Origin of the sequence: Curtobacterium sp. MCLR17_036, from assembly GCF_003234445.2 — a bacterium.
Taxonomy (GTDB): Bacteria; Actinomycetota; Actinomycetes; order Actinomycetales; family Microbacteriaceae; genus Curtobacterium.
In genome coordinates this window covers 1,299,380-1,356,557 of the sequence record NZ_CP126269.1, presented here as the reverse complement: position 1 = coordinate 1,356,557, position 57,178 = coordinate 1,299,380, and the positions used below count along the sequence as shown (strand labels likewise).

Here is a 57,178-nt window from a genome sequence, read left to right as displayed (position 1 = left end):
GCCGCGAGGGGCAGCACGCCGCCCTCGCGCAGCAGGACGGGGACGGTGTCGAGCGTGCGGTGCAGGTCGACGAACCGGTCGCCGGCGTACGTGGTGCCGGTGAACACGTCGGTCCAGGTACCCGGCGGCAGCCACGCCCGTGCGACCCCGTGGCGGCTGACCGGGTCGCGGGGTGCGACGATCGGGGCGACGAGCAGCTCCGACCCGAAGGCGTAGGTGTTCGGCGACTCGTAGGCCTCGTTCCGGCGGGGCTCCAGGTGGTAGAGCGGTCGGACGAGGGCGGTGCCCTCGGCGGTGCCGTGGTTCATGGTGTGCAGGTACGGCACGAGCCGGTGCCGGAAGCGCAGGGCGTCGCCCATCGCGGCGCGGGCCTCGGCCGGGAACGCCCACGGCTCCTTGCGGATGAACGGGTTGTTCGCCGAGTGCAGGCGCATGATCGGCGAGAACACCCCGAACTGCACCCACCGGGTGGCGAGTTCGTCGTCGCGGACGCCGCGGGTGTGGCCGCCGATGTCGTGGCTCCACCAGGGGTAGCCGATGTTCGCGGCGGTGGCGGTGAACTCCGGCTGGAACGCGAGCGACGCCCACGAGACGACGGCGTCGCCGGAGAACCCGACGGCGTACCGGTGGCTGCCGGGGCCGGCGTAGCGCGAGAACGTCATGCCGTCGGCGGTGTCGGTGCCGCGTGCCGAGTCGAGCAGGTGGAAGTGGTTGAGGAGCCAGAGCGGGTCCACGCCGGGCAGCCCGGTCTCGCGGCCCTGCTGCCAGTCGATCCACCAGAAGTCGACGCCCTGGGCTTCGAGGGGCCGGTGCAGGACGGCGAAGTACGCCTCGAGGAACCGGCGGTCGGTCGGGTCGAACGGGATCGGTTGCTCGGTGTCCGGGTCGACGCCCATCGCCTCGGCCATCGCCGGGTAGGCGTCCTCGAAGGCGCGGACGCCGTCGGCGGGGTGCAGGTTGAGGGTGGTGCGCATCCCCCGGCGGTGCAGCTCGGTCAGGAAGGCTGCCGGGTCCGGGAAGAGCGAGGGCTCCCACGAGTACCCGGTCCACCCGTTGCCGAAGCGCGGCGGCACGGAGTCGACGCGGTGCCAGTCCATGTCGACGACCGCGACGGAGAACGGCAGGTGCTCGTCGGCGAAGCGGTCCATCAGCTCGAGGTACGAGGCGTCGCTGTACGGGTGGTAGCGGCTCCACCAGTTCCCGAGGGCCCACCGGGGCATGCGGGTGGGGGCGCCGGAGACCGCGTGGTACGCCCGCAGTGCGGCGTCGTAGTCGCGCCCGTAGGCGAACACCGTGACGTCGCGTCGGCCGGGCACGCGGGTGCCGATCCAGCCGTCGTCCGCGAACAGGAAGGACGTGCTGTCGTCGAGCACGGTGATGCCGTCGCGGGCCAGGACGCCGGACTCGAGCGGCATCCGCCCGTCGACGTCGTCCAGGGTACGTCCGGTGCCACCGAGATCGCGGGGTTCCTGTCCCCAGCGCCAGCGGTTCGCGTCCGGGCCGATCGTCTCGACGACGAGCCCGCTCGGGCTGAACGGGCGGCCGTCGTACCGCAGTCGGGCGCGCTCCGTGGTGACGAGGACGCCGCCGTCGGCGGTGCGGTCGACCGTGAACGACGGCACCGGCAGGCGGCGACGCATCGCGAAGGTCGAGGCGCGGTCCTCGAACCCGCCGTCCTCGCTCCACTCGACGCGGAACGCCCCGGCGTCGAGGACGGTGACGCGCCAGTGCTCCCCCGCGACGACGGCGGCGGGGTCGGCGACCGGGTCGGCCCCGGGGAACGGCCGGACGGTGCTCGTGGTGGTGGTCGGTGTCGTGGTGCTCACTCGCTGTCCCTCAGCTCTTGACCGCGCCCTGCGTCACGCCGCTGATGACCCAGCGCTGCGCGAACAGGTAGACGATGATCGTCGGGGCCATCGCCATCAGGTACGAGGCGAAGGCGACGTTGTAGTTCGTGCCGAACTTGCTCTGGAAGATGTTCTGCACCACGGGGAGCGTCTGCAGTGCCGGGTCCGCGGTGATGAGCGACGGCATCATGAAGTCGTTCCAGGACGCCAGGAAGGCGAAGATGCCGACGGTCGCGTTCATCGGGCCGAGGAGCGGCAGGATGATGCGCCAGAAGATCTGCCACGTGGACGCGCCGTCGATGCGGGCGCTCTCCTCGAGCTCGACGGGGATCGACCGCAGGTACGCCGAGTAGAGCAGCACGCTGAACGACAGTTGGAACATGGCGTGCAGGATCCCGACGCCGACCGGGTTGTCGAGCCCCATCTCGGCGGTGAGCTTGATCTGCGGCAGCGCGACGACGGGGAACGGCAGGAACATCGCCGCGAGCAGGTACACGAACGACCAGCGGAAGAACCGGCGGTGCCAGTTCCGGACGATCGCGTACGAGGCGAACGAGCTGAGCAGCAGCGTCGCGACGACGGTGAGCGCGGCGACGCCGAGCGACACGGTGAAGGACACCGGGAAGCGGGTGAGCTGCCACGCCTCGGCGAAGGAGCCCGGGTTGAACGGGAACGGCAGCGACAGCGCGTTGCCGTCGACGGACTGTGCGCTCGTCTTGAACGCCATCGCGACCGTGACGTAGAGCGGGATGAGGACGGTCAGCGACGCGAGGCCGAGGACGATCGTGAGCGTCCAGTTCGTGCCGCCGAGGCGGTGCCGGCGCGGGCGGCCCGGACGGCCGGTGTCGGCGGTGGTGAGGGTGCGGGTGTCGGTGGCGGTCATGCGAGACGCAGGTTCCTTCCGCGGGTCGCCGCGAGCTGCAGCACGGAGATGAGGACGGTGATGACGAAGAACACGGTCGCGTTCGCCATCTGGTAGGCGTAGTCGCCCCCGGTGAAGCCGCCGAAGATGGTCATCGCGACGCTGCTCGTCGCGCTGCCGGGTCCACCGTTGGTGAGGCCGACGATGACGTCGTACGCCCCGAGGTAGCCCTTCACGCCGAGCACCGTGTTGATGACGATGAAGCCGCCGAGCAGCGGCAGGGTGATCGCGCGGAGCTGCTTCCAGCCGGTGGCGCCGTCGAGCGCGCTGGCCTCGTACAGGTCCTCGGGGATCGAGGTGAGCCCCGCCGTGTAGATGAGCAGTGCCCCCGGGACCGTCTGCCAGGCGGACACGATGACGATCGCGAGCCAGGCGAGGTTCGGGTCGCCGAGGATGCTCTGCTGGAGCGGCCCGAAGCCGACGCCCGTGGCGAGGGCCGGCACCGTGTTCGAGAACAGGTAGTTGAAGACGTAGGCGACGACGATGCCGGAGATCACCATCGGGATGACGAAGACGGAGCGCAGCCCGGCGGCGAACCGCACGCGCTTCGCCAGGGCGATCGCCAGTGCGAGGGCGATGACCTGGGTGACGATGACGGTCACCACCGCGAAGCCGAGCGTGAACCCGTAGGACCCGATGATCGCGGGGTCGGAGACGAGCGCCCGGTAGTTCTCGATGCCGAGGAACTGCCACTGCCCGAAGCCGAGGTAGTCGGTGAAGCTGTAGAAGATGCCGACGCACGCGGGTGCGACGACGAACGCCGTGAACAGCACGAGGGCCGGCACGAGGAACAGGTAGTACATGCCCTCGGTGCGCTTGAGGGACCCGACGCGGCGGTGCGTGCGGGCGGCCGCGGTCGCCGGTCCGGACGTCGCCGGGTCGGTGTCGCGGGAGAGCGGTGTCTGCATGGTCATGGTGGCTCCTGTCCGGGTCAGACCGTCGCCGACCGGCCGGCGAGACGCCGCCAGTCCGCGTCGAGCCGGCGCAGCATCGAGGTGAAGTCGCCGCTGCGGATCGCGGACTGCAGGTAGTTGCCGAGCGGGATCGAGGCGGGGATGAACGTGCCGGCCCCCTGGTAGAAGGCGGCGTCGTCGACGTACTGCTGCAGACCGGCGAGCCGCTCGTCCTGCTGCGGCGGGGCGTCCTTCGTCGGCGAGTACGCCAGGTTGTCGTCGTTGTACGCGTCGATGACCTCGGGCTGCATGAGGAACTCGACCAGTTCGCGGGCCTCGTCCTGGTGCTGCGAGGCCGTCGGGATCCAGAGCCCGAGGTCGATGTTGACGCGGGCCTTCCGGTCCCCCGGGTCGTTCGACACCGGCAGGGCGAACGTGCCGACCTCGAGGTCCTCGTCGATGAGCGCGATCTGGCCGAGCGCCCACGGCCCCTGCAGGTACATCGCGGCCTTGCCCTGTCCGAACGCGAGGTTGCCGTCGGCGTAGGCGCGGGTGGCGTGGTCGGGGTTGAAGAACGACGAGATGGTCTTCGCGCGCTCCATCGGGACCGCGAAGTCCTGCTCGAACGAGACCTCGGAGTCCGGTCCGATGTCGGTGCCCTGCGCCTTCATCTTCCGGAAGAACGTGCCGGTGTCGACGAGGCTGCCGACGGAGTAGTCGAACAGACCCTGCCACAGCGTCCAGGTGTCGCGGTCGGTGGCGTAGATCGGGGTGACGCCGGCCTTCTGGAGCGTCCGGCACACCTCGACGAAGTCGTCCCAGGTGGTCGGGACGGGCAGGTCGTGGTCGGCGAAGATCCGCTTGTTGTAGATGACCCCGGCGGCCGCCAGCGAGTACGGCAGCACGCTCGTGCGGTCCTCGAACCGGGCGTACTGGTTCGTCAGGGTGTCGACGTCGGGTCGTACCCGCGCCGCCGACGGCAGGTCGGAGAGGTCGCTGAGCACGCCGCGTTCGATGTACCGCGCGAGCTCGAGGTTGTCGTTGAAGCAGCCGACGTCGGCGGGCTCGCCGCGCACGAACTGCGGGGCGATCGCCGTGGTCGTGTCGTGCACGACGGTCAACCGCGGCTTCGCGCCCTCGAACCGGCGCAGCAGGTCGTCGAAGTAGGCGATCACCTCCTGCTTCTGCTCGTAGAAGCGCAGCGTCGTCGTGCCGCCGGCCGCGGCGCGCGGGGTCGCGCAGCCCGCGAGCGCCATCGTGCCGAGTGCGATCCCGCCGGCTGCGCCGGCGAGGAACCCCCGTCGACTCACGGCCGCTCGCGTTCCGGTCCTGCTTCCCACCATCGGGTCACTCCCTCTGTGCGCGTCGTCGCGCCGGTCCATCATTACAGCGCTGTAAAAGCAAAGTCAACGTTGTAATCGCGCGGGGTGCGCAACGGACGACCCGCCGGACGGGAGGCACGGGGGACGCCGACCCGCGCCTCCCGCCCGGAACGCCCCGGCCGGACGCGGGTGCGGCCGTCAGACCAGCGCGCGCCCGGTACGCCCCGGGCGGAACGCGGGTGCAGCCCGTCAGGCCAGCGCGCGCTCCGCCTTCCGCACCGCCGCGTCGACGATCGTGCGGAGCTCGTCGTCCTCCGGCACGCCGAACGAGTACGGGGACCCGACGGTCACCGTCGCGAGGAACCCTTCCCCGGCGACCATGCAGGTCTCGCCGACCACCGAGGTCGACGAGTTCAGCTCGTACCGGATGCAGGACGACACCGATCCCCACTCGCCGAGGTCGAGCGGCACCGTCGTGATGCGCTGCTGCTGGCCGTCGATCGTGTAGGTCGCGCCGTCCGTGGGGCAATCCGCGACGGCCGCGGCGATGGCCCGCACGTGCTCGGCGGCCTCTGGGTCGGCGACGACACCGGTGGACAGGAACGACGACGTCGACTCGCGGGTCCAGTCGGCCCCGACCTCGGGCACGTCCGCGAACCCGTCGGGGACGACCTCGGAGAAGTCCGCCGCACAGGCGCCGGGGCTCTCGGCATCGCGCGAGGTGGTACCGCCACTGCCGTCGCCGCCGCTCGTGTCGGGCTTCTCGGTCCACCCGCCCACGGGGAGCTCGCTCGTGGTGAGGACCGCCGAGCGCAGGGCATCCTCGGTGAACACAGCGGTCGGGGTCGGGGTCGGCGTCGAGGTCGGCGCGCCCGCCCGTGCCGATCCGTCGCCGCTGCCCTGCGGTTCGCCGCCGCCGGAGCTGCAGCCCACCAGGATCGCCGCGCAGGTGATGGCCGTGGTCGTCGCGAGCACGCGCGCTCGTCGTGATGGTCCCCCCATGCGGCCAGTCTGGCACCTCCGTGGGCGCGTCGCACGGGACGTCGGCGTCAGCCGCCGTCCGTGGCGCTGCCCGTCGGCGGTTCGTCGGCGGCGAGCGCCGCGGCGAGGGCCGCACTCCGCAGGCGTGCCGGCGAGAAGTCGAGGGGCAGCCGGCTGATCGCTCCGGCCGCGCTCATCACCCGTGCCTGGCGGTCGCCACCCGGGTCCGCGACGCCGTCGGGCGCGGGCTTGACGTCGCCGCCGTCGTCGCCGTCGCCGTCGCCGCTGTCGTCGTCGTCGAAGAGCGCGTCCTCGGCGTCGGACAGTCCGGTCGCGTCGACGGCCGCGTGCAGCATGCGTTCGAACGCAGCACGATCGGCGGCGACCTCAGCCACCCGTGGGTCGTCCACGTCCACCGTGTCGTCGAGCGCTGCTTCGGTAGCGTCCACGCGGTCGGACGCCGCGCGCAGCTCCGGATCGCTCGCCAACGCGATGAACCGACTCGCCTGCACGGCCGCCCCGAGGGGACCGAACACGCGCTCGGTGACGAGCAGGGTGTCGACGTCCTGCCGGCGGAGGGCTCCCTCGGGCAGCGCGTCGAGCCGGCCGGCGACGACGTCGGCGAGCAGGCCCAGGCGGGCACCCCGGGCCCGCATCCGCCGAACGGCGTCGCGCTGCCGTTCCAGCGCCGCCTGCTTCGCGACGAGGGCGCGCTCGAGCCGCTCGAGGACGGCCTCGACGCCCGGCTCGGCGGAGGACTCCGCTGCGTCGACGGGCGCGTCGCCGAACGCGTCGCGGATGTCCGCGAGGGCGATCCCGGCGTCCGCCATCCTGCGGATCCAGAGCAGCCGGGTGATCTCGTCCGGTCCGTAGCGGCGACGACCGTCGCTCCCCCGCTCCGGCTCCGGCAGCAGGCCGATCGCGTGGTGGTGCCGGATGGCCCTCGGCGTCGTCCCGACGAACGCGGCGGCGTCACCGATCCCGACCCGTCGCGGTGGCGTGACGACCAGTTGTCCGGACGGGTCGTGGTTCGGTGTCGCGGTCATGGGACCACCCGACCACATGACGCTGCGGCAGGTGCAACCCCTCGGCCGGATCCGACCCGGAACGGCCGAACATGAGATCTGCTAACGTACCTCCGACCCCCGATCGGGGGTCACCAGGACGGAACTGCCCGAGTTCACCCGACGTCCGCATCCACCGCAGAACGGCACCGCCCCCGGCGACGCCGTGCTGCGGCGACGCCTGTCGGTCGCTCGGCAGGCCCTCCGTGAAGGACCCGAACCCAACGGAGAACACCATGCAACGCACCACCACGCGCATCCTCAGCGGTGCCGCCGTCTCGATCGTCGCCGGCGGGATCGCGGCCGTCGCGGTCGCCGGCATCGCCTCGGCGCACACCCCGGTCGTCTCGGCCACCTGTACCGACCTGCACGTCAGCCTGACGAGCTACCCGTCGGGCTCGACCGCCGACGTCGTGCTGGACGGCGAAGACCAGGGCACGACCACGTTCGGCCGCGAGGGCTACGACCACCACTACGCGCTCGACGGGACGACCACCCACACCTGGTCCGTCGCGGTCACGTCGGGCGACGGCGACACGCGCTTCGACCGGACGTACTCCGGAGCCTCGGACGCCGCGTGCATCCCGACCGCGACCGCCACCCCGACGCCGAGCGCCCCGGTGACGCCGGAGCCGACCGGCACCCCGACCCCCAGCACGACGCCCACGCCGAGCGCACCAGCGACGCCCACGGCAAGCACGCCGCCGACGCCCACGGCCAGCACGCCGCCGACCACGTCCGCGACGCCCGTCGTCGCCCCGCCCACCCCGCTCCCCGCCACGGGCAGCACGCCGGTGGCCACGGCCGCGGCCACGCCCACCCCGGCCGTCGTCGGCGGGACGGACAGCGGCACCGGGCCCTCCGCCACGGGAGAGCTCGCGTACACCGGCTCGCCCGTCGGCCTGGGGGTCGGAGCGGGGGCCGCGGTGGCCGTCGCACTCGGCGGCGGTCTGCTCGGCTGGACCGCCGTGCGCCGTCGTCGCTCCGCCTGACACCTGCACGCTGACCGGGAGGGCGACGGGCACCCCGACGCCCTCCCGGTCCGCACGCTGCGGGTCGATCAGGCCCGGAGCGGTCAGGCCCGGAGTGATCAGGCCCGGCGCGGTCAGGTCCGGCGCGCGACCGGCTCTGGCTCGCCGAGCAGCCGCCGGGTCCAGTCCGCCAGGGCCGCCGTCGCCCGCTTCGACACGGTGGCCTGCGGCACCATGCTCGTGAAGCCGTGGAAGGCGCCCGGCCAGACGTGCAGCTCGGCGTCGACACCGGCTGCCCAGAGCGCGCTGGCGTAGGCGACGGTCTCGTCGCGGAAGACCTCGGCACTGCCGCAGTCCAGGTAGGTCGCCGGCAACCCGGACAGGTCGGTCGCCCGTGCCGGCGCGGCGTACACCGAGACGTCGTCGGTACCGCGACGCGGTCCCAGGTACGCCTGCCACCCGAACCGGGTCATCTGCCGGTCGGCGATCCCGACGCCGTCGATCTGCGCCGCCGAGACGGTGGCGTCGCGGTCGTCGAGCATCGGCGAGACCAGGATCTGCGCCGCGAGCGACGGCCCGCGGCGGTCACGTGCCAGCAGGGCCGTCCCCGCGGCGAGACCGGCGCCGGCGCTCTGCCCGGCGATGACGATCCGTGCCGGGTCCACCCCGAGCTCGTCGGCGTGCTCCGCGACCCAGACGAGGCCGGCGTAGCAGTCCTCGACGGGGTACGGGTCGGGGTGCTCGGGTGCGAGCCGGTAGTCGACGCTGACCAGGACCACGTCGTGGTCGAGGAGCCACCCGTCGTACGATTCGAGGTTGCCGAGGTGGTGCCCGAAGGCCATGCCTCCGCCGTGGATCGTGTAGACGGCCGTCGTCGGCCCGGTCCTGCCGGTGCGCCGGATGACCGCGAGGGTGATCGGGTCGCCGCGGTGCCCGGGCACGGTGACGCTGGACCGCTCGAGTCCCCGTTCCCGCAGTCGCGCGTCGAGGACGTCCTCGGTGACGTCGAGCTGCCGCATGCCGGGCAGCATGTCCTCGGTCAGGGTGAACGCGCCGCGGGACGCGACGGCGTCGAGGAAGCCGGTGAGCTCGGGGTCGAACGGCGGGCGGACGGTGGGCTCAGACATCGGAGGGCTCCTGCATCGTGGTCGTGGTCGTGGTGGTGGAGGTGTTGGTGGTGGTGGTGGCGACCGGCCGGTCGGTGCTGGGTGTCCGTGGCACGGGCACGGCGGTCCCGGCCCGGGCGCGCGCCAGTCCGACGCCGACGAGCACCGCGGCGAGGACCGTGACCGCGCCGGCGGCGACGGCGAGCGCCGTGCCGATGGACGCGCTCCGGTCGGGCGAGGTCACGGTCGCGGTGATGCTGCCGCTGACGAGGCCCGCCAGGACCGCGCCGGTCACGGTCACGCCGACGGCCGTCGCGAGCTCTCCGGCGGTGTCGACGAGAGCCGCTCCGACCGAGGTCCGGTCGGCGGGCAGGCCGGCGAGGACGTTGTTGCCGGCGACCGCACCGACCACCCGCATCCCCGCGGCGACGAGGACGAGCGCGACCAGGACGGACGGGTAGCCGAAGCGGCCGGCCGCGGCGAACACGGCCAGGCCGAGGACGACCGCGGTGGCGCTCGTCCACCCCGCTCGCCCGAGTCCGGCCCGGCGGACGAACGGGCCGACGAAGCGCCCGCTGAGCAGGAGCACCAGCACCTGCGGCAGCGTCCCGACGGCGGCGAGCACGGGTGACCAGCCCCAGACGAGCTGGAGCTGCAGCGTCACCATCGTCGACAGGCCGGCCATCGCGAGGCCCGCGGCGGCCTTGTACGCCAGACCGCTCGCGACCAGGGGGCGTGCGACGAGGTGGAGGTCGAGCAGGGGGTGGCGCGCGGAACGCTCGCGCAGCACGAACGCGACCCCGGCGCCCACGGTCACGGCGAGTGCTCCCCAGGCGGCCGCTCCCCCGCTGCCCGCGACCAGGACGGTCGGCGTGACGAGGACCCCGACGACCGCGACGGCGCCGAGCAGTGCCCCGGCCAGGTCGACCGGGTCGCGCCGCAGGTCCTCCGGCGGGTCGGCTGCGACCCCGGCACGGATGCCGAGGAACGCGACGGCGGCGATCGGAGCGTTGGCGACGACGAGCACCTGCCACGGCGCGACCGCGAGGACGAACCCACCGATCGTCGGCCCGACCGCCAGGCCCACGAGCCCGGCGGTCGAGACGACGGTGAGCGCCCGGACGCGCAGGCCGTCGGTGTCGAAGAGCCGGAAGGCGAGCGCCATCGACCCGGGCGTGGTCATGGCCGCCGCGACGCCCATCAGGGCGCGGACAGCGATGAGCCCGCCGACCGAGTCCACGACGAGCGTCGACACGCTGGCGACCGCGAGCAGCACGAGCCCGACGAGCATGACCCGGCGTCGACCGAACCGGTCGGCCACGGCGCCGAAGAGGAGCATGAGGCCGCCGAAGGCGACCGAGTAGGCGCCGGTCACCCACTGCAGCGCGGAGGTCGACGCTGCGAGGTCGCGGCCGATGGTGGGCAGCGCGACGTTCAGCACCGAGTTGTCGAGCATCTCGAACAGGAACACCGCGGACAGGCCGGTCAACGCGACCCACGCGTCGCGGAGGCGGTCCGGCGGCTTCGAGGTGCCGGTCGGCAGAGGGGATCGGACGGTCACGGGCGCACTCCTTCGATGAAGAAGTGGCGACTCCCGTGAGACGCGTGCGCGCTTCCGCACTGCCTGAGCAGTGCGGGATTTTTCCCTCTGCAGCACACCGTAGCGCATCGCGGAGCGCGCCGCAGCGGGTGCGGACGGTCAGCGCCCGCTCAGCGCCGGCCGCGTGGAGGTCAGTCCTCCGACGGCGGGTCGGTGCGCAGCTCCCGTGCGGCCGGGTCGTCCGAGTGCGACGACGCCGCGTCGACGAAGCGGCTCCCACCGACCTCCGCCGTGCGACGCGTGAGCTCGTTCACGAGGTCCTCGTCCTCGGGCTCGAGCTCGTCCTCGGGGGCGACCTCGATCATCACCTGGGACGCCGGACCGAGCAGCACCTGCGCGGTGGCCGCGAGGCCGTCCTGGTCCGCAGTCGGGATCTCGACGATGTCCGTCGTCCCGTTCTCGCCGAGCGCCGCCGCGTAGGCGAGCACCGCCTCCGCGATCGCGTCGCCGGTCATCACCTTGTTCTCGCCGTAGACCACGTACTTCATGCGCCCATGCAACGCCGCCGTGGCCGAGAACGCGCTGAGGCGCTGTCCCCCGCCGCCACAGCGCCGGGACCGGCCACGATGCGGACGGGAGGCGCGGTGCCGGACCGGCACGTGCCTCCCGTCCGCCCGTGGTCGCGCCGACCGCCCCGCCGACCGGTGGGCGCGGGTCACCAGGTCCGCCCATGGAAGACCGGTCGTCCGCGTCGGGAGCCGGCTGGAGTCCGCGAAACGAGACGCCCCTCGTGCCCCTTCCTCGGGGGCCATCCGAGCCGTATGGTTTACAGCGTTGTAAACGGGTCGTCGTGGTGGCGACCCGAGATCCCGGCCGTCGCACGGCCCGATGGACGACGTCGTCCACGAGGAGCACCCACTTGCGCCCCATCTCCTTCCGCTCCCGAGGGCCGCGCCGTGCGCTGTCCTCGGCGATCATCGCGGCGACCGCGCTCGGCCTGGTCGGCATCGCTGCGATCCCGGCCGCCGCGGACCCGGCAGCCGACCGCACCGTCGTCTCCGGGCAGGCCCGGTTCGAGGTGCTCTCCCCCACCCTCATCCGCACCGAGTACGCCGGCGACTCGACGTTCACCGACGGCAGCACCTTCAACGTCATCGGCCGCGACGACTTCGCGCCGACGCCGTTCACGAAGTCCGAACGCGACGGCTGGCTGACGCTCGACACCGGCGCGATGACGGTCCGGTACAAGGAGGGCTCCGGCGCGTTCACGCAGGACACGCTGCAGACGACGCTGACCCTGCCGTCCGGGCAGCGGGTCACCGGCACGCCGTGGGTGTCGACGCCCACCCCGTCGTGCGCGATCGGCACGTTGTGCGAGGCCGAGACGCTCGGCCTCACCGGCCTGTCCCTCGCCACCGACCACACCGGCTTCACCGGGGCCGGCTTCGCCGCGGGCTTCGAGTCGGTCGGCAACGCCATGACCTTCACGACGACGGCCCCGCGCGCCGGTTCGTACGACCTCGCCCTGCGGTACGCGAACTCGCAGGGCGGTGACGGTCAGGTCGCCACCCGCACCCTGAGCGTGACCGTCGACGGCGGCGCCCCGAAGACCATCAGCCTGGCACCGGGGCAGAACTGGGACGACTGGAAGACCACCGCCGCCACGACGCTCGACCTGCCCGCGGGCGAGCACCGCGTCCGCATCGAACGCACCGCGAGCGACTCCGGCCGCGTGAACGTCGACAGCCTGGCCCTCGTGCCGGCCGGCGACGCCTACCCGGCACCGTCGACCACGGTCAGCGGCGAGGACTGCGCCTTCGGCACGGTCTGCCAGGCCGAGGACTCGGCACGCACCGCCCCGGCGACCACGGCGACGAACCACAACGGCGCCGCCGGGTCCGGCTTCGTCGCCGGGTTCGAGCGCGCCGGCGCACAGCTGACGACCCACGTCACCGACGTGCCCGCCGCCGGCGACTACGCGCTGCAGGTCCGCTACGCGAACGGCTCCGCCGGCACGCCCACGCTCACCGCGGCGCCGGCCGGCCAGCAGGCCACCACCGCCGAGCTCCCCCGCACCAGCGGCTGGGACTACTGGAACACCGTCACCGTGCCGGTGCACCTGGCCGCCGGGGCGAACGACGTCGTGATCGGCTGCCCGACCGTGGCGAACAACTGCAACGTCAACTTCGACACGGTCGCCGTGGTCGACGCCGGGTCGCCCGTGCTCGCCGCGCACGCCCCGCTCGGCGGCTACCGCCGTGACCTCGACACCGCGAACGGTGCCGTGAAGACGAACCCGGGCCTGCTCTACCAGGACGGCTGGTCGCTCCTCGACGACAGTGCCTCGGCCCTGTACGACCAGCGCACCGACACCGTCACGCCCGCCGGAGACCACGGCGGCAAGTCGTACCAGGACGGCTACGTGTTCGGGTACGGCACCGACCACCGCCACGCGCTGCAGGAGCTCGCCGTCCTGACCGGCCCGACCAAGCTGCTGCCCCGCTGGGCGTACGGCGTCTGGTACTCCGAGTACTACGACCGCTCGCAGGCCGACTACCTGGCGATCGCGAAGCGGTTCGCCGACGAGGACGTGCCCGTCGACGTCATGGCCATCGACACCGACTACAAGATCGGCAGCCCCACCAACGAGGGCGACAGCAAGTGGGACGGCTGGTCGGTCGACCCGGCCCGCATCCCGGACATGACGAGCCTGCTCGCCGACTGGCACGCCGAGGGCATCCACAACACCCTCAACATCCACCCGTCGATCTCGAGCAAGGACCCGAAGTTCGCCGAGGCGCAGGCCACCGCGAAGGGCAAGCTGACGAAGGGCGACGGCGACCGGTACCTGTTCGACTGGTCCGACCCCGACCAGCTCGAGGCCTACTTCGACCTGCACGGCTCGATGCAGCCGGAAGGCGTCGACATGTGGTGGCTCGATTGGTGCTGCAGCGAGAACTCGAAGTACTCGGCGAACGGCGTCACCCCCGACGCGTTCATCAACCAGCAGTACGCGAAGTACACCGACGAGCAGCTCGGCGGCCGCGGTCTGGCGTTCTCGCGGGCGTACGGCTCGCTGACCGCCGGCGGCTACGGCAACCCGCAGGCGGTGCCGACCGGACCGTGGGCGGACAAGCGCACGACCGTGCACTTCACCGGCGACACCACGTCGTCGTGGGACATGCTGCTCGCCGAGGTCGGCTACACCCCCGGTGAGTCCGCGGCGACCGGCCTGGCATCGGTCAGCCACGACATCGGCGGCCACAACGGTGCGCAGTACGGCATCGAGGGCGCCGAGGAGGGCACAACCCAGCTGCCCGAGGACCTCTACGCGCGTTGGGTGCAGCTCGGTGCCTTCCAGCCGATCGACCGCCTGCACAGCAACCACAGCGACCGGCTGCCCTGGCAGTACCCGGCCGCGGCGGAGGCCTCGGCGAAGCAGTTCCTGAACCTGCGCGAGGCCCTGGTCCCGCTGACCTACACCCTCGCCGCCCAGGCGACCGAGACCGGCACCCCGATCCTGCAGCCGCTCTACCTGCAGTACCCGGACGCGCAGGAGTCCTACGCGCAGGCCGGCTCCGAGTACCTGTACGGCCCGGACGTGCTCGTCGCCCCGGTGACGACCGCGAACGACAAGACCGGCACGGCCACCCGCTCCGTGTGGTTCCCGGCAGGCAGCTCGTGGACCGACTGGTTCACGGGCGAGACCTACGCGGGCGGCACCACCGCCGACGTCACGACCGGCCTCGACGCCATGCCCGTGTTCGTGAAGAGCGGCGGGATCGTCCCCACCCGCTCGGAGCAGGTGCGGAACGACGCCGCACCGCTCGACGCCGTCACGCTGACGGTGGCGACCGGTGCGGACGGCACCTTCGACCTGCACGAGGACGCGGGCGAGGACAGCGGCACCACGGTGAGGAAGGCGGCCACCAAGGCCGCCTCGGGCAGCGCCTCGACCGCCGTCCACTACACGCAGCAGGCAACCGGCGGCGAGCTCGACATCGCGCCCGTCGACGGGAGCTTCGCCGGCCAGGTGCAGGACCGCTCGTGGACGGCGACGTTCACGAACGCCGACCGGCCCCGCACCGTCACCGTCGACGGCCGCGTGGTCGCGCAGGGCGCCTGGAGCTACGACGCCGACACGCGCACCATCAGCGTGCCGGTCGACGAGCGGTCCGTGACCGAGCGCACGGTCGTGCGCTTCAGCAGCGAGGCGGCGGCGACCCCGGTGCTCCGCGTCGAGTCCCCGTCGGTCCGCGCCGGGGCCACGCAGACCGTCACCGGCAGCGGCTTCCCGGCCGACGCCGACGTGGCCCTGTCCACCGCACCGCGGATCGGGACGGCCACCGCCCACACCGACGCGGCCGGTGCGTTCTCGGCCGACCTGCGGATCCCGACGACGGCCTCCGGTCGCGTCACCGTCACCGCCTCGGTCGGCGGGGACGTCCTCGCCAGGACGGCCTTCACCGTCACGGCCGCCGCTGCCGCGCCCGCACCGACCGCGTCGCCGACGCCCAGCACACCGGGTGCCACCGCGCCGGGCGGCACGCCGACCGATGGCACCGGCGCCGCGTCGCCGGGCACCGGCGGCACCGCGGCCGGCAGCGACCCGGGCGGTGCGCTCGCCTGGACGGGAGCGAACCTGCTCCCGATCGGGCTGCTCGCAGCCGCGCTGCTCGCCGCCGGCGGGGTGGTCCTGACGCTGCGGAACCGGCGACGCCGAGCGCGTGGCTGAGTCCGTCTGATCCCGCGCCCTGGGCGCGACCGATGACGGACGGGAGGCCCGGTGCCAGCTGGCACCGGGCCTCCCGTCCGTCGGTCGCGTGCGTCGGACGCCCGCGCAGCGCCCTCAGACGCGGCCGAGCAGCGCCTCGTTGAGGACGGTGCCGCCGAGCATCCAGCCGCCGTCGGCCACCTCGTCGAGGATGACGAGCGTCGTCGGGCGGGCACGTTCGCCGTAGACGTCGACGATGGCGTCGGTGACGGCGTCCTGCAGTTTCTTCTTCGACTCGGCGGTCAGGGTGTCAGCGGGGACCTTGATGTTGGCGAAGGGCATGGTGTTCCTCTCGGTGGGGTGTCCCGGGCGGTCCGGGGGGTCAGAGTGCGGCGTGCGAGGACAGGAGGTCCTCGATGCCGACGCGGTGGTAGAACTCGGTCCGGATGCGGTCCGCGACCGCCGAGACGACCTCGCTGCCGTCGCGCGAGGGATCGACGTGGGTGCGGTACGGGCGGCCGCCGTCCGGCAGGCCGACCACGCGCACGATCTCGTCGGCGACGTCCTGCACGTCGGCTTCGGCGGGCACGATCGCGGCGAGGCGGTCGGTCAGGTCGCGCCGGAGCGCCCCGTACTCCGTGTCGTGTTCGTCGATGCGGGCGGTGTCCGTCGGGACGGCGGCGTTCGTGAAGTGGTTCGTGCCCGAGGTGAAGGCGCCGGGGACCACGATCGTGGTGTCGATGCCGAAGCGGATCAGTTCCGCCGCGTAGCTCTCGGCCAGGGCGTCCATGCCGGCCTTCGCCGCGAAGTACGGGGCGAGGAACGGCGGGTGGCCGCCGCGGGTGGACGAGCTGCCGACCCAGACGACGAGTCCGGACCGGCGCGCACGCAGGTGTGGCAGGACGGCACGTGCGACGCGCTGGGCGCCGACGACGTTGACGTCGTACAGGGCGGCGAACTGTTCCGGCGTGAACGCCTCGGCCGGGCCGTAGGCCATGTGGCCGGCGTTCTGCACCAGCACGTCGATGCGCCCGTGCGCGCGGATCACGGCGCTGACCGCTTCGTCGACGGACTGCTCCGACTGCACGTCGAGCTCGACCGCGCCGAGCTGCAGGCCCTCGCGCACGGCGAGGTCGTCGAGCGCGGCGCGGGCGGGCGCGTTCCGGCCGTCGACCGCTCGCATCCCGGCGACGACGACGTGTCCCGCCCGCGCGAGCGACTCCGCCGTCAGCCGGCCGAAGCCGCTCGACGCGCCCGTGACGAGGACGACCCGCGGCGTCGGCATCAGACCATCCCGCCGTTGGCGCGGATGGTCTGGCCGTTGACCCAGTGCCCGTCGGGCCCGGCGAGGAACGCGACGACACCGGCGATGTCCTCCGGCGTGCCGAGCCGTTCGAGGGCCGGGACCTTCGCCAGGGTGTCGATCTGCTCCTGCGTCTTGCCGTCCAGGAACAGCTCGGTCGCCGTCGGCCCCGGGGCCACCACGTTCGCGGTGACGTCCCGGCCGCGGAGTTCCTTCGCGAGGATCAGCGTCATGCCCTCGACCGCGCTCTTGCTCGCGACGTAGGCACCGTAGGTCGGGAACTGCGTCCCGACGACCGACGTCGACATGCCGACGAACGCCCCGCCGGCCCGGAGACGACGGGCGGCCTGCTGCGCGACGACGAAGGTGCCGCGGATGTTCGTCCGGTGCAGTGCGTCGAGGACGTCGAGGTCCTGGTCGGCGATCGTCGACAGCGCCAGGCGGCCGGCGGAGTGCACGACGACGTCGACGCCGCCGTGTTCGGCCTCGACCCGGTCGAACATCGCGGCGACGGCGTGCTCGTCCGCGACGTCGGCCTGCACGGCGACGGCACGGCCGCCCGTCCGCTCGATCTCGGCGACGGTGGCGTCGGCGGCGGCCGTCCCGCTGGCGTGGTTGACGACGACCGTGAAGCCGTCCGCGGCGAGCCGGGTCGAGACGGCGCGGCCGATGCCGCGAGAGCCGCCGGTGACCACGGCGATCCGGCGAGGAGTGGTGCTCATCGGGGTTCCTTTCAGTGATACGCGCCGGGCATTTCGGCGCTACGGCAGAACGTAGCACGGTTACGATCAACGGTACAAACTGCGCTACGATCGGTGCATGGCCCGATCTGACGAAGCGCTCCGCAGCGCCCTGCTCCGCGCAGCGGAGGACCAGCTGGTCACGGCCCCCGACGGGGACGTCGCCACCCGAGCGGTCTGCGAAGCGGCCGGCGTGACCCAGCCCGTGCTCTACCGGATCTTCGGCGACAAGCGCGGGCTCCTCGACGCCCTCGCCGAGACGGGCCTGCAGCGGTACACCGCACGGAAGGCCGAGCTCGAGGTGTCCGACGACCCGGCAGCGGACCTGCGCCGTGGGTGGGACGACCACCTCGCGTTCGCTCGGGAGCACGCCGCCCTCTACCGGCTGATGTTCGCTCCGCGGCCGTGGGCGAGCAGTTCCGCGCGGGACGGCCTGACCGCTCTGCTCGAACGGACGCTGACCCGGTGCGCGGCCGCGGGCCTGCTCCGCGTCGACGTCCCCGTCGCAGCGACGATGCTGCTCGCCGCCAACGTCGGACTCGCGCTCCACCGGATGACCACGACGGGTCCGGACAGTGCCGAGGACGACGCGCTCCGGGACGCGGTCCTCGACGCCGTCCTCGTCGAGGCGTCCGCCCGCGACCAGGACGACGTCGACGCGGCTGCTCGTCGCCAGCTCCGCGCCCGGCTCGACGACGACGGATCGAGCGCGTTGCTCCCCGAGGAGACCGCGCTCATGCGGATCTGGCTCGACCGACTCGACCACGAAGGCACCCTGTGATCTCCACGTTCCTCGTCGAGCACGCACCCCTGGTCCGTCCTGCCTTCTGGATGGCGGTCGCCATCGCGGCCGTGCTGGCCTGGGCACTCCACCGGCTGCGGCTCCGCGGCGTGCTGCTGGGCCTGTCGGGGCTGTCGCTCGTCGCGGTGCTCGCACTCACCCTGCTGCCCGACGGGGTCCGGACGGGTGGCGTCACGTGCACCGTGCAGTTCTCCGTGCCGTTCCAGGGCCTCGACACCCTCGCCAACGTCGCGCTGCTGCTGCCGCTCGCGCTCTTCCTCGGGGCGGCGACGGACCGACCGCTCACCGTCCTCGCCGGCACGGTCGCGCTCTCCGCCGTCATCGAGGTCGTGCAGGCCCTCGCGCCGGCACTCGGTCGACGCTGCGACACGAACGACTGGTTCATGAACACGATCGGCGCACTCCTGGGTACGGTCGTCGCCCTCGTCATCGGCCGGATCGACCGACGCCGGAGGGCCGCAGCCGTCTCCGGATGAGCGACGGGCGCGGCGCTCGACACGTCGCTGCCACCACGCAACGCAGAAGCCCACCGAGGTCATCGGTGGGCTTCTGCGTTGCGACCGGTGTCGGACGATGTCCGAGCCGGCGTCCCGGTCGGGCTGACAGGATTTGAACCTGCGACCCCTTGACCCCCAGTCAAGTGCGCTACCAAGCTGCGCCACAGCCCGTGAGCCCCGAGGGGCTCAGGATCCCGGAGGATCCTCGCCCGCGTCCGACCGGAGCGCGAGCGACCGGTCCAGCATAGCGGACGTCAGGCCGCCTCCGTGCCACGGCGAGTCGGCTGCACCACCTCGCGCCGGGCCGCGAGCCACGGCAGCCCGAGCCCGAGGAGCAGCCCGCCGGCGCCGTCCGCCGCCAGGTCGCCGATCGTGTCGTCGTAGCCGACGAAGATCGCCGAGTCGACGAAGTTGTGGCCGAGCCACTCCCCCATCTCCCACGCGGCACCGATGGCCAGGCCCGCGGCGAGCGCGAGGACCGCGACGACGACCCGGCGCTCGGCGTGCGGCGCCGGGACCGCCCGCAGGTCCGAGCCGATGACGTACAGCACCGCCGCGAGCAGCCCGGTCAGGACGACGTGCATGAACTTGTCCCAGAGGAAGACGGTCGTGTACCACTCGAGCACGCTCGACCACCCGGCGAGGAGCACGAGCACGCAGACGGCGATGTCGAACGCGGGCCGCAGTCCGAGCATCCGCGGCACGACGACCCCGAGCAGCGACAGGGCCATCACCGGCAGCGCGGTCCCGCCCCACCCGATGCTCGCCACGACGAGGCTGACGAGGGTCAGGGCACGCACCACGTCGGCCGCCAGGAACCGCGGCCGCAGGAACGTCGGCCCGAGCGAGCGGATCACGACGCCCACCGCACGACCGCGTGCACGGCCGCGTGGTCAGAGGGCCAGACCCGGCCCGGCCGCCGGTCGGAGACGGCGACCCGCTCCACCTCCGCCTCGTCGGTCACGAGCACGCCGTCGATGCGCCGGTCGCCGACACGGGGGCTCCGGTAGTGCGGGTACGTCCCGTACGCCTCGCCGACCTGACGGGAGGCCCGGTGCCAGCTGTCGACGACACCGGCGTCCGCCAGTGCTCGCCACGGTGCGGACCCCGCTGGGCTGTTCCAGTCAGCCATGACGACCGCGGGCAGGCCGCGCTGCCGGACGATGCGCCCGAGCAGTCCGGCGGACCGGAGCCGGGCCCACGGCGAGGCGACGTCGAGGTGCGTCGCGATCGCCAGGAACCGCACGCCGGTCGCCCGGTCGTCGACGACGGCGCCGACGGCGTGCCGCGAGAAGGACGTGGCCCACGAGCGGGACCCGGGTCTCGCGGGGGTGCGGGAGAGCGCCCACGTGCGCTGTTCGACGACGTCGAGGCGGGAGCGGTCGAGGAACAGCCCGACCTGCTCGCCCCCGCCGCTGCGTCCGCGGCCGACCAGCACGGGTTCCCAACCGGACCCGAGGGCGGCGGTGAGGTCGGCGGCCTGGCTGGGCAGGGCCTCCTGGACGGCGAGGACGGTGGGCGCTTCGGAGGCGATGAGCGCGATCACGGCGTCGCGGCGTCGCTCCCAGGCGTCCGGGTGGGACGGCGGCCGCGGCACGCGGCGACGCACGTTGAGCGTCATGCAGTGCACCTCGGGCGACCGGACCGGTCCGATGAGCGGGCGGTCGTCGGGGTGGTGGGGCATGCCTCCCTTCTACGAGACGACACCCGTCGGATTCCCAGGGACCTCTCCGCCTGGCTCGTAGGGTGGCCCGATGCGTTCCCGACCTGCTGCCCGAGTCCTCGTCGCGACCGTCGCCTGCGGGCTGCTGATCGGCGCCGCCGGGTGCACGTCGAGCGAGCCGGAGCCGACCCGCGCGACCCTGTCGAGCGCGTCCGCGGACACCGTCACCGTGGCGGCCGGGTCCGATGCGGCCGAGCGGTCGCTCCGGGCGAGTCGCGCCCTGTTCCGGAGCGCCCCGGGCGCCGTCGTCGCACCGGCCGGCGACGCCGACGCGGTGGCGGCAGCGAGCGGGGTGGCCGAGCGCTCCCACGTGCCGGTGCTCCTCGCGGGCGAGGGCGGCGGGAAAGCCGTCGCCCGCGAACTCGACCGGCTCGGCGCCGGGTGGTACCAGGCCGAGGGCGACGTGTCGGTCGACACCGACGCGACGGAGCAGGACGCGCCGGACGGGGGCGACGCACCGGAGGCGGGGCGGGCCTCCCGGCCGACCACGGTCGTGGTGGCGGACGCGAGCGCCGACGCCGCGGTCGTGGCGACCGCGAAGGCCGCCGGTGCGCACGTCGTGCGCATGCCCGACGGGGTGACCGATCCCGCGGCGGCACCCGACGTCGTGACGGCCCTGCACGACGGCACGGGCGGGCCGACGCTGCTCGTCGGGTCGGCGTTCGCCGCGCTGCCCGACCCCGAGTGGACCGTCCGGGCGGCCGAGAGCGGGTTCCAGCTGCGGAACGGCGGCCAGCGACCGTTCGACGGGCACCGCTACGTCGCGCTCTACGGAGCGCCGGGCGCGCCGGCGCTCGGCGTGCTCGGCGAGCAGGGGCCGGAGGCGACCGTCCGGCGTGCCGAGGCCGTCGCGAAGCCGTACCGGGCGGAGTCCGACGAACTCGTCACGCCGGCGATGGAGGTCATCGCAACCGTCGCCGCGGGCGACGCCGGGGCCGACGGCGACTACTCGACGGAGCTGCCGGTGTCGACGCTCGAGCCGTACGTCGATGCGGCACACGACGCGGACATGCCGGTGATCATCGACCTGCAGCCCGGGCGCTCGGACTTCCTGTCGCAGGCGAAGCAGTACGAGTCGCTGCTGAAGAAGCCTGGCGTCTGGCTGGCGCTCGACCCGGAGTGGCGGCTGACGAAGGACCAGGTGCCCTTGAAGCAGATCGGCAGCGTGTCGGCGTCCGAGGTGAACGAGGTCTCCTCGTGGCTCGCTGCGCTCGTGCGCAAGGAAGGTCTGCCGCCGAAGGCCCTGGTGCTGCACCAGTTCCGGCTGTCGATGATCCAGGACCGTTCCGCGCTCGAGACCCATCCGGAGCTCGACGTGCTCGTGCACGTCGACGGGCAGGGCTCGCAGCCGGACAAGCAGGCGACGTGGAAGGCCCTGCACGCCGGCGCGCCGAAGGGCCTGCACTGGGGCTGGAAGAACTTCTACGACGAGGACACGCCCATGCTGACCCCGTCGCAGACCATGTCCGAGGTGACCCCGACACCGTCGTTGATCACCTACCAGTGAGGCGCCCCGGCGGGGTTTCGTCGGTCGCTGCTGACAGCATGGGGGCATGTCTGGTCTCGGTTCCCCCGCTCCGTCCGCCGTCGCACCGTCCGCGGACATCGCCGCCGAGGCACAGCAGGCCCTCGCTGCCCTGACCGGCCGGCCCGACGCAGTGTTCCACCCCGGCCAGCTGGAGGCGATCTCCGCCCTGGTCGAGCACCGACAGCGCGCCCTCGTCGTGCAGCGCACCGGGTGGGGCAAGTCCGCCGTGTACTTCCTCGCCACGCTCCTGCTCCGTCGCCGTGGTGGCGGCCCGACGGTCCTGGTGTCGCCGCTGCTCGCCCTGATGCGCGACCAGGTGGCGGCAGCGGCCCGGGCCGGCGTCCGGGCGGTGTCGATCAACTCGGCGAACGCGCACGAGTGGGGCGAGACCCAGGCGGCACTCGCCCGTGACGAGGTCGACGTGCTCCTCGTCTCCCCCGAACGCCTCAACAACCCGAAGTTCCGCGACGAGCAGATGCCGACCCTGATCGCCCGCATGGGCATGCTCGTGGTGGACGAAGCGCACTGCATCTCGGACTGGGGCCACGACTTCCGGCCGGACTACCGGCGGCTGGCCGAGCTCATCCGCTCGCTCCCCCACGGCGTCCCCGTGCTGGCCACCACGGCGACCGCGAACGAGCGCGTGGTCGAGGACGTCGCCGAGCAGCTCACCGCCGGCCCCGCCGACCCGGTGTTCACGATCCGCGGGTCGCTCGCGCGGGCGTCCCTGCGCCTCGGCGTGCTGACGCTGCCCGATGCCCGGCAGCGACTCGGGTGGCTCCTCGCCCACCTCGGCGACCTGCCCGGCAGCGGCATCATCTACACGCTCACGGTCTCGGCGGCCGAGGACATCGCGCGCCTGCTGCGCGACAACGGCTACGCCGTCCGCGCCTACACGGGCCGCACCGACACCGAGGAACGCGAACAGCTCGAGCAGCAGCTCAAGGGCAACGAACTGAAGGCCCTCGTCGCCACCAGTGCGCTCGGCATGGGCTTCGACAAGCCCGACCTCGGCTTCGTCGTGCACGTCGGCGCACCGTCGTCGCCCGTGGCGTACTACCAGCAGATCGGTCGTGCCGGCCGTGCCACCGACAACGCCGACGTCCTGCTGCTGCCCGGCCGCGAGGACCGCGAGATCTGGCAGTACTTCGCCAGCGCCTCGATGCCGACCGAAGCCCGCGCGGCCGCCGTGCTCGACGCCCTGTCGACCGACACCGCCATGTCCACCGTCGCCCTCGAAGGCCTGGTCGACATCAAGCGATCCACCCTCGAACTCCTGCTCAAGGTGCTCGACGTCGACGGTGCCGTCCGACGCGTCACCGGCGGCTGGATCGCGACCGGGCAGCCCTGGCAGTACGACGCACCCCGGTACGAACGCGTCGCCGCGGCCCGTGCCGCCGAGGCCGCGTCGATGCTCGACTACGAGGCCACCTCCGCCTGCCGCATGCAGCTGCTGCAGCAGGACCTCGACGACCCCTCCGCCGAGCCCTGCGGGCGGTGCGACAACTGCGCGGGCGCGTGGTTCCCGACCGACGTCTCCGACTCCGACTCGACCGGTGCCGCCGCCGCCCTCGACAAGGTCGGCGTCGAGGTCGCCCCGCGTGCGCAGTGGCCCTCCGGCATGGCCTCGCTCGGCGTCGCGGTCCGCGGCAAGATCGGCCCCGACGAACTCGTGCAGCCCGGCCGGGCCGTCGCCCGGCTCACCGACCTCGGCTGGGGTGGGCCGCTGCGGGCACTGTTCGGCTCGGGTGTGCCGGATGCGCCCGTGTCGCGGGAACTCGTCGACGGCTGCGTTCGCGCGCTCAAGGACTGGCCGTGGGAGACCCGGCCGACCGGCATCGTGGCGATGTCCTCGCGGTCCCGGCCCGAACTCGTCGGGTCACTCGCACAGGCGCTGTCCACGATCGGCCGGCTGCAGTTCCTCGGCACGCTCGGCCGGAACGGCGGCACACCTCGTGGGGACGGCGCGACGAACAGCGCGTACCGACTGTCCGGCGTGTGGGACACCTTCACGGTGGACCCGTCGCTCGCAGCCGCCCTGCAGGAGCACGAGGGGCCGGTGCTGCTCGTGGACGACCTGGTCGACAGCCGGTGGACGATGACCGTGGCGGGCCGGGAACTCCGGCGTGCGGGTGCGTCGGCCGTGCTGCCGTTCGCGTTGGCGACGGTGGCCTGAGCCGGGTCGGCGTGGGGCGCTGGGGATCCGCCAGCGTCAGTACTCGTACGGCAGGTCGAAGTCCTGCGGCAACCCGAAGCAGGCGGAGCCGGAGATGACGTCGATCACCGTGCCGTGGTCCCAGATGGTCACCAGGAGCTGCACCCCGTCCGGGTCGATGATCTGGACCCGGACGTCGCCGCGCCGCAGCGGGTCCTCGCTGACGTCGTAGCCGTCCCTCGTGGCGAACGTCTCGGCGATGCGCTGCTGCGCAGCCGTCGCGTCCACCCCCTCGCTCAGGGTCGCTCGGATGTTGCCGCTCCACCGCACGCCGGAGGAGCAGTCGAGGAACGATCCGGTCGACAGCTGTCGCACCGACTCGACCTGCGTGGACGGCAGCGCGCGGATCGTCCGCAGCTCGGCACGCTGCACGGTCGCCTTCACGACGGCGAGGCGCTCATCCGGGTCAGCGGGCAGTGGGTCGGCGTGCGCACAACCGGTCAGCAGCAGCCCGACCACGGCGGCTGTGACGACCGCGATCGTTCGAGCGCGCATCAGGCGCCACCGGAGTTCGCGACGGTCACCATCACGACGACGACCAGCAGGAGGACCTCGAAAGCGAGCAGGACGCCAGCGAACAGGACGGCGACGATGCCGAGCACACGAACGAGACGGCTCGCATCCGTCACGTCAGCGATCCCCATCAGCGTCCCGAGCGCTGAGAACACCATCACGAGCGACCAGAAGATCGCCCACCCCAGTCTTCCGTGGGACACGCCGTCCAGGGACAGGTACGCCGCCAGAGCGCTGACGACCGCGATCGCACCGGGGACGAAGATCCTCCAATGCGGAACACGCCGCTGCGCAGTAGTCGACTCTTCACCGGTCACCATCAGGTCCCCCTCCGTACCCGTACTGCATCGTCTCCATCAGTAGCTCCGCGGCGGCACCCAGTCGTCCGGCACCCTGAAGCACGCCGAGAACGAGTCGACGTCGATCTTCCGGCCGTCGTCCCAGACGGAGGCCAACAACCGCACACCCTGCCGGTCGACAAACGCGTACCGCAGCGACCCGACGGACGTCCGATCATGACTGACGTCCACCTGCTCGCGTTGCGCCGCCGCACCCATGCCCCGCAGGACCTGCTCGGCGTCGGTGCCCTCGGCGAGCGTCGCCTGGATGTTCCCGGACCACAGGAAACCCGATGAGCAGCTCAGGAAGGAAGCGGTCTCGATCTGGTGCGTCTCCACCACCTCGGACGGCGGGATCAGATCGATGATCGACTTCTCGGCGTCCTGCGCGGACTTCTTGGCCTGGGCCGTACTGACCTCCGGGTCCTCCACCGGCCCACGCACCAGGGCACAACCGCTCAGCAGGACTGCCATCGCGCTGACGGCAACGGTGGCGCCGAGCAGCAGGCGGGGACGCGCGGTCACCACAAGCCGCCCCCGGAGAACACCTCGGGTACCGCAAAACACGACGATGAGGACCTGATGTGCACCGTTCTCGCATTGGTGCCTCGCGAAACCAGGTACCCCTCGCCGTCATCAGTCGAGATGTCGATCGTGGGGAGCCCATCGGAATCCCGACGCTCGACGACCTTCCAGCCGGACCTGTTCCCCCAGGTCTGCCCGACCGCCGCGACTACAGCATCCATGTCAGGCTCTTCACTGGTGTCGACGTTCGTGCCACCGGCCCACTGACGTTCGTGCTCCCCGCACGGAAAGAGCGCGCCCTTCTCCTGCTGGCGGACACGTGAACGGTCAGGGACGGCCTCCGCGATCTCCCGTTCCGTGCGCTGCGTGTCCGCTTTCGCCTTGCCGATGACGACTTCGGGCGACGCGGTGGGTGCCGCGGGCTCGCCGTCTGCAGGTCGATCGTTGCCCGATGCCGAGCAGCCCGTCAGCAAGGCCACGAGGACGATCGGCGGGATGAGTCTGAGTCGCATGTTCTGTCCGAAGTTGGTCGTCGTCGGTAGCGGTCGATGGATGCTCGACGTCATTTAGCCGACTCGGATGGCGTCACAAGTCATGGGACGACCCGAGGGCAGTTCGCCCGTGTCGACCTGATCGGCGCTCGCCGCTGCGCGGACGATCTTCGTCGAAACGGGCCGTTGCGGCGGAGCCGTTCCTCTGCAGCCTGCCCGCCGTACTCCCGGCAAGGACCGCCGCTGCTGCCGGATTCGCACCCGCACAACGCGCACCCGGACGTCTGCCAGGCCAGCGACCCCATTGACGTTGCAGACTGTCCGCGCTCACCAACACCGGGTTGCCCTGATCGACCTCTGCTTGCACCTCGAGATTCGCATCCTCGAGCAAGCGGAGGACATCGACGTCAGAGTCGCTCAACACTTCGAGTTTCACACCGTACGGAGCGTGCGCGATGCGCGTTGCCCATCCGGTCTGCACCGCACAGAGCGCGAGTGATCGTAAGCGGTCCTCGCCGAGACTCGGGTCGACCGTCATGCGGACGTTGACGAAGTAATCACGCCCGAAGGTGCGAGCCAATCCTCCGGTTGTGACGGTCGCCGCGTCGACTCCCCGTGACTGCTCGAGGAAGTCACGAGCTTCCAACGGAGCAAATCCATCATGCACGGTGCATCCCCCGATCATCAGCCCGATCACCACGGTGACAGAACCCGCTGACAACACTGGTCGCCGATTACCGCTCTTGTGCATCACAGCAACTCACCATCTCCATATGACAACGACAACGGCCCCTCGGGACGCGTCGATGGCCAGGACACCAGACAGGACTAGTCATCAGGTCGCGCGCCGGGCCACTTCCCCCACCGGCGCTGCAGACTCTCTGCGCTCACCAAAACCGGAGCACTCGGTCGGATCCCACTCTGGACGTGAAGACCGGCCCCGTCGAGCAGTTCACCGACGTCGATGTCCGGCTTGCCCGACACCTCGAGATACACACCGTATGGAGCGTGGTCGATGCGGGTCGCCCAACCGGTTTGCACTGCGCGGAGCGCGATCGCTCCGAGCCGATCATCGCCCTCTGTCGAGTCGACTCTGACTCGCACGTCCACGAAGTAGGTGCTCTTGAGAGTGCCTCTCAGCTTCCCCGTCGTGACCGTCGCGTTCTCGACCCCTCGAGACCGCTCAAGGAAGTCACGAGCCTCCAACGGCTCAAACGCATCGCCCCTGGAGCAGCCACTCACCATCAGACCCACCACGAGGGCGATCAGGTACGTCGACAACACTCGTCGCCCCGCACCAGCACGGGCGACCGTCGCGAACTTCCCGAGGGGCTTCGCATCGTGAGCTCGCCGGAGGCTCATGAGAGCGCCGCCGGCCACCGACCGAACTGCTTCTCCATCTCGGGAGCACCAACGAAAACCGTGCCGGGTACGGACTGGTCCCATCCCACGAGGTCCCAACCAGCACGCTCGAGGGATTGGCCGAGCGGCGGGCCGTCGTAGTCCTTGACGACGACTCGAACCCCGGCGCTGGGCTTCCATTCGTCCTCCAAGTAGGCCGCGTCGAGGAGAGCCCTGCTGAAAGCGGCGACCTCGTCTCGACGCTGCTCAGGATCAGTGGCGGTCAGGACGACGATCGTGGTCGAACCAACTGATTGGGCGACTTCGCGGTGCGTCACCAACACCCGCCTCACACCCAAGCTGTTCTCGACGTCTGACGCGCCTTCAGCAGCGCTTGCCCCGCCGCGTGTGGCGTCACAACCCGCTGAAGCCAGAACGATCGTCAAGGCGGAAAGCGCGATCGCCCTTTCTCGCTTCAAGGAAAGCCACTCGACACCACTTTTCTCCACGATCCGGGTCAGCCTCGAGAGCTCAATACCTGACCGGCGGAACCCAATCATCGGGCATAGGGAAACATGCAGAGAAGGAATTGACGTCGATCGATTTCCCCTTGTCCCAGACGGTGGCAAGCAACTGTACACCTTGCTCGCTCACCAGCTCCATCTGCAAGGAGCCGTCTGCGGACTTGTCTTGGTTCACTTCATAGTGACGCTCGCCAGCTAATTTCCCGACGTCGGTGAGCAGTTTTTCGGCGTCTGCATCGCGGGTGAGCGTTGCACGAATGTTGCCCGACCACAAATAGCCGTCGGAGCAACTCAAGAACGAGCCTTCCTCGATCTGGTCGACACCAGCAACAGCCGAAGCTGGCAGCATTTCGACAATCTGCCGCTCGGAACGCTGCGAAACCCTTTTGGCGTCCGCGACTCGCTCCTCCGGGCTCCCAACGGATTCAGACCCCATAGCACACCCACCCAACAGAAAAACGGCCATAAAGGCTGCAACAGATTGAACGAACCTCATCAGTACTCTCCACCGTCGATGCGCTTCTCGAGGTCGGTGAGCAGACGCAAATTGGACTTCTCGGTAGTAGCCGCGAGCAGATGCGAATCGACTCCAGCCAAAAGATGCTTCGGCGCCGAATCCAACCAAGGCCCACCTGCATTCTTCCACGTCGTCGGCGGAGTGTAATAGTCACCGTGCTCGAACCCTACCTTCCGAGGGTTGCGACCATCCCAGACCTTGTCTCCACCCAGAGTTCGCTGAGCGTCTTGGAGAATGTCGTCGTAGGAGTAGTCCGCGTACATGGTCGTCGGGTCCTTTGTCCAGTCAACAGGGACCCCAGCGCCCGAGATCGAGACCACCAGATCGTAGTGCGCTCCGGCCACTTCGGACGACGTGACGTTCGCCGTTCCCCAGCTGTGGCCGATGGCAATGGACTTTGCCCCGCTGAGGAGCGGATCACGGAAGACGCCGTCCTCGAAGGCGGCGAGCTTCTGACCTGTGCCGACGGCGTAGTCCTGGTCGTTCGCCTCGGTGAGAGGGTTCTGCGGGTACCGTCCGTCCTTGTAGACGAAGGCAACCAGTCCTTCGCGATCACGCTGTTGCAACCAGGAACCGATGTCTCGGGTCGATCCATCGTAGAAACCGTCGAGAGTCGCAGCAGTTCCAGGTGTGTACGTGACCACCTTGTTGGTCTTGTCGGATGGCGTACCGATCATCTCGATGATGCGATCGTCGTCCGGCTCGTACAGGTAGAGCTGGACGTCCGGCGGCTCCGACGTCGCCTTCTTGAGATAGGAAACTTCCGCCTCCAGGTCAGCGATGTCCCCTGCGCGTATGGAGCTGCCGTACTCTTTGAAAGCTTCCTTCATCTCCTTGAGCTGCCGCTCGCGATACGCGAGACGCTCCGCTGCGTTGATCCTGTTCGCGGCGACCCTGTCAAGCGCTGAGACCCCGTTGAGAGCCCCGATCACGCTCGGGATGCCGTTGACGAAGGCTTCCTGCTGCTCGTTGCCCATGCCGTTCCACCACGACGCGACCTGCTCCGGTGTCGCCTGGTTCATCCGCTCGGCGAGTTCTGGGTGCTCCCCGAGCAGGATCTCGAGGTCGGCCTGATTGAGCTGCTTCAGTCGGTCGAGCAGATCGGCCGGCGATGAAGCCGCGATCGCTGCTGCTGTGAAGGTGACGACCTGCCCAAGGACGTCCTGGCTCTGCAGGGCAGCCGCGCACGTTCCGTCGATGCGGCGTCGGTCGGAGACGAGGACGTCCCACTCGGCGTCGACAGCGCGCAGCTCGCGCTGAGCTTCGTCGATCAACGCCTGCACTTTTGCCTTGTGACGCGCTGCCTCAGCCTCAGCCTGTGGGTCGGGCGCCGCCTGCTCGGGGAACAGCGTCGTCGGCCGCGACTGCGGGATCACGATGAGCGGACTCAGTTTCAACTGTGCCGACGCCAAGTCCTGCTCCGCCGTCGCGCGACGCGTCTCGAGCACGACCTGCCGGTCCTTGATCTGCGTCAGTGCTCCGGCGTACGTCGTGAGCGCCGTCGCCTGCTTCTCGAGGCCGGTCGCCACGAGCTCGATGTCGGCCGCCTTCTTCGACAGCTCCGCCGCGAACGACTGCTGGCTCGCAGCCTCCCAGTCGACGCCGGACTGCGACGCCACGGACTGGATGGTGCGCTGGGCATCGCGGACCTTCGCGGCCCGCGCGGTCCGCAGCGCTGCCACGCCCTGGATGCCGGCCGGACTGCCCTGACCGGGGTCCGCCTCCGACCAGCTCACTTGCCGGCCGCCTGTGCCTGGGCCGCATCGGCGTCCGCGTACGACCGCTTCACCGACGTCGGGAACTTGCCGGCGTCACGGATGCTGTCGGCAGCGATCTTCGACCGCTGGACCTGCTGCGCCGTGGCGTCGCGCAGGGCTCCCGACACCACATCGGAACCGAGCTCGGTGTTCCCCTGACCGCCCTCGATCTTCGATCCGATCTCGATGTCGTCCCCCGCTGCCGTCACCTTCGTCGACAACGCGTCCAGCGCGTCGTACGAGATCTTGAGCTTGCCGCTCACACGTCACCCCCATGACAGGGAGGGCCGACGCCGCACTGCTGCGGCATCGGCCTCCCGATGTCAGATCTCTCCGCTCAGCGACCGAGCTTCGACGCGAGCTGCTGGTCGACGTCGCCCAGCGTGTGGGCGGTGGTGCGCAGGAACTGCGCCAGGTCGTTCAGCCCGCCGATGGTGTTCTGCGCGCCGGTGGTGAAGCGCTGGTAGGCCTCGTTGTACGCACCCGAGGAGCGGTCCGTCTGGAACCCCGCCTGGGTCAGCGAGGCGATCTGCGCCTGCAGCTTGGACAGGGTCGCGTTGATCTCGTCACGGCCGGCGACGAGCCGGTCGGCGTTGCTGTTGAGCTCCTGGTACGAGACGTTGATGTTCGCCACGGTTGCACCCCTTCACGGTGGTCGGTGTCGCCAGCCCCTCCGGCGACTACGCCCACCGTACCACCACGTGATAAAACCTCGCGCGTGAGATGTCTACCCCCTGTTAGCGGGTCACCTTCGCTTCGACGGTGTGAGCGACTTGTACCCGGGTGATCCGCCCGGAGTCCACCATGATCCCTCGACCGACCGGGAAGTCCGAGCGGGTCACCCGTGGGAACGCGGTGCGGAACAGCGTCAGTCCGTCGGTCTCCTCGGGTTGCAGGGCGATGCCGGCGCGCGCGGTCTTCAGCTCGCCGAAGAGCTGCCAGGCGCTCGGTGCCGTCACGGTGTCCGCCTCGGCGAGCACGAAGACGCCGGCGCGACGCGCGGCCTTGATGAGCCGGGCCACCTGGCCCTCGGCGGGCAGCCCCTCGAAGTCGCCGACGTTCTCGATGACGATGATCGGTTCGGCGTCGTCGAAGGGCGTGGCGCTCTCGAGCCGCGTCGCGAGCTCCGACGCCAGGGTCTCGGCCGAGGATCCGTCGGTGGATGCCGACGCCCAGGCCGTGGCGTCCCGCAGGACCGACCGGCGTCCGACGATGAGGTGCGCGGGTCGCTCGGGCCAGGTCTGGCGGACCGACCGGATGAGGGTCTGCATGGTCGTGGAACGCCCGGACCCGAAGGGGCCGGTCACGACGAACAGGCCGTCGCCCGGGATCCCGATGGGCGCGAGGGTGTCGTCCGCCAGCCCGATGGTCGGCCGACCGCCGACCGACGCCGGCAGGGACGCCTGGTCCACGACGGCGGGCAGGCGTCGGATCGGTGGCGCGACGGCGACACCGCGGGCGACGAGTGCGGCGGCGAGCGACGACACGGCGGCGTCCTGCACGACCAGGTCCGCGCTGCCGGCGGGCACGGCGAGCTGGACCTCGTGGTCGTCGACGAGCCCGCGGCCGGCGACGGCGTCCTCGAGCACGTCGGCGGGGACGTCCGCCGCGATGTACTCGAGTTCGCTCGCCAGGCGGAGGACGATCCGCTCGCCGATCGCGGCCTGCAGGTTCGACGGGAACGCCCCCATCCGGTCGGCGGACATCACCAGGTGCACGCCGAGCGCACGCCCGGTGGCCGCGACGGCGACGACCTGGTCGAAGACCTGCTGCGAGCCCGGTCGGAACTCGTACTCGTTGCGGAACGCGCCCATGCCGTCGATGAGCACCAGGATCCGCGGCTCCGCGACGCCGCTGACCGCCCGGTACTCGCTGATGTTCGCGGCGCGAGCGGCCGCGAAGCGCGCGGAACGGTCCGAGACGGTCGCCTCGAGGTCGGCCAGGAGGCGCGTGATGCGCTCGTCGTCCGGCCCGCTGATGACGGTCCCCACCGTGGGCAGGGCCTCGAGCATGCTGAGGCCGCCACCGCCGAAGTCGAGCCCGGTGATCTGCACGGGGAAGCGGTCGGCCACGGCCGAGGCCGCCACGGCGACCGCCCGGAGTGCGGCCGACTTGCCTGCGCCACCGGCCCCGAGCACCGCCAGGTTGCCGATGAGGTCGAGGTCGAGGCCGAAGGGCGTCTGCTGCTGCGACTCCGGGACGTCGACGGTGCCGACGACGAGCGTCGAACCGGTCGACGCGGGCAGCGCCCCGAGGTCGATCGTGTCCGGCAGCTGGTCGATCCACGGCTTCCGGGGTACGGCGAGCGCCCGGTCGTCGGCGGCCCGGGTGATCGTGGCGGCGAGCCGTTCGATGTCCTTCGCCCGCTTCGAGTCGCGCGGGGCGCGCGGCGCGCTCGGCCAAACCGTGCCGGGGCCGAACGGGAACTCCTGCACCTCGACGTCGGGCTCGTGCACGACGTCGTCGGACCGACCGCCGAGGTAGGCGGTCTGGAAGTCGAGTACCCGCCCGGGGCCGATCTTCGCCGCGGCGCGGCCCGGGGTGCCCGGGTCGAAGAAGGCGGCGTCGGACACCCCGAGGACGTCCTCGCTGTCGACGGGGTCGGCGACGCGGAGCGCGATGCGCAGGTTGGTGTTCGCCCGCAGGGAGTCCTTGATGACGCCGCTCGGCCGCTGCGTCGCCATGACCAGGTGCAGCCCGAGGGAGCGTCCGCGCTGGGCGACGTCGATGACCCCGTCGATGAACTCCGGGATCTCGGACGCGAGCGCCGCGAACTCGTCGATGACGATGACGAGCGCGGGCGGGGCCGCCTGGTCGCCGCGCTGCTCGAGCGTCACGAGGTCCTTCGCGCCGCGCTCGTTGAGCAGGTGCTCGCGGTACCGGAGCTCGGCGCGGAGCGAGGTCAGCGCCCGGCGGACCAGGTGCTGGTTGAGGTCGGTGACGAGCCCGACGGTGTGCGGCAGCCCGACGCACTCCGCGAAGGCGGCGCCGCCCTTGTAGTCGACGAGCAGGAACGTGACGCGGTCCGGCGAGTACTCCGCCGCCATGCCCATGATCCAGGTCTGCAGGAACTCGCTCTTGCCCGAGCCGGTGGTGCCACCGACGAGCGCGTGCGGGCCGTGGGCGCGCAGGTCGAGGGCGAGCGGTTCGCTCGGTCCCTGCCCGACGACGGCGCGGATGCCGCCCGACTCGCGACCGGCGCCGGGCACCCAGTCCGCCGTCAGGCTGTCGTTCTTCGCCCACCGGCTGACGACGGCCCCGGCGTCGCCGGCGACGTCGCCCTCGTACAGGTCGACGAAGGCGACGCTGTGCGGCAGGTCGGTCTCGTCGAGCACCCGGGCACCGGAGTCCTGCACCGGCGCGATCGACCGTGCGACGGTGGCGGCCTCGATGCTGTCGACCCGGTCGAGTTCGTCGAGCACGACGGACTGTCCGGAGCGCACGAAGCCGACGGTCGCCGTGCCCGAGGCGCGGTCGAGGGATACGTACGTGCGGCAGACCACGGGCAGCGCGCTGAGGGTCGAGGCCAACCACAGCAGGTGGACGCCGTAGTCGGGGCCCTCTTCCGCCAGGGCGACGAGGCGCGCGCGGTCGGCCGGGGCCTCGGCAGTGACGAGGACGACGACGGCCGGGGTGGCCGGCAGGCGGTCGACGGACTCGCCGTGCTCCTCGTCGAGCGCACGGCTCTCGTCGATGCGCGACCGCACGTGCTCGCCGCGACCGACGCCGGCGGCGCGACGGGTGGCGACGAGGCCCTCGAGTTCGGCGAGCAGGGTCGACGCGCCAGCGAAGTCGCGGACCAGCCCGGCGGATCGCAGCGGGCTGTACGGCGAGTCCACGTGGGGCAGCCACTTCAGCCACGCCCACTGGTCGGTCGTGGTGCCCCCGGCGAAGGCGGTGACGACGAGGTCGGCCGGGCTGTGCAGGCCCACGAGCTGGACCACGAGCGACCGGGCGACGTCGTCGGCGACCAGACCGGTGCCGGCGACGCCGATGGCACCGGCACGCTCGAAGGTCTCGACGACGGGGACGGGTCCGACGGTCGCGTACTCGTCGGCGAGCGCCTCGGCGCGGTTCCAGTCGTCGACGCTGCCGGAGTTCTTCGACGGCATCACCACGGTGGAGCGGGACGGCTGCTCCCCCGCACCGAAGCGCACCTCGAGGAAGGTCGTGTGCTCGGGCTTGCGGGTCCAGAGGAGCTCGGAGCGGTCGCGCATGGCGGCGGTGACGACCGCGGGCGCCGGCGACTCGGCCACGCGCGCCTCGACCTCCTGCGCGCGGGCGGCGGCGAGTCGGGCACCGGTGTCCTCGAGGGACTCCTCGAACCGCTGCCGTTCGTCGCGCTTGCGCCGTCGGTTCTGCACGCGCTGGTCGATCCAGGTGCCGATCATGATGATCGGGGACAGCGCGATGAAGATGAGCGTGTACGGCTGCTTCGTGACGAGGAAGAGCACGCCGCCGAGGATGATCGGCGCGAGGATCGCGATGACGGGAAGCCGCGGCTTCTCGCCCGGCACCGGGATCTCCGGCAGGGTGAAGTCCTTGCCGCGGTGGGCGGGGTCGACGCGTGGCGATCGGGAGAACTCGGTGTGGTCCGCCCCGGCCGTACCCGGCGCGACCGGCAGGGGCGACGTGGACAGCGGGAGGATCCGCAGGGTGGAGCCACCCACCTGGACGACGGCGTCCGGCCCGACGAAGGAGCGCGCGATCAGCCGGCCGTCGACGGCGACGCCGTTCGCGGAGTTCAGGTCGACGACCTCGATCGTCTCGCCCACCGTCACCGAGGCGTGCCGGCGCGACACCTGGTCGTCGTCGGCCAGGTAGACCTGGGCCATCGCGTCACGCCCGATCAGGTTGACGCCCTGGGACAGCGTGTACTCGTTGCCCGCTTCGGGCCCGGAGAGCACCTGCACGACCGCGGCGGGGGCGTCCTCGACGTCGTCGCCGCGGCGGCGGTCGGTGGCGGGGACGACCTGCACCCGGCACCCGGACCGGAGCGAGGACTCGTGCACGCTCGCCGACGGGTTGAGCAGTCGTGCCTGCGGGCGGTCGGGCAGCCAGACCCGCAGGGTCAGCGGCACGCCCGTCTGCACGCCCTGGCCACCGACCAGCCGTTCCGCGACGCTGCCGATCGTCGCCGTGACGTCCGCGGTGACGACGACGTCCCGCTCGGTCCCCGCGTCCGCGATGGTCACCTTGAGTTTCACAGTCCACCCCCGTGGCCTCGATCGTAGCGCTGCCCGACGACGCGGGTGCCCGCGGTGCGGGGCCCTGTGGACGAGCGCGCTACTGCCGCGCGGGCTTGGGAAACGCGGTGCGCATGTGGTCCGACGTGAGCACGTCGCCGATGCCGACCATGAGCAGGGAGAACACGATCTGCTCGATGACCATCCAGAACGGGTACAGCCCGGGGATCGCGGCGACCACGAGCGTCACGATCGGGAAGATCCGACTGAACAACCGCATGCGCTGGTACGCCCAGTAGTACCCGAGCTGGGCGCGCCAGGCGAAGACGTAGAGCGTCAGGGTGATGAGCAGGACGACGGTGGCGCGGAACCAGACCGCCCACGGCACCGTCTGCCCGGCGTGCGTGAGCAGCACCGCGATCACCACCGCGGCGACCCCGACGATCGTCTCGGCGACGAGCAGCCACCGGATCCACCGGAAGGACCGCACGGTGTCCGGGTGGTCGAGCATGTCCTCGCGGACGACGTAGCCGCCCTGTCGACCACCGGCCAGGCGGTCGAGCCGCAGACGGCACCACAGACGGTCGGCGCGGGCGCCGAGGCCGTCGTCCTGCTGGGTCACGAGTCCATCGTGCCGTACCCGAGGGCGTCCCCGGTGCGCTCAGCCGACCGGCACGAGGGTCGCGCTGCCGACGACCTCGCCGGTGGCGGTGTCGGTGAGGACGAGCGAGCGGACCTCCTCCGGCAGGCTCCACGGGTCGCTGAGCACGACGGCGAGCTCACGCTGCGACGTCGGGAACCGCGCGAGTTCCGCGGACTCGCCGATCGTGGTCCCCCGGGGGTCCGCGTCGGCCCGGACGGTCCCGGACGCGAGCGCGACCGAGACCTCACCGCGGGCCCGGGTGTGCAGGCCGTCGACGTGGACCTCGATCGCGTCCTCGCCGCCGAGCCGGGCGATGCGGACGTGTCCGCTGGCCGCGCCGCCCACGCCGACGACCTCGCCGGCGACCGGCGGCACCCGGAGCCACCACGGCTCGACCGGCGACGTGTCGACCGGACGCGCCTGCTCCCCGGAGTCCGGCACGGTGTCCCCCAGGCCGTTCGACGGCACGAGGCCCTCGGCCGGGACCCGTGCCGTCCCGTGGTCGACCGTGTCGACGCGGGCGACGGGTTCCTGGTCGTCCGACCGCGTGCCCGACCAGAGCGCAACCGCACCGACGACCGCGACCGCTGCCACGACGCCACCCGTCGCGAGCCGACGTCGCCCTGTCCCCCACCGCTCGATGCGCACGGTCCCATGGTGCCGCACCGACGGGGCGGAGCCGCACCGGGCCTCCCGTCCGACACGCAGCGGACGGCAACACCGACGGACGGGAGCACCGCGACGCAGAACGCGCCCCGGGGATCCGGGGCGCGTTCTGGGCGGGCGGTGCGGGTCAGCGCTTCCGGCGCTCGCGCACCCGCATGTTGACGTTGATCGGCGTGCCGGAGAAGCCCCAGACCTCGCGGAGCCGGCGGGTGATGAACCGGCGGTACTGCGGGTCGAGGAAGGCCGACGTGAACAGCACGAACGTCGGCGGCTGGCTCGACGCCTGCGTCCCGAACAGGATGCGCGGCTGCTTGCCACCGCGGACGGGGTGCGGGTGCTCCTGCACGAGCTCGGCGATGAAGGCGTTGACCTTGCCGGTCGGGATGCGGGTGTCCCACGAGTCGAGGGCGGTCTCGAGCGCGGGCACGAGCTTCTCGAGGTGGCGGCCGGTACGGGCCGAGATGTTCACCCGCGGCGCCCAGGCGACGTGCGCCAGGTCCTGCTCGATCTCGCGCTCCAGGTAGCGGCGGCGCTCGTCGTCGAGCAGGTCCCACTTGTTGTAGGCCAGGACGAGCGCGCGGCCCGACTCGAGGACGAGGTCGATGATCCGCAGGTCCTGCACGGAGACGGGCTCGGTGACGTCGAGGACGACGACGGCGACCTCGGCCTTCTCGAGTGCGGCCGTGGTGCGGAGCGACGCGTAGAAGTCGGCGCCCTGCTGCAGGTGCACGCGCTTGCGGATGCCAGCGGTGTCGACGAAGCGCCAGACCTTGCCACCGAGCTCGATCTGCTCGTCGACCGGGTCGCGGGTGGTGCCCGCGAGGTCGTTCACGACGACGCGCTCCTCGCCGGCGGCCTTGTTGAGCAGCGAGCTCTTGCCGACGTTCGGACGGCCGAGGATGGCCACGCGACGGGGGCCGCCGACCTCCTGCTTCGCGACCGCCGAGGTGTCCGGCAGCGTTTTGATGATGAGGTCGAGCAGGTCCGCGACGCCGCGGCCGTGCAGTGCCGACACCGGGTGCGGCTCGCCGAGACCGAGGTTCCACAGCTCGTAGGCGTCGAGGTCGCGGCGGTCGTCGTCGGACTTGTTCGCGACGACGATGACCGGACGGTCGGTGCCGCGGAGCATCTTCACGACGTGCTCGTCGGTGGCGGTGATGCCGACCGTGACGTCGACGACGAAGAGCACGGCGTCGGCGAGGTCGATGGCGACCTCGGCCTGCGCGGCGACCGAGGCGTTGATGCCCTGGGCGTCGGGCTCCCAGCCGCCCGTGTCGACGAGCGTGAAGCGCTTGTCGTTCCACTCGGCCTTGTAGCTGACCCGGTCGCGCGTGACGCCGGGGACGTCCTGCACGACGGCCTCGCGGCGGCCGAGGATGCGGTTCACGAGCGCGGACTTGCCGACGTTCGGGCGGCCGACGATGGCGAGCACCGGGTAGGCCGGCAGGTAGTGGACGCCGTCCTCGCCGATCTGACCGGCTTCGAGCAGGGCGAGGTCCTCGTCCTCGAGGTCGTACTCCTCGAGTCCGGCGCGGAGTGCCGTGGCGCGCTGCTCGGCCTCTGCCTCGTCGAGTCCGGCGAGGCGCGCGCCGAGGGCGTCGTCGTACTCGGGGAAGTCGTCGTTGTCCGGGTTGTCCAGCTGGGCCATGGTGGTTTTCCTCGCGAGCGGCCGGGGCCGCGGTGTCGGTGGCCGTTGCCGGCCGGGGCCGGGGGTCCGGCCGTGGGTGACCGGCTGGCCGAGGCCGTCCGGTCGTGCGTCAGTGCGGTACGGTGACCGGCTGGCCGAGGCCGTCCGGTCCTGCGTCGGTGCGTGACCGGCCGGCCGAGGCCGTCCGGTCCGCGTCAGTGCGTGGCCGCGCGGGCCAGGTCGACGACCGCCTGCACGGTCTGGTCGAAGTCGAGGTCGGTGGAGTCGAGCGTCGTGACGCCGTCCGCGGCGTTCATGAAGTCGACGACCTTCGCGTCCGCCGCGTCACGACGAGCGAGCGCTGCGGAGGTCTCGGCGGCCGACTGGGTCGTGACCTCTGCCGATCGTCGGGCCATCCTAACGGACTCGTCTGCGGTCAGCAGGATCCGGACCTCGGCGTCGGGGGCGACGACCGTGGTGATGTCCCGGCCCTCGGTGATGATCCCCGGGGCGTCGGTCTTCCGCATCACGGTGCGGAACAGCTGCACCAGGCGGTGCCGGACGTCGGGCAGCTTCGCGATGTGGGCGACCGCGCCGGTGACGTCGGGGGTGCGGATGGCCTCGGTGACGTCGGTCCCCCCCACCTTCACGAAGTAGTCGTCGGGGTCGGTGCCGATCGCGTAGTCGAAGGTGTCCCAGCTCGCCAGGACCGCCGCCGGGTCGTCGAGGTCGACCCGCTGCTGCAGGGCGTGCCACGCGAGTGCCCGGTACGCGGCTCCGGTGTCCTGGTAGCCGAAGCCCAGCACGCGCGCCGCCGCGCGGGACACGCTCGACTTGCCGCTGCCGGCCGGACCGTCGACCGCGATGACGGTCTTCGCCACGTAGGCCCCGTCGGCGAGGCCGGACGGCACCGGAGCACTCGTCGAACCCGGTTCGCCGCCGGGCTCGCCCAGGCCGGCCGGGCCGCCGAGCGGGCCGCCCTCGGCGCCGCCGCGCGCACCGTCGCCGGGCGTCGGGGTGGGCAGGCCGGTGTCGGGCCCGTCGGGTCCGCCGGTCGCGCCGGGTTCGTTCGTCGCTGCGTCCACGTCGTCGATCATGCCCATGCTGCTGCGATCCTCCATCCGCGACCCTCGAGCTGCTCGACGAGTCGTTGTTCCTGCTCGGGGACGACCGACACCTCGACGATGCCGATCGGTGCGCCCGGTGAGTGCTCGAGGCGCATGTCCTCGAGGTTGATGCCGATCTCCCCGATGAACGTCAGGAGCGCGGCGATCTGCCCTGGGGTGTCGTCCACCAGGACGACGACCTGGGCGAAGCGCTTGGTGGTGCCGTGCTTGCCCGGCAGCCGTTCGACACCGCGGTTGCCCGCGGCGATCGCCTCGGCGAGGGTGCGCGGGGCACCGGCCGCAGCGGGGTCGTCGAGTGCGCCGAGCAGCCCGGTCAGTTCGTCACGCAGGTCCGCCAGCACGTGCCGGACGTTCGCCGCGTTGGCACCGATGATCTGCACCCACAGCCCGGGGTCGCTCGCGGCCACCCGGGTCACGTCGCGCACGCCGCCGCCGGCCAGGCCGAGGGCGCCGTCCGGGGCGTCGCGCAGCCGCGAGGCCATCAGCGTCGACACGAGCTGCGGCACGTGCGAGACGTAGGCGACGGCGAGGTCGTGCGCCGCCGGCTCCATCGGCACGACGGTCGCGCCGACGTCGAGCGCCAGGTCCTCGACCACCGCGGCGCGCTGGTAGGTGATGCCGTCGTGCCCCGCGATCACCCACGGGCGACCGACGAACAGGTCGGCACGCGCCGCCGTCGGGCCGCTGCGCTCACGCCCCGCCATCGGGTGGGACCCGATGTAGCGGCTGACGTCGGCACCCGCGGCGACGAGTTCCGCCAGCGGACCGGCCTTCACGCTCGCGACGTCCGTCACGATCGCGTCCGGGTGGTCCGCGAGTTCGCGGGCGACGACCGTCGCCACGACGTCCGGCGGCACGGCCACGACGACGAGCTCCGGGGCGTCCCCGACCGCCGGTCGACGACCGGCTCCGTAGTCCACGGCGAGGGCCAGCGCGGCGGGCGACACGTCGTCCAGGACGACGTCCACCCCCTTCTCGCGCAGCGCCAGGCCGATCGAGGCGCCGAGCAGCCCGGCGCCGACGACGCGCACCGGACCCCGCAGGCGGCGGTCCGTGTCGTGCGGCGTCAGGTCGGTCACCGGGCAAGCCTACCGATCGCGGTGTCGGTCCCCGTCAGTCCGCCGACTCGTCGTCGTCCTCGTCGTCGTCCAGCGCGACGTCGCGGTCGTCCCGGCCCGTCGGCTTCGCGTCGCGGACCGTGGCGAGCAGCTTGCCCACCTCGACCGTGCCGAGCTCGCGCATCTTGCCCGGCGGCAGGCTGCCGAGGTGCAGCGGCCCGAACGACCGCCGGACGAGTTCGAGCACCGGGTGGTCGACGGCCTCGAGCATGCGGCGGACGATCCGGTTGCGGCCCGAGTGCAGGGTGATCTCGACGAGCGACTCACCCCGCGAGGACTCGAGCAACTTCACCCGGTCGGCCTTGATCGGGCCGTCCTCGAGCTCCACGCCCTCGAGCAGTCGCTGCACCACGGCCGGGTTCACGTTGCCGTGCACCTTCGCGATGTAGGTCTTCTGCACCCCGAAGGACGGGTGCGCGAGCACGTGGGCCAGGTCGCCGTCGTTCGTCAGGACGAGCAGCCCCGAGGTCTCGGCGTCGAGGCGACCGACGTTGAACAGCCGTTCCTCGTAGCGGTCGACGAACTCGGTCAGGTCGCGGCGGCCGCGCTCGTCCTGCAGGCTCGAGACGACGCCGGTCGGCTTGTTGAGCACGATGTACCGCCGCGAGGAGTCGATCTGCACCGGCACGCCGTCGACGGCGATCGCGTCGGTCGCGGGGTCGACGCGACGCCCGAGGGCGTCCACCACCTGCCCGTTGACCGTCACGCGGCCCTCGACGATCAGGTTCTCCGCGACGCGTCGGGATGCCACGCCCGCAGCGGCGATCACCTTCTGCAGGCGCTCCCCCTCGGCCTGGAGGCCCGGCTCGGCCCCGCCGGACGCCGTCCCGTCCGCCGCGTCCCAGTCCGGGATGATCGGCCGCTCGGGCGTGCCCTCGAGCGGCGCGCCGTTGCCGTCGCGCTCCCCGCTCGGCTTCGGCGTGGTGCGGGCGGCGCCGGGGCGGTCGCTGTTGCGCACGCTCGTGGTGCCGCCGACGTAGCGACGGCCGTTGTGCCAGACGCGGCTCTGCTGCCCGTCGGGCCCGCGGCGGTCGTCACGGCCGCGGTCGTCACGGCCGCGGTCGTCACGGCGACGGTCGTCACGGCGGTCGTCGTCGCGGCGGACGTACCCGCCGCGGTCGTCACGGCGCCGGTCGTCGTCGCGCCCGACGAAGCGGCCGGAGTTGCCGCCGCGGTCGTCACGCGGCGCCGAGCTGCGGTCGTCGCGCCCGCGGTTCCGGTCCGCTCCGCCCCACCGAGGTGCTCCGGAACCACGGGATTCCCCGGTTCCGCGGGGGTTCGGTCGTGCGCCGCCACGGTCGTCACGGCCGCGGTAGCCGCCACGGTCCTCGCGGGGAGCCGCGCTGCGGTCGTCACGGCCGCGGTAGCCACCACGGTCGTCGCGGGGAGCGCCGCCACGGTCGTCACGACCCCGGTAGCCGCCGCGGTCCTCGCGCGGAGCCGGAGCCCCACGGTCGTCACGACCCCGGTACCCACCGCGATCGTCGCGCGGAGCGCCGCCACGGTCGTCACGACCCCGGTACCCACCGCGATCGTCGCGCGGAGCGCCGCCACGGTACCCGCCACGATCGCCACCACCGGCACGGTCGTCACGGCCCCGGTAGCCCCCACGATCGTCACGCGGAGCCGGGGCCCCACGGTCGTCACGGCCCCGGTACCCACCACGATCGTCACGCGGAGCCGAGCCGCCCCGGTAGCCCCCACGATCGTCACGCGGAGCCGGGGCCCCACGCTCGTCACGGCCCCGGTACCCACCACGGTCGCCACCACCGGCACGGTCGTCACGGCCCCGGTAGCCACCACGGTCGCCACCGCGGTCGTCGCGCGACGGGTACCCGCCGCGACGGTCGTCGTCGCGCGGCGGACGTGCGCCCCCGCGGTCGTCGCGACCGTACCCGCCGGAGCGGCCACCGGCGCCGGAGCCGGCCCCGCCGCGGCCGGCAGCCGGACGCCCGGGGCGATCCGGGCCTCCTGAGCGTCCGTTGCGGTCGTCTCGGTCTCGGGGCGCGCCGCGCCCCCGGTCGTCAAACCCGGCCATCGGGGATCCCTTCGTTCTGCTCGAAGCCGTCCGCACCGTCGTCCAGGAGGGGCGAGATGAGCGGCAGCTCGTCGAGCGAGTTGATGCCGAGCTGCTGCAGGAGCAGGTCGGACGTGACGTAGTTGATGGCGCCGGTCTCGGCGTCGGTGAACGACTCCTCGATGAGACCACGCGCGACCAGGGTGCGGACGACGCCGTCGACGTTGACGGCGCGGATGGACGCGATCTGCGAGCGGGTGATCGGCTGCTTGTAGGCGACCACGGCGAGCGTCTCGAGCGCGGCCTGGGACAGTCGCGACGGCCGTTCGGCCTCGACGAACTGCTCGACGACCGCGTCGAGGTCCTGGCGGACGTAGAAGCGCCAGCCGCCGCCGACCTCGCGGAGTTCGAACCCGCGGCGGGTGGTGCCGTCGACGCCGTCGAAGTCCGCGACGAGGCGCTCGACGGCCTGGCGGACCGCGGGGACGGGAGCACCGACGGCGGCCGCGAGGGCCACGAGCGACTGCGGTTCGTCGGCGATCATGAGGATCGCCTCGAGCTGGCGGTCGACCGGGATCGTCTGGGGGTCCGCCTCGTGCACCAGGTGCTCGATCGCGCGGGCGTCGGCGATCTCGTCGGCCCCGCCGGGTTCGGCGCTGGACGGGTCGTGCGCGTCATCCGTCATAGTCGGCTCCCAGGTTGGCGAGGCTCTCGTCGGACCAGTCCTCGGCGGTCCACCGGAGTGTCAGCTCCCCGAGCGGCTCGAGCTGCTCGAACGAGATCGACGCGTTCCGGTACAGCTCGAGGATCGCGAGGAAGCGAGCCACCACGATACCCGTCTCCAGCACGCCGGCGACCAGGTCGCGGAACGAGACGTCCTCGTCGGAGCGGGTGCGGAGGATCGAGACGACGATCGCGGCCTGCTCGCGGATGCTGATGAGCGGCGCGTGCAGGTGGTCGAGCCCGACCGTGGGGATCTCCTTCGGCGCGAACGCCACCGCCGCCAGCGCAGCGAAGTCCTGGACGGACAGCGTCCAGACGAGTTCGGGCGTGCGGGCGCGGAAGCGCTCCTCGAGCCGGACGCTCCGCACGTGCCGGCGGGACTCGACGCCCCAGCGCTCCCCGAACCAGTCGGCCGCCTGCTTGAACGCGCGGTACTGCAGCAGGCGTGCGAACAGCAGGTCGCGGGCCTCGAGCAGGGCGACGTCCTCGGCGTCGACGAGCTCACCCTGCGGCAGCAGTCCGACGATCTTCAGATCGAGCAGGGTGGCGGCGACGACGAGGAACTCGCTCGCCTCGTCGAGTTCGTCGGCGGACTCGGCCTGCCGGACGTAGGCGATGAACTCACCCGTCACAGCGCCGAGGGAGACCTCGGTGATGTCCAGCTCGTGCTTCGTGATGAGCGAGAGCAGGAGGTCGAACGGCCCGTCGAAGTTGGCGAGCCGGACCCGGAACCCCGGCTCAGGCGACGGCGCCACGCTGGACGAGCTCTCGTGCGAGCTGCCGGTAGGCGTGTGCGGCCGCGTGGTCGGGAGCGGTCTGGGTGATGGGGCGCGCGGACACCGTGGCGTCGGGGAACCGGACGGTGCGGCCGATGACGGTGTCGAGGACGCGGTCGTCGAAGGTGTCGACGACGCGCTCCATGACCTCTCGGGAGTGCAGCGTGCGCGAGTCGTACATGGTCGCCAAGATGCCGTCGAGCGTCAGCGCCGGGTTGAGGCGGTCGCGCACCTTGTCGATCGTCTCGATGAGCAGGGCGACACCGCGGAGCGCGAAGAACTCGCACTCGAGCGGGATGAGCACGCCGTGCGCCGCCGTCAACGCGTTGACGGTGAGCAGCCCGAGCGACGGCTGGCAGTCGACCAGGATCACGTCGTAGTCGTTCGCGACCTTGCGGAGCACGCTCGCCAGGATCTGCTCGCGGGCGACCTCGTTGACCAGGTGCACCTCGGCCGCGGACAGGTCGATGTTCGCGGGGATGACGTCGAGCCCGGGGGTGTTCGTCGGCTGGATGACCTGGTTCGGGTCCTTCACGGCGCCCATGAGCAGGTCGTAGACGGTGTGGATGTCGTGCGTGCGGACGCCGAGGCCCGCGGACAGCGCACCCTGCGGGTCGAAGTCGACGGCGAGGACCTTGCGGCCGTACTCGGCGAGCGCCGCGCCGAGGTTGATGGCGGTCGTGGTCTTGCCGACGCCGCCCTTCTGGTTGCAGAGCGCGATGATGCGGGCGGGTCCGGTGCTGTCGAGCTCCTCGGGCACGGGGAACTCGCGGACGGGACGCCCCGTCGGACCGTGGGTGGTCGCGCCGGTGGGGTTGGTCGTCGGGTTCGGGCTCACCCCGTCATCGTACCGGCGGCGGCCCGCCGCCCGGGGTCGCACCGCCGCAGCAGCACAGGGCCGGGGCCGGGGCCGGGGCCCGGAGCCCGCGGCCCGGGGCCCGGGGCCCGGGGCCCGGGGCAGTGTCGGGGCCCGGTGCATGTCGCGGCCGGGTCCGCGGGGTCGCCGCGCCCGTGACGCAGCCCCTCGGGGTCGGTGGCTCAGGCGGCGCGGAGGGCCACCCGCATGCTGTCGACCCGCTCGGCGATGACGGCGTCGGCGGCCCACCGCTGCTGCAGCCGACCGACGAGCGCCGCGACCTGCTCGCGGTCGAGGCCGGGGTGCAGCGCGAGGCCCACCGTCAGCTCGGGTCCGGCGTAGCGACCGACCGGGTCGCCCGGCGCGAGTTCGACCCGCGCGACGCTCAGCTCGCCCTGCACCGACGCCGCGAACGCCCCCGCGACGTCGGGGTCCTCGAAGCAGGGCGTCCAGGGCAGGTCCTGCCCGAGCGCCCACACCGCAGGACGGCGCAGCACGAACTCGGTCGGCGACTTCGGGTCGAGGACGACGAGCTGGGTGTCCTCGCTCGCCGCGGCCATCGCCACCCGACGGGACTCCACCGGGACGGGGCGGGCATCGGGGTCCCAGCGGTGCATGGCGTCGACCGACGTGAACGCCGGCATGACGCTCCGGCCGTCCGGCCCGGCGACCGTGACGATCGAGAGCTCCTGGGTCTTGTCGACGAGCGCGCCGGTCTCGGTCGTGCCGACGTCGCCGGCCTCGGCGATGAGCGGGATGAGCAACCGGGCGGAGCGCAGGGCGTCGACGACCGCGCCCTGCGGGGCTCCCGTGGTCAGTGCGCCGATCGCCGCGACGAGGGCAGGGTCCGCGAGCCCGTCGTCGTCGGCGAACGCGGTGTCGTGGTGGTCGAACGTCCGGCCGGCCCAGGGGTGGCCCGCGGAGTCCGCCGCAGCTGCGACACCGGCGGTGTCGTCCGCGTCGGGCCCGGTGCCCCGTCCGTTCGAGATCCCCGCCACGCGGCTACTCCGCGGCGACGTCGAGCGCGGCCGGCAGCGTGAACGCCCCGGAGTAGAGCGCCTTGCCGATGATCGCGCCCTCGAGGCCGTGCGGCACGAGCGTGCGCAGCGCCCGGAGGTCCTCGAGCGTCGAGATCCCGCCGGAGGCCACCACCGGCTTGTCGGTCCGGTCGCACACCTGCCGGAGCAGCTCCACGTTCGGGCCCTGCAGCGTGCCGTCCTTCGTGACGTCGGTCACCACGTAGCGGGCGCACCCGGCGGCCTCGAGGCGGTCGAGCACCTCCCACAGGTCACCGGCGTCCTCGGTCCACCCGCGGCTCGCCAGGGTCGTGCCGCGCACGTCGAGCCCGACCGCGATCTGCTCGCCGTACTCGCCGATCACCCGCGCGGCCCACTCCGGGTCCTCGAGCGCGGCGGTCCCGAGGTTCACGCGCGCCGCGCCCGTGGCGAGTGCCGCCTCGAGCGAGGCGTCGTCGCGGATGCCGCCGGAGAGCTCCACCGCGACACCGTCGACCTCGCGGATCGCCTGCGCGATGAGTGCCCGGTTGTCACCGCGACCGAACGCCGCGTCGAGGTCCACGAGGTGGATCCACTCGGCGCCCTGCTCGCGCCAGGTCCGCGCCGCCGTGACGGGGTCGCCGTAGGACGTCTCGCTGCCGGCCTCGCCCTGGGTCAGGCGCACCGCCTGGCCGTCGACGACGTCGACGGCGGGCAGCAGGACGAGGGGCGGGGTGTCGGTGCGGTCGGTCATGGTCCTGTCGGTCTCGTCGTGGTGCTGGTGCGGTTCGGGTCGTGCGGTGGTCGGGGCGACGGCCAGGAGGCCCGGATCACGTCCGGCACGGACGCGCGCGTCCGTCGTCGGCCGGGTTCAGAGCGACTGCACCCAGTTGGTGAGCAGGCGGATGCCCGGCTCGCCGGACTTCTCGGGGTGGAACTGGGTCGCGGTGAGCGGCCCGTTCTCGACCGCGGCGATGAACTTCTGCCCGTGCTCGGCCCAGGTGAGCCGGGGCGCCCGGAACGGGCCGTAGGCCTCGAGCGGGAAGTCGGTCACGCCGTAGGAGTGCACGAAGTAGAAGCGCTCGTCGTGCAGGCCGTCGAACAGGACGGAGTCCTCCGGTGCCTGCACGGTGTTCCAGCCCATGTGCGGCAGGACCTCGGCCTCGAGCTGCTCGACGGTGCCCGGCCACTGTCCGAGGCCCTCGACGTCGGCACCGCGTTCGATGCCACGCGAGAACAGCACCTGCATGCCGACGCAGATGCCGAGCACCGGACGGCCACCGGCCAGACGGTGGTCGACGATCTCGCCCCCGCGGACGCCCTCGAGCTGGTCGATCACGGCGGCGAACGCCCCGACGCCCGGCACGAGCAGCCCGTCCGCCTGCAGCGCCGCCTGCTTGTCGGCCGTCAGGGTCACGTCGGCGCCGGCGCGCTCGAGCGCCTTCGCGGCGGAGTGCACGTTCCCCGACCCGTAGTCGAGGACGACGACGTTCGGCCGCGCGCTCACAGTGCGCCCTTCGTCGAGGGGATGCCGACGACCCGCGGGTCGCGTTCGACGGCCTTGCGCATCGCACGGGCGAAGGCCTTGAACTCGGCCTCGGCGATGTGGTGGGGGTCGCGCCCCTCGACCACCCGCACGTGCACGGTGATGCCCGCGTTGACGGTGATCGCCTCGAACACGTGCCGGACCATCGACCCGGTGAAGTGCCCGCCGATGCGGTGGAACTCGAACCCGGCCGGCTCGCCGGTGTGCACGAGGTACGGCCGGCCGGACACGTCGACGACGGCCTGGGCCAGGGCCTCGTCGAGCGGCACGAGGGCGTCGCCGTAGCGGCCGATGCCGGACCGGTCGCCGAGCGCCTGCTTGATCGCCTGGCCGAGCACGATGCCGGTGTCCTCGACGGTGTGGTGCACGTCGATGTCGGTGTCACCGGTCGAGCGCACGCGCAGGTCGATGAGCGAGTGCTTGCTGAACGCCGTCAGCATGTGGTCGAAGAACGGCACGCTCGTCGAGATGTCCGAGGTACCGGTGCCGTCCAGGTCGAGCTCGAGTTCGACACTCGACTCGCTCGTGCTGCGGCTGATCGAGGCGGTGCGGGCGGTCATGCGTCAACCCTAACCGGCGGCTGCACGGCGGCGACGCGGCGCATCGCGTCCAGGAACGCGGCGGTCTCCTCGGCGGTCCCCGCACTCACCCGCAGGTGGTTCGGGATGCCGAGGTCGCGGACGATGACGTCCTGGTCGAGCAGCGCCTCGAACGCGGCGTGCGGGTCCGCCACCCCGCCGAACAGCACGAAGTTCGACCACGTCTCGTAGGTGCGGTACCCCATGGCCTGCAGCTCGGTGACCATCCGGTCCCGCTGCTCCTTGATGTCGTCGACCATCGCCAGCATGGCGGGCGCGTGCCGGAGCGCGGCCACCGCCGCCGCCTGCGTGAGCGCGGACAGGTGGTAGGGCAGGCGCACGAGCCGGAGGGCGTCGACGACCGCGGGGTCGGCGGCCAGGTACCCGACGCGGGCTCCCGCGAACGCGAACGCCTTGCTCATGGTGCGGGACACGACGAGCCGCGGCCGCCCGGGCAGCAGGGACAGCGCCGACGGAGCGTCCGACGGCATGAACTCGGCGTAGGCCTCGTCCACCATCACGATGCCGTCGGTGGCGGCGTAGGCGGCCTCGATCGTCTCGATGGGCAGCGGGGTGCCGGTGGGGTTGTTCGGCCCGCACAGGAACACGATGTCCGGCTGGTGCGCCTCGATCGCGGCCACGACGGTCTCGGGCGAGGTGCGGAACTCGTCGTCACGCTGCGCCGGGATCCACCGCGTGCCGGTGCCCGCCGCGAGGATCGAGTGCATCGAGTACGTGGGCGGGAACCCGAGCACCGAGCGCCCCGGGCCGCCGAAGGCCTGCAGCAGCTGCTGGAGGACCTCGTTCGAGCCGTTCGCCGCCCAGAGCTGGTCCACCGTGAGGTCGTGCCCGAGGTAGTCGGCCAACGACCGGCGCAGCTCGGTGAACTCACGGTCGGGGTAGCGGTTCACGGTGGCGAGGGCCTGCCGGATCGAGGCGAGGATGTCCTCGGCGACGGCGTCCGGCACCGGATGCGTGTTCTCGTTGACGTTGAGTTGGACGCGGACGTGCTTCTGCGGAGCGCCGTAGGGGCTCTGACCGCGGAGGTCGTCTCGGATCGGGAGGTCGTCCAGCGTGAATGCCACCGATCCATCGTAGAGCGCTCGGCCGCCGACGGACCGTCCGCCCGGACGGCGGCGATCGGCCGTCAACGGGACGGACCGTCCACCTCGACAGCCGCGCTCGGCCATCAACGGGCCGTCATCTGAGACGGCGGCACTCTGCATCAACGGACCGTCATCTGAGACGGCGGCGCTCGGCCATCAACGGGCCGTCATCTGAGACGGCGGCACTCTGCAGCAACGGACCGTCATCTGAGACGGCGGCGCTCGGCCGTCAACGGACCGCCCTCTGAGACGGCGGCGCTCGGCATCGACGGACCGTCCTCTGGGACCTCGTCGCCGGAAAGTCCGCCGGGAAGGCGGGGAGACCGCCGACTACTCGCCGGTTGCGTACTTGGTCGGGATGGCGATCTGCTCGCCGGCCTGCAGCTCGGAGCCGTCGAGCGCGTTGAGGCTCACGACGTCCTGCACGAAGTCACGGGGGTCGGCGTTCGGAGCGGTCTGCTCAGCGAGCTGCCACAGCGTCTCCCCCGGCTCGACCGTCACGGTGGCGAAGTCGGCGTGGTTGCCGCCGGAAGCCGAGTCGCCGGCGGACGCCTGCCCGCCGTTCAGCATCGCGAGGGCGACGCCGACCAGGAGTGGGACCGCGGCGAGCGTGGTGAGGACGACACGGCCCCGGCGGGTGAGCCGCAGGCGCGTCCGCACGGCGGGAGTCGCGGTGCGCTGGGTGTCAGCGATGGCGATGGTGCTCATGTCGGTGGTGCCTTCCCGTTCGGTCAACCGAAGTCGTGTACCGAACATAGTTTCGAACCGGAGGCCGCACAAGTCCTGGGAGCGGATTTGTGGGGGATTTTCTTGCGACACGCTCGAACAGGTGTTTGTCCGGCTGGGACCAGTCGGATACTGTTTCGAGCGACTGGGACAAGTCAAGCGGGGACCACCGACATTCCCGCCACGACCGCTCCGGCACCGACGAAAGCGAGACGACGTGGTGGACGAACTGCGGGGCCAGAAGCCGCTGACCGCGAAGCAGCAGGCGATCCTCGACGCGATCCGTGCGTCGATCGCCTCGCGCGGGTACCCGCCGAGCATGCGGGAGATCGGTGACGCGGCCGGGCTGTCCTCGCTGTCGAGCGTCTCGCACCAGCTCGGGCAGCTCGAGCTCGGCGGCTGGATCCGACGCGACCCGAACCGCCCCCGTGCGCTCGAGGTCCTGGTCGACGAGCCGTCGTCCGACGCAGACTCCCCCGACGTCGACGCCACGACCCTCGTGCCGCTCGTCGGTCGGATCGCCGCCGGTGTGCCCATCACCGCCGAGCAGCACGTCGACGAGATCGTGCCGCTGCCGCGTCAGCTCGTGGGCGCCGGTGACCTCTTCATGCTCAAGGTCGTGGGCGAGTCGATGATCGACGCCGCGATCTGCGACGGCGACTGGGTGGTCGTCCGCGCGCAGCAGACGGCCGACAACGGCGACATCGTCGCGGCGATGCTCGACGAGGAAGCCACCGTCAAGGTCTTCCGCCAGCGCGACGGGCACACCTGGCTGCTGCCGCGGAACTCGGCGTTCGAGCCGATCCTCGGTGACGCCGCGTCCGTGCTCGGCAAGGTGGTGGCGGTCCTCCGCTCCATCTGAGCCAGCAGGGCCCCGGCTGACCGGGCGTGGCAGCGGCCGACCGCCTCGTCGCGTCGGTGGTGGCCGCGTGCCGTCGACCGCTCGGGCGGAACCAGGTTGCGGACACCACACCATGCTCTCCGACGGCGCCGTGCCTGAACCGGCTCCCTCAGGAAGGAACCCGGCGCCGATGCACCGACGCGACGCACCACAGGACCCCGCGCGCCGGACCGCCGGACGCGCCCCGTGCCTCCCGGCCGGAGCGCGTCAGCGCACGCAGGTCAGGACGCGACCGGCGTGACCACGTAGGGGTCGAGCTCGGCGACCTGCCGCTGGAAGACGCGCACGCGCAGGCGGGTGCCGTCCTCGACGTAGTCGACCGATTCGACGGAACCCGCGTCGTGCAGCGACGACACCAGGTCCCCGCGGTCGTACGGCACGACCACGGTGAGCTCGACGTCGGGTTCGGGCAGCCGGTCCTCGATCACACGGAGGAGCTCGGCGACGCCCTCGCCGGTGCGCGCCGACACGAAGACCGCGTCCGGGACGAGCCCGACGAGCACCAGGCGCTGGGCGTCGTCGATCAGGTCCGCCTTGTTGAAGACGACGACCTCGGGGATGTCGCGGGCACCGACCTCGCCGATGACCTCGCGCACGGTCGCCAACTGGGCGCCCGGGTCGGGGTGGGAGCCGTCCACGACGTGCACGATGACGTCGGCGTCGCCGACCTCCTCGAGCGTGGACCGGAAGGCCTCGACCAGCTGGTGCGGCAGGTTCCGCACGAAGCCGACGGTGTCGACGAACGTGAACTCCCGGCCCTTGGCGCTCTCGGTCCGACGCACGGTCGCGTCCAGCGTCGCGAACAGCTGGTTCTGCACGAGCACGCCCGCGCTCGTCAGCCGGTTCAGGAGCGACGACTTGCCGGCGTTGGTGTAGCCGGCGATCGCGACGCTCGGCACCTCGTTGCGGTTGCGCTCGGCACGCTTGGCCTCGCGGGCCGGGGTGAAGCCGGCGATCTGCCGGCGGAGCTTCGCCATCCGCGTGTGGATCTTGCGGCGGTCGAGCTCCATCTTCGTCTCACCGGGGCCACGCGAGCCCATGCCCGCACCGCCGGAGACCTGGCCACCGGCCTGCCGGGACATCGACTCACCCCAACCACGCAGCCGCGGCAGCAGGTACTGCAGCTGGGCGAGCTCGACCTGGGCCTTGCCCTCGCGGGTCTTCGCGTGCTGGCTGAAGATGTCGAGGATCACGGCCGTGCGGTCGATGACCTTCACCTTGACGACGTCCTCGAGCGCACGGCGCTGCGAGGGTGCGAGTTCGGTGTCGGCAATGACCGTGTCGGCGCCGGTGGCCTTGACCACCATCGCGAGCTCCTGGGCCTTGCCCTTGCCGAGGTAGGTGGCCGGGTCCGGGTTCGGTCGGCGCTGGAGCAGTCCGTCGAGCACCACGGCACCCGCGGTCTCGGCCAGTGCCGCGAGCTCGCGGAGGGAGTTCTCGGCGTCCGAGGCGTCGCCCTGGGGGTACACGCCGATGAGGACGACCTGCTCGAGCCGCAGCTGGCGGTACTCGACCTCGGTGACGTCCTCGAGCTCGGTGGAGAGGCCGGCGACGCGGCGCAGGGCCGCCCGGTCCTCGCGGTCGTACTGGTCGCCGTCGCCGTCCCACCCGCGGTCGTCGACCGATCGGGTCTGGATCGCCTGGGCGGGGGCGAAGATCGACGATGCTGCGCGGTGGTCGGCGTTGCGCAGCACCCGTTCGACGACACCGTCGGCGCTGTCGTCGTTGGTCTGGTGGTCCTGCTGATGGGTATCCGTCATCCTGTCCACAGGGTACCTCCGACGCCCCGTTGACACACGGGGTTCCCGGTACGGTTCTTCCATGGCGAACGACCACTACTTCTCCGCGAACCCCTCGTCGGACACCCGCGAACGCCAGATCGACGTCACCCTGGCCGGCCGGCCGCTCACGCTGACCACCGCGGCCGGGGTCTTCAGCCCCGACGGCGTCGACCGGGGGACGCGTGTGTTGCTCGGCTCGGTGCCGTCGCCCGCCTCCGACGGTGCCCTGCTCGACATCGGCTGCGGGTGGGGGCCGATCGCGATCACGATGGCGCTCGAGTCGCCCGAGGCGCAGGTGTGGGGCGTCGACGTCAACGAACGGGTGCTCGGGCTCGCGCGGGCGAACGCCGCCGCAGCCGGGGTCACCAACGTGACCGTCGCGACACCGGGCGACGTGCCCGAGGACCTGCGCTTCCGGACGATCTGGTCGAACCCGCCGATCCGCGTCGGCAAGGACGAGCTGCACCAGATCCTGCTGACGTGGCTGCCCCGGCTCGAGGTCGGGGGCGACGCCTGGCTCGTCGTGTCGAAGGACCTCGGGGGTGACTCGCTGCAGAAGTGGCTCGTCGGGGCGCTCGGCTCGGGGTTCTCGGTGACCCGGGAGTCGACGGCGAAGGGCTTCCGCGTCATCCGGGTGGAGCGCAGCGCGTAGGGCGCGTCGCGGCGCGTGCGCGTGGCGCGCGCGCAGCGGCGCGGTGGGAGCAGCTGCGGACGCGCGCGAGCGCGCCGCGCGAGCGCGCACTTCGTGAGCAGAAATGGTCGGGTCACCCCAGCGCAACCGACCTCTTCTGCTCACGAAGCGCCCCGGGCGCCCGCGCCCGCTGCCGCGCGCCCGGGTGCGGGTACGGGTGCGCGCACGGGTACGGGTGCGGGCACGGCGCCGCGCGACCCAGCGCAGCGCTCGCGCGTGCGTGCGTGCGGCGCGCTCACTTCGTGAGCAGAAATGGTCGGATCACCGCAGCGGACTCGACAGTTTCTGCTCACGAAGTGCCCGAGCTCGGCGAGCACCGCGCGGCCGGCGCGCGGCCGGCGCGCGGCCGGCGCGCGCGCCGCGCGCCGCCCGCCCGCCCGCGGCGCCGCGCCCCCGCGTCAAACCGTCAGGTCCCCCGAGAACACCAGCTCGGCCGGCCCCGACAGCGAGACGTGCTCGCCGTCCTCCGCCGCGAACATCCGCACGGTGACGACCCCGCCCGGCACCCGCACCCGCCAGGTGTCCGGCGCCCCCGCACCGACCCAGTACCGGGTCGCGAGCGCGGCCGCCACGGCGCCGGTCCCGCACGAGAGGGTCTCGCCGCTCCCCCGCTCGTGCACCCGCATCGTGATCTCGCCGACGCCGTCGTTGATGAGCGGGTCGCCCGGCAGCACGAACTCGACGTTCGCTCCGTGCTCGGGCGCCGGGTCGAGCACGGGCAGGAAGGTCAGGTCGAGGTCGGCGAGCTCGTCCTCGGTGGCGACGGCGACCACCACGTGCGGGTTCCCCACGTCGATGCCGATACCCGGACGCGCGCCGTCGAGGTTCTTCGCCCGCACGAGCACGTCGTCGGAGCCACCGCCCTCGATGCCGAGGCCCCACCGGCCGAGGTCGGCGGCGAAGCCGTTGGTGGTGCGCTGGATGTCGACGAGGCCCTTCCTGCTGCCGACGGTCAGCGTGTCGCCGGGCGCGAGCTCGACGAGCCCGGACTCGGTCAGGTACCGCGCGAACACGCGGATGCCGTTGCCGCACATCTCGGCGACCGTGCCGTCGGCGTTGTGGTAGTCCATGAACCAGGTCGCGGCGGGCTCGACGGCCACCAGGGCGCGTCCCTCGGGGATCGACTCGGACCGCACCGCCCGGATGACGCCGTCGCCGCCCACGCCGAACCGTCGGTCGGCGATCGCGCGGATCCGCTCCGGGGTCAGGTCGACGGTCGCGTCGGGGTCGGCGAACAGGACGAAGTCGTTGCCGGTCCCCTGGCCCTTGGTGAAGTGCAGCTCGGTCACGGCACGATCCTACGGGCCAGTTCCGTCAGGTCCCCGTGGTCCGCCCCGGTGACGTCGAGCGCCTCGGCCTCGGCGTACCGCCGGAACCACGACACCTGCCGCCGGGCGTACTTCCGCGTCGCGACGCCGGTGGCCTCGACCGCCTGGACGACGGTCGCATCGCCCCGCAGGACGTCGAGCGCCTGCGAGTACCCGATGGCGGCACGGGCCGTCCGCCCCTGCTCGAGGCCCTGCCCCCGCAGCGCAGCGACCTCGTCCACCAGGCCGGTCGCGAACATCCGCGCCGCCCGCGCGTGCAGCGCGGTGACGAGCTGCTCGCGTTCCCGACGCAGGTGCAGGATCCGGGCGGGTCGCCAGGCGCGGGGCGCGGACGGGAGGCTCGGGGTCACGACCTCGGACCGGCTCGCGATCTCGAGTGCCCGGATCAACCGCCGGGGGTTGCGGGCGTCGATCGTCGCCGCGGCGGCCGGGTCGAGGGAGCGGAGCCGCTCGAGCAGGACGTCGGGCCCCTGCTCGTCGTGCTCGCGCTCGAGCCGTGCCCGCAGCGCGGCGTCGGTGCCGGGGAACGCGAGGTCGAACAGCACCGCGGAGACGTAGAGTCCGCTGCCCCCGACGAGCACGGCGACGCCGCCGTCCGCCTGGATCCGCTCGACGTCGGCGCGGGCGGCAGCCTGGTACGCGGCGACGCTCGCCTCGTCGGTGACGTCGAGCACGTCGAGTTGGTGGTGCGGGATGCCGTGCCGTTCGTCGAGCGACAGCTTCGCGGTGCCGATGTCCATGCCGCGGTACAGCTGCATGGCGTCGGCGTTGACGATCTCGGCGTTCCGCCCGGCGGCACGAAGCCGCTCGGCGATCGCGATCCCGAGGTCGGACTTGCCCGTCCCGGTCGCACCGACGACCGCGATCAGGTCGGCATCGGTCGCGGCGCGGAGGTCCTCGTGGTCCGGGACCGGCTCACGCCCGAGGTCGTCCGGTCCGACGTGGACGTCAGCTCCCGACACGGAGTGTGGGCAGCCCGAGCGACACCGGACGCGGTCCGTCGCCGGGCACTGCCGGGGTCGGCACGCCGCAGCTCTCGGCCTCGGCGCGGTCCCAGGCGTCGCCGGCGCGGGTGCGACGGATGCGCAGCGGGGCGTCCCCGTCGGCGATGAGGAAGTGCGGCGCGGCACGGGTGATCGTCACCGACACGACGTCGCCGGGGCGTGGCACGGCGGACCCGTCCGGCACGGCGAAGTGCACGAGCCGGGAGTCCTCGGCTCGACCGGACAGTCGACGGGTCGAGTCGTCCTTCTTGCCCTCGCCCGTGGCGACGAGCACCTCGACGGTGCGGCCGACCTGGCGGGCGTTCTCCTCGGCCGTGATGCGCTCCTGCAGGGCGACGAGCCGCTCGTAGCGTTCCTGCACGACCTGCTTCGGCAGCTGGTCGTCCATCGTCGCCGCGGGCGTGCCCGGGCGGATCGAGTACTGGAAGGTGAAGGCGCTCGCGAACCGCGCCTGCTCGACGACCCGCAGGGTGTCCTGGAAGTCGGCCTCGGTCTCGCCGGGGAAGCCGACGATGATGTCCGTCGAGATCGCCGCGTGCGGGATCTTCGCGCGCACCCGGTCGAGGATGCCGAGGAACCGCTCGCTCCGGTAGCTCCGACGCATCGCTTTGAGCACGCGGTCGGAGCCTGACTGCAGGGGCATGTGCAGCTGGGGCATGACGATCGGCGTCTCGGCCATGGCGTCGATGACGTCGTCGGTGAACGCCGCCGGGTGCGGACTCGTGAAGCGGACGCGCTCGAGCCCTTCGATCGTGCCGGCCGCCCGCAGCAGCTTGCCGAACGCCTGCCGGTCGCCGAACTCGACGCCGTACGAGTTGACGTTCTGCCCGAGCAGGGTGACCTCGATCGCCCCGTCGTCGACCAGGGCCTGGATCTCGGCCAGGACGTCGCCCGGGCGGCGGTCCTTCTCCTTCCCGCGCAGCGACGGCACGATGCAGAAGGTGCAGGTGTTGTTGCAGCCGACTGAGATCGACACCCAGCCGCTGTGCGTCGAGTCGCGCTTGGTCGGCAGCGTCGACGGGAAGACGTCGAGCGCCTCGAGGATCTCGATCTGCGCCTCGTCGTTGTGCCGTGCGCGCTCGAGCAGCGTCGGCAGCGAGCCCATGTTGTGCGTCCCGAAGACGACGTCGACCCACGGCGCCTTCTCGAGGATGACGTTCTTGTCCTTCTGCGCCAGGCACCCGCCGACGGCGATCTGCATGCCCGGGTGCTCACGTTTGATCCCCGCGAGCTGCCCGAGGTTGCCGTACAACCGGTTGTCCGCGTTCTCGCGCACCGCACAGGTGTTGATCACGACGACGTCGGCCTGGTCGCCGTCCGCCGCGACGTACCCGGCGGACTGGAGCGACCCGCTCAACCGCTCCGAGTCGTGCACGTTCATCTGGCACCCGTAGGTGCGGACTTCGTAGGTGCGGGGGCGCGCTGCGACGGTGGCCATGGTCGTCCCAGTGTAGGTCGGACGGACTACTCGAACCGCACGGTCCCGCGGCCCGGCTGCGGGCGTCGGCCGCCGCCGTCAAGGGCACGTTCGACCGCGATCCGGACGACACCCGAGCTGTAGCCCTTGCGCATGAGGAACCCGGACAACCGTCGTTCGGCCGTCGCTCGG

The 57,178-nt window shown here is 72.1% G+C and carries 55 protein-coding genes and 1 tRNA gene (2 of these 56 cut by a window edge); 9 read left to right on the top strand and 47 right to left on the bottom strand.

Features of this window, described 5'->3' with window-relative positions; all coding sequences use genetic code 11:
• The 6 genes from DEI99_RS06420 to DEI99_RS06395 all read right to left on the bottom strand — a co-directional run.
• Positions 1–1,826: the 5' portion of a glycoside hydrolase family 31 protein gene (locus DEI99_RS06420; protein ID WP_111043064.1), read on the bottom strand. The gene continues 547 nt to the left of window position 1, outside the view; only the first 1,826 of its 2,373 coding nucleotides appear in the window; it begins with the start codon at positions 1,824–1,826; its stop codon lies off the left edge, out of view.
• A 10-nt stretch (positions 1,827–1,836) separates the two neighbouring features.
• Entirely contained in the window at positions 1,837–2,730 is an 894-nt protein-coding gene (locus DEI99_RS06415) for a carbohydrate ABC transporter permease (RefSeq protein ID WP_111043063.1), read from the bottom strand.
• Positions 2,727–3,683 carry a carbohydrate ABC transporter permease gene (locus tag DEI99_RS06410; RefSeq protein ID WP_071296922.1) on the bottom strand — a complete coding sequence of 319 codons (957 nt, stop codon included), beginning with the start codon at positions 3,681–3,683 and terminating at the stop codon, positions 2,727–2,729. Before DEI99_RS06410 ends, DEI99_RS06415 begins: the two co-directional genes overlap by 4 nt.
• A 17-nt stretch (positions 3,684–3,700) precedes the next feature.
• Positions 3,701–4,972 carry an ABC transporter substrate-binding protein gene (locus DEI99_RS06405; RefSeq protein ID WP_111043062.1) on the bottom strand — a complete coding sequence of 424 codons (1,272 nt, stop codon included), beginning with the start codon at positions 4,970–4,972 and terminating at the stop codon, positions 3,701–3,703.
• 261 nt (positions 4,973–5,233) lie between these two features.
• Positions 5,234–5,959 (bottom strand): hypothetical protein, encoded by a 726-nt coding sequence (locus DEI99_RS06400; protein ID WP_111043061.1) that lies wholly within the window; start codon positions 5,957–5,959, stop codon positions 5,234–5,236.
• Between the two features lie 74 nt (positions 5,960–6,033).
• Positions 6,034–7,011: a helix-turn-helix domain-containing protein gene (locus DEI99_RS06395; RefSeq protein WP_111043060.1), complete on the bottom strand. Its 978-nt coding sequence runs from the start codon at positions 7,009–7,011 to the stop codon at positions 6,034–6,036.
• A 254-nt stretch (positions 7,012–7,265) separates the two neighbouring features.
• Here DEI99_RS06395 and DEI99_RS06390 point away from each other — a divergent pair, with 254 nt between their 5' ends.
• Positions 7,266–8,021, top strand: coding sequence for a hypothetical protein (locus DEI99_RS06390; protein ID WP_284180968.1), 756 nt, complete (start codon positions 7,266–7,268; stop codon positions 8,019–8,021).
• A gap of 113 nt (positions 8,022–8,134) precedes the next feature.
• Here DEI99_RS06390 and DEI99_RS06385 read toward each other — a convergent pair whose 3' ends face one another.
• The 3 genes from DEI99_RS06385 to DEI99_RS06375 form a co-directional block, all read right to left on the bottom strand.
• Positions 8,135–9,127, bottom strand: a complete 993-nt coding sequence (locus DEI99_RS06385; protein ID WP_111042202.1) for an alpha/beta hydrolase — start codon at positions 9,125–9,127, stop codon at positions 8,135–8,137.
• Positions 9,120–10,667: an MFS transporter gene (locus DEI99_RS06380; RefSeq protein WP_258369467.1), complete on the bottom strand. Its 1,548-nt coding sequence runs from the start codon at positions 10,665–10,667 to the stop codon at positions 9,120–9,122. The genes DEI99_RS06385 and DEI99_RS06380 overlap by 8 nt, the downstream gene beginning before the upstream one ends.
• A 170-nt stretch (positions 10,668–10,837) precedes the next feature.
• On the bottom strand, positions 10,838–11,194 hold the full coding sequence (locus DEI99_RS06375; protein ID WP_111042198.1) for a hypothetical protein: 357 nt from the start codon (positions 11,192–11,194) through the stop codon (positions 10,838–10,840).
• Positions 11,195–11,565: 371 nt separating this feature from the next.
• Here DEI99_RS06375 and DEI99_RS06370 point away from each other — a divergent pair, with 371 nt between their 5' ends.
• On the top strand, positions 11,566–15,381 hold the full coding sequence (locus DEI99_RS06370) for a TIM-barrel domain-containing protein (protein WP_284180967.1): 3,816 nt from the start codon (positions 11,566–11,568) through the stop codon (positions 15,379–15,381).
• Positions 15,382–15,495: 114 nt separating this feature from the next.
• Here the strand turns inward: DEI99_RS06370 and DEI99_RS06365 are convergent, their stop codons facing one another.
• From DEI99_RS06365 to DEI99_RS06355, 3 genes are read right to left on the bottom strand one after another with little or no spacing between them, the layout of a single operon-like run.
• Positions 15,496–15,702 carry a tautomerase family protein gene (locus DEI99_RS06365; RefSeq protein WP_071253526.1) on the bottom strand — a complete coding sequence of 69 codons (207 nt, stop codon included), beginning with the start codon at positions 15,700–15,702 and terminating at the stop codon, positions 15,496–15,498.
• A 40-nt stretch (positions 15,703–15,742) separates the two neighbouring features.
• Positions 15,743–16,645 (bottom strand): SDR family oxidoreductase, encoded by a 903-nt coding sequence (locus tag DEI99_RS06360; RefSeq protein ID WP_111042196.1) that lies wholly within the window; start codon positions 16,643–16,645, stop codon positions 15,743–15,745.
• A complete protein-coding gene (locus DEI99_RS06355; RefSeq protein WP_111042195.1) occupies positions 16,645–17,385 on the bottom strand; it encodes an SDR family oxidoreductase in 741 nt (246 codons plus the stop codon). The genes DEI99_RS06360 and DEI99_RS06355 overlap by 1 nt, the downstream gene beginning before the upstream one ends.
• Positions 17,386–17,482: 97 nt before the next feature.
• Between DEI99_RS06355 and DEI99_RS06350 the strand changes: the two genes are divergently transcribed.
• Both DEI99_RS06350 and DEI99_RS06345 read left to right on the top strand, forming a co-directional pair.
• Positions 17,483–18,184 carry a TetR/AcrR family transcriptional regulator gene (locus DEI99_RS06350; protein WP_111042194.1) on the top strand — a complete coding sequence of 234 codons (702 nt, stop codon included), beginning with the start codon at positions 17,483–17,485 and terminating at the stop codon, positions 18,182–18,184.
• Positions 18,181–18,681, top strand: coding sequence for a VanZ family protein (locus tag DEI99_RS06345; protein ID WP_111042193.1), 501 nt, complete (start codon positions 18,181–18,183; stop codon positions 18,679–18,681). Before DEI99_RS06350 ends, DEI99_RS06345 begins: the two co-directional genes overlap by 4 nt.
• 118 nt (positions 18,682–18,799) lie before the next feature.
• Here the strand turns inward: DEI99_RS06345 and DEI99_RS06340 are convergent.
• The 3 genes from DEI99_RS06340 to DEI99_RS06330 all read right to left on the bottom strand — a co-directional run bounded on the left by DEI99_RS06340 (position 18,800) and on the right by DEI99_RS06330 (position 20,386).
• Positions 18,800–18,873: transfer RNA gene (locus DEI99_RS06340), tRNA-Pro, on the bottom strand.
• Between the two features lie 83 nt (positions 18,874–18,956).
• Entirely contained in the window at positions 18,957–19,559 is a 603-nt protein-coding gene (locus tag DEI99_RS06335; RefSeq protein WP_146247147.1) for a DUF2238 domain-containing protein, read from the bottom strand.
• Positions 19,556–20,386 carry an endonuclease/exonuclease/phosphatase family protein gene (locus DEI99_RS06330; protein WP_111042191.1) on the bottom strand — a complete coding sequence of 277 codons (831 nt, stop codon included), beginning with the start codon at positions 20,384–20,386 and terminating at the stop codon, positions 19,556–19,558. The genes DEI99_RS06335 and DEI99_RS06330 overlap by 4 nt, the downstream gene beginning before the upstream one ends.
• Before the next feature lie 70 nt (positions 20,387–20,456).
• Between DEI99_RS06330 and DEI99_RS06325 the strand changes: the two genes are divergently transcribed.
• Both DEI99_RS06325 and DEI99_RS06320 read left to right on the top strand, forming a co-directional pair.
• A complete protein-coding gene (locus DEI99_RS06325; RefSeq protein WP_111042190.1) occupies positions 20,457–21,932 on the top strand; it encodes a hypothetical protein in 1,476 nt (491 codons plus the stop codon).
• Between the two features lie 46 nt (positions 21,933–21,978).
• Positions 21,979–24,129: a RecQ family ATP-dependent DNA helicase gene (locus DEI99_RS06320; RefSeq protein ID WP_181434484.1), complete on the top strand. Its 2,151-nt coding sequence runs from the start codon at positions 21,979–21,981 to the stop codon at positions 24,127–24,129.
• 36 nt (positions 24,130–24,165) lie between these two features.
• On the opposite strand, the gene DEI99_RS06315 is transcribed toward DEI99_RS06320, so the two are convergent.
• The 18 genes from DEI99_RS06315 to DEI99_RS06230 all read right to left on the bottom strand — a co-directional run bounded on the left by DEI99_RS06315 (position 24,166) and on the right by DEI99_RS06230 (position 41,319).
• Positions 24,166–24,663 carry a hypothetical protein gene (locus DEI99_RS06315; RefSeq protein WP_111042189.1) on the bottom strand — a complete coding sequence of 166 codons (498 nt, stop codon included), beginning with the start codon at positions 24,661–24,663 and terminating at the stop codon, positions 24,166–24,168.
• A complete protein-coding gene (locus DEI99_RS06310; RefSeq protein ID WP_111042188.1) occupies positions 24,663–25,001 on the bottom strand; it encodes a hypothetical protein in 339 nt (112 codons plus the stop codon). Before DEI99_RS06310 ends, DEI99_RS06315 begins: the two co-directional genes overlap by 1 nt.
• 36 nt (positions 25,002–25,037) lie before the next feature.
• Positions 25,038–25,493: a hypothetical protein gene (locus DEI99_RS06305; protein ID WP_146247146.1), complete on the bottom strand. Its 456-nt coding sequence runs from the start codon at positions 25,491–25,493 to the stop codon at positions 25,038–25,040.
• 47 nt (positions 25,494–25,540) lie between these two features.
• Positions 25,541–26,110: a hypothetical protein gene (locus tag DEI99_RS06300; RefSeq protein ID WP_146247145.1), complete on the bottom strand. Its 570-nt coding sequence runs from the start codon at positions 26,108–26,110 to the stop codon at positions 25,541–25,543.
• Between the two features lie 19 nt (positions 26,111–26,129).
• Positions 26,130–26,789, bottom strand: a complete 660-nt coding sequence (locus tag DEI99_RS06295) for a hypothetical protein (protein ID WP_146247144.1) — start codon at positions 26,787–26,789, stop codon at positions 26,130–26,132.
• Positions 26,790–26,863: 74 nt separating this feature from the next.
• Positions 26,864–27,415, bottom strand: a complete 552-nt coding sequence (locus tag DEI99_RS06290; protein ID WP_146247143.1) for a hypothetical protein — start codon at positions 27,413–27,415, stop codon at positions 26,864–26,866.
• On the bottom strand, positions 27,394–27,936 hold the full coding sequence (locus DEI99_RS06285) for a hypothetical protein (protein ID WP_146247142.1): 543 nt from the start codon (positions 27,934–27,936) through the stop codon (positions 27,394–27,396). Before DEI99_RS06285 ends, DEI99_RS06290 begins: the two co-directional genes overlap by 22 nt.
• On the bottom strand, positions 27,908–28,336 hold the full coding sequence (locus tag DEI99_RS06280) for a hypothetical protein (protein ID WP_146247141.1): 429 nt from the start codon (positions 28,334–28,336) through the stop codon (positions 27,908–27,910). Before DEI99_RS06280 ends, DEI99_RS06285 begins: the two co-directional genes overlap by 29 nt.
• A gap of 59 nt (positions 28,337–28,395) precedes the next feature.
• Positions 28,396–30,153: a hypothetical protein gene (locus DEI99_RS06275; RefSeq protein ID WP_111042181.1), complete on the bottom strand. Its 1,758-nt coding sequence runs from the start codon at positions 30,151–30,153 to the stop codon at positions 28,396–28,398.
• Positions 30,150–30,437: a hypothetical protein gene (locus tag DEI99_RS06270; protein WP_111042180.1), complete on the bottom strand. Its 288-nt coding sequence runs from the start codon at positions 30,435–30,437 to the stop codon at positions 30,150–30,152. Before DEI99_RS06270 ends, DEI99_RS06275 begins: the two co-directional genes overlap by 4 nt.
• Positions 30,438–30,511: 74 nt before the next feature.
• Positions 30,512–30,808: a WXG100 family type VII secretion target gene (locus DEI99_RS06265; protein WP_071253483.1), complete on the bottom strand. Its 297-nt coding sequence runs from the start codon at positions 30,806–30,808 to the stop codon at positions 30,512–30,514.
• Positions 30,809–30,911: 103 nt separating this feature from the next.
• Entirely contained in the window at positions 30,912–35,369 is a 4,458-nt protein-coding gene (locus DEI99_RS06260) for a type VII secretion EssC family protein (protein WP_181434483.1), read from the bottom strand.
• A 91-nt stretch (positions 35,370–35,460) separates the two neighbouring features.
• Positions 35,461–35,982, bottom strand: a complete 522-nt coding sequence (locus DEI99_RS06255; RefSeq protein ID WP_111042178.1) for a hypothetical protein — start codon at positions 35,980–35,982, stop codon at positions 35,461–35,463.
• A gap of 39 nt (positions 35,983–36,021) precedes the next feature.
• Positions 36,022–36,651, bottom strand: a complete 630-nt coding sequence (locus DEI99_RS06250; RefSeq protein WP_146247140.1) for a hypothetical protein — start codon at positions 36,649–36,651, stop codon at positions 36,022–36,024.
• A 145-nt stretch (positions 36,652–36,796) separates the two neighbouring features.
• The gene (der, locus tag DEI99_RS06245) at positions 36,797–38,317 is read right to left on the bottom strand and encodes a ribosome biogenesis GTPase Der (RefSeq protein WP_071253476.1); all 1,521 of its coding nucleotides are present in this window, start codon (positions 38,315–38,317) and stop codon (positions 36,797–36,799) included.
• Between the two features lie 194 nt (positions 38,318–38,511).
• A complete protein-coding gene (cmk, locus tag DEI99_RS06240; protein WP_502867023.1) occupies positions 38,512–39,207 on the bottom strand; it encodes a (d)CMP kinase in 696 nt (231 codons plus the stop codon).
• Between the two features lie 182 nt (positions 39,208–39,389).
• On the bottom strand, positions 39,390–40,502 hold the full coding sequence (locus DEI99_RS06235) for a prephenate dehydrogenase (protein ID WP_111042176.1): 1,113 nt from the start codon (positions 40,500–40,502) through the stop codon (positions 39,390–39,392).
• Between the two features lie 34 nt (positions 40,503–40,536).
• On the bottom strand, positions 40,537–41,319 hold the full coding sequence (locus DEI99_RS06230; RefSeq protein WP_071253563.1) for a pseudouridine synthase: 783 nt from the start codon (positions 41,317–41,319) through the stop codon (positions 40,537–40,539).
• A gap of 213 nt (positions 41,320–41,532) precedes the next feature.
• Here DEI99_RS06230 and DEI99_RS06225 point away from each other — a divergent pair, with 213 nt between their 5' ends.
• Positions 41,533–42,516, top strand: a complete 984-nt coding sequence (locus DEI99_RS06225) for a hypothetical protein (protein ID WP_220037165.1) — start codon at positions 41,533–41,535, stop codon at positions 42,514–42,516.
• 49 nt (positions 42,517–42,565) lie between these two features.
• Here the strand turns inward: DEI99_RS06225 and scpB are convergent, their stop codons facing one another.
• The 9 genes from scpB to DEI99_RS06180 form a co-directional block, all read right to left on the bottom strand.
• A complete protein-coding gene (scpB, locus tag DEI99_RS06220) occupies positions 42,566–43,243 on the bottom strand; it encodes an SMC-Scp complex subunit ScpB (protein WP_258369464.1) in 678 nt (225 codons plus the stop codon).
• Positions 43,233–44,036, bottom strand: a complete 804-nt coding sequence (locus DEI99_RS06215) for a segregation and condensation protein A (RefSeq protein WP_071257719.1) — start codon at positions 44,034–44,036, stop codon at positions 43,233–43,235. Before DEI99_RS06215 ends, scpB begins: the two co-directional genes overlap by 11 nt.
• Entirely contained in the window at positions 44,020–44,895 is an 876-nt protein-coding gene (locus DEI99_RS06210; RefSeq protein WP_071257714.1) for a ParA family protein, read from the bottom strand. The genes DEI99_RS06215 and DEI99_RS06210 overlap by 17 nt, the downstream gene beginning before the upstream one ends.
• Before the next feature lie 200 nt (positions 44,896–45,095).
• On the bottom strand, positions 45,096–45,911 hold the full coding sequence (locus DEI99_RS06205) for an SseB family protein (protein ID WP_111043150.1): 816 nt from the start codon (positions 45,909–45,911) through the stop codon (positions 45,096–45,098).
• A gap of 4 nt (positions 45,912–45,915) precedes the next feature.
• Positions 45,916–46,662 (bottom strand): bifunctional 1-(5-phosphoribosyl)-5-((5-phosphoribosylamino)methylideneamino)imidazole-4-carboxamide isomerase/phosphoribosylanthranilate isomerase PriA, encoded by a 747-nt coding sequence (gene priA / locus DEI99_RS06200; protein WP_111043149.1) that lies wholly within the window; start codon positions 46,660–46,662, stop codon positions 45,916–45,918.
• Positions 46,663–46,779: 117 nt separating this feature from the next.
• Positions 46,780–47,415: an imidazole glycerol phosphate synthase subunit HisH gene (gene hisH, locus DEI99_RS06195; protein WP_111043148.1), complete on the bottom strand. Its 636-nt coding sequence runs from the start codon at positions 47,413–47,415 to the stop codon at positions 46,780–46,782.
• Positions 47,412–48,014, bottom strand: coding sequence for an imidazoleglycerol-phosphate dehydratase HisB (gene hisB, locus DEI99_RS06190; RefSeq protein ID WP_071257700.1), 603 nt, complete (start codon positions 48,012–48,014; stop codon positions 47,412–47,414). Before hisB ends, hisH begins: the two co-directional genes overlap by 4 nt.
• Positions 48,011–49,117 (bottom strand): histidinol-phosphate transaminase, encoded by a 1,107-nt coding sequence (locus tag DEI99_RS06185; protein WP_111043147.1) that lies wholly within the window; start codon positions 49,115–49,117, stop codon positions 48,011–48,013. The genes hisB and DEI99_RS06185 overlap by 4 nt, the downstream gene beginning before the upstream one ends.
• A gap of 351 nt (positions 49,118–49,468) precedes the next feature.
• Positions 49,469–49,846, bottom strand: a complete 378-nt coding sequence (locus DEI99_RS06180; RefSeq protein ID WP_111043146.1) for a LysM peptidoglycan-binding domain-containing protein — start codon at positions 49,844–49,846, stop codon at positions 49,469–49,471.
• A 235-nt stretch (positions 49,847–50,081) separates the two neighbouring features.
• Here DEI99_RS06180 and lexA point away from each other — a divergent pair, with 235 nt between their 5' ends.
• Positions 50,082–50,726: a transcriptional repressor LexA gene (gene lexA, locus DEI99_RS06175; RefSeq protein WP_111043145.1), complete on the top strand. Its 645-nt coding sequence runs from the start codon at positions 50,082–50,084 to the stop codon at positions 50,724–50,726.
• A gap of 260 nt (positions 50,727–50,986) precedes the next feature.
• Here the strand turns inward: lexA and hflX are convergent, their stop codons facing one another.
• Positions 50,987–52,525, bottom strand: a complete 1,539-nt coding sequence (hflX, locus tag DEI99_RS06170; RefSeq protein WP_111043144.1) for a GTPase HflX — start codon at positions 52,523–52,525, stop codon at positions 50,987–50,989.
• Positions 52,526–52,586: 61 nt separating this feature from the next.
• Between hflX and DEI99_RS06165 the strand changes: the two genes are divergently transcribed.
• Positions 52,587–53,198, top strand: coding sequence for a class I SAM-dependent methyltransferase (locus DEI99_RS06165; protein ID WP_111043143.1), 612 nt, complete (start codon positions 52,587–52,589; stop codon positions 53,196–53,198).
• A 437-nt stretch (positions 53,199–53,635) separates the two neighbouring features.
• Here the strand turns inward: DEI99_RS06165 and dapF are convergent, their stop codons facing one another.
• The 4 genes in view from dapF to DEI99_RS06145 are tightly spaced (at most 26 nt apart) and all read right to left on the bottom strand, a layout consistent with a single transcriptional unit that may run on beyond the window.
• Complete coding sequence (gene dapF / locus DEI99_RS06160; protein WP_284180966.1) at positions 53,636–54,526, bottom strand: diaminopimelate epimerase; 891 nt, start codon at positions 54,524–54,526, stop codon at positions 53,636–53,638.
• Positions 54,523–55,527, bottom strand: coding sequence for a tRNA (adenosine(37)-N6)-dimethylallyltransferase MiaA (miaA, locus tag DEI99_RS06155; protein WP_502867016.1), 1,005 nt, complete (start codon positions 55,525–55,527; stop codon positions 54,523–54,525). Before miaA ends, dapF begins: the two co-directional genes overlap by 4 nt.
• The gene (miaB, locus tag DEI99_RS06150; RefSeq protein ID WP_111042170.1) at positions 55,514–57,007 is read right to left on the bottom strand and encodes a tRNA (N6-isopentenyl adenosine(37)-C2)-methylthiotransferase MiaB; all 1,494 of its coding nucleotides are present in this window, start codon (positions 57,005–57,007) and stop codon (positions 55,514–55,516) included. Before miaB ends, miaA begins: the two co-directional genes overlap by 14 nt.
• Before the next feature lie 26 nt (positions 57,008–57,033).
• On the bottom strand, positions 57,034–57,178 hold the 3' portion of the coding sequence (locus DEI99_RS06145; RefSeq protein ID WP_111042169.1) for a regulatory protein RecX. It continues 749 nt past the right edge of the window; 145 of the gene's 894 nt are visible here — the last part of the coding sequence; its start codon lies off the right edge, out of view; its stop codon occupies positions 57,034–57,036.

Excerpts from the sequence above, each read along its gene's own strand:
- DEI99_RS06415 (WP_111043063.1), bottom strand. The coding sequence starts at position 2,730 with ATGACCGCCACCGACACCCGCACCCTCACCACCGCCGACACCGGCCGT.
- DEI99_RS06410 (WP_071296922.1), bottom strand. The coding sequence starts at position 3,683 with ATGACCATGCAGACACCGCTCTCCCGCGACACCGACCCGGCGACGTCC.
- DEI99_RS06395 (WP_111043060.1), bottom strand. The coding sequence starts at position 7,011 with ATGACCGCGACACCGAACCACGACCCGTCCGGACAACTGGTCGTCACG.
- DEI99_RS06390 (WP_284180968.1), top strand. The coding sequence starts at position 7,266 with ATGCAACGCACCACCACGCGCATCCTCAGCGGTGCCGCCGTCTCGATC.
- DEI99_RS06385 (WP_111042202.1), bottom strand. The coding sequence starts at position 9,127 with ATGTCTGAGCCCACCGTCCGCCCGCCGTTCGACCCCGAGCTCACCGGC.
- DEI99_RS06375 (WP_111042198.1), bottom strand. The coding sequence starts at position 11,194 with ATGAAGTACGTGGTCTACGGCGAGAACAAGGTGATGACCGGCGACGCG.
- DEI99_RS06365 (WP_071253526.1), bottom strand. The coding sequence starts at position 15,702 with ATGCCCTTCGCCAACATCAAGGTCCCCGCTGACACCCTGACCGCCGAG.
- DEI99_RS06360 (WP_111042196.1), bottom strand. The coding sequence starts at position 16,645 with ATGCCGACGCCGCGGGTCGTCCTCGTCACGGGCGCGTCGAGCGGCTTC.
- DEI99_RS06355 (WP_111042195.1), bottom strand. The coding sequence starts at position 17,385 with ATGAGCACCACTCCTCGCCGGATCGCCGTGGTCACCGGCGGCTCTCGC.
- DEI99_RS06350 (WP_111042194.1), top strand. The coding sequence starts at position 17,483 with ATGGCCCGATCTGACGAAGCGCTCCGCAGCGCCCTGCTCCGCGCAGCG.
- DEI99_RS06330 (WP_111042191.1), bottom strand. The coding sequence starts at position 20,386 with ATGCCCCACCACCCCGACGACCGCCCGCTCATCGGACCGGTCCGGTCG.
- DEI99_RS06325 (WP_111042190.1), top strand. The coding sequence starts at position 20,457 with ATGCGTTCCCGACCTGCTGCCCGAGTCCTCGTCGCGACCGTCGCCTGC.
- DEI99_RS06320 (WP_181434484.1), top strand. The coding sequence starts at position 21,979 with ATGTCTGGTCTCGGTTCCCCCGCTCCGTCCGCCGTCGCACCGTCCGCG.
- DEI99_RS06315 (WP_111042189.1), bottom strand. The coding sequence starts at position 24,663 with ATGCGCGCTCGAACGATCGCGGTCGTCACAGCCGCCGTGGTCGGGCTG.
- DEI99_RS06310 (WP_111042188.1), bottom strand. The coding sequence starts at position 25,001 with ATGGTGACCGGTGAAGAGTCGACTACTGCGCAGCGGCGTGTTCCGCAT.
- DEI99_RS06305 (WP_146247146.1), bottom strand. The coding sequence starts at position 25,493 with ATGGCAGTCCTGCTGAGCGGTTGTGCCCTGGTGCGTGGGCCGGTGGAG.
- DEI99_RS06300 (WP_146247145.1), bottom strand. The coding sequence starts at position 26,110 with ATGACGTCGAGCATCCATCGACCGCTACCGACGACGACCAACTTCGGA.
- DEI99_RS06285 (WP_146247142.1), bottom strand. The coding sequence starts at position 27,936 with ATGATTGGGTTCCGCCGGTCAGGTATTGAGCTCTCGAGGCTGACCCGG.
- DEI99_RS06280 (WP_146247141.1), bottom strand. The coding sequence starts at position 28,336 with ATGGGGTCTGAATCCGTTGGGAGCCCGGAGGAGCGAGTCGCGGACGCC.
- der (WP_071253476.1), bottom strand. The coding sequence starts at position 38,317 with ATGGCCCAGCTGGACAACCCGGACAACGACGACTTCCCCGAGTACGAC.
- scpB (WP_258369464.1), bottom strand. The coding sequence starts at position 43,243 with ATGACGGATGACGCGCACGACCCGTCCAGCGCCGAACCCGGCGGGGCC.
- priA (WP_111043149.1), bottom strand. The coding sequence starts at position 46,662 with ATGACCGACCGCACCGACACCCCGCCCCTCGTCCTGCTGCCCGCCGTC.
- hisB (WP_071257700.1), bottom strand. The coding sequence starts at position 48,014 with ATGACCGCCCGCACCGCCTCGATCAGCCGCAGCACGAGCGAGTCGAGT.
- DEI99_RS06180 (WP_111043146.1), bottom strand. The coding sequence starts at position 49,846 with ATGAGCACCATCGCCATCGCTGACACCCAGCGCACCGCGACTCCCGCC.
- hflX (WP_111043144.1), bottom strand. The coding sequence starts at position 52,525 with ATGACGGATACCCATCAGCAGGACCACCAGACCAACGACGACAGCGCC.
- DEI99_RS06165 (WP_111043143.1), top strand. The coding sequence starts at position 52,587 with ATGGCGAACGACCACTACTTCTCCGCGAACCCCTCGTCGGACACCCGC.
- miaB (WP_111042170.1), bottom strand. The coding sequence starts at position 57,007 with ATGGCCACCGTCGCAGCGCGCCCCCGCACCTACGAAGTCCGCACCTAC.